Raw genomic sequence first — 42,223 nt, 5'->3', positions numbered from 1 at the left:
GAGGTGGCGTATAATACGCCCCTCACTTCGAGAGTCAAGCGATTGTTTTCGCTTTTCTTTCGGCGCCCGCTTCACCAGGAAGCTAGCTCATCAGTCCAGCGTGTTCCGCCGTGCTGGTAGGGGCGCATTATAGGGAGCGGCGCCGGGATGACAAGGGATTTTTGCAAAAATGCGTTCGTTTGCTGAAAAAGCGAACTGAACGCTCCAAAACTGCCACTTGGCACCACATTTACGCCGCTTTTTTGCTCAACTCTTCGCTTTGTGCCCGGATATAGTTGACCCAGCTGGTTGCCTTCTGTTGCCAGTTATCCTTTTGCTGCAGCTCACGGGCCAGTTCCAGCGCCTGGGCATACTGCTCCTTATTAAGGTGTGCCTGCACCAGCAACGCTTTGGCACGATTGCCTTGCTCGCCTTTCACCGACTTGATGGCGGCAAGCTGGGTCATGGCGGCATCTGTCTTGCCCTGTTGCAGCAGCAGTTCGGCGGCGCGCATGGCAGCTTTGGGCTGACCATGCTGGTTGGCCAGCTGCTGCCAGCTATCAACAGCTTGTGACCACTCCCGGGCACCTTCCCACAATTGAGCCAGCAGTTGGCGGTTTTCAGCACTTTGCTTCATCTGTCCCTTGGCCATGGCCGCTTCCAGCAGACGGGCACCACGATAAGGCAGCCCTTGCCAGGCATAGAGGCGGATCAGCTGATTGCGGGCTGACGCGTCATCCATCAGTTTTCTGTCGATAGCTGTTTGCAGCAATGCCAACGCCTGATCGCCGCGCTTGGCGGAGAGGTTGAGCGACACCGCCTGCTGCCACCATTTGCTCTCTGTCGGCTCGTGACGGATCAGCTCGGCCGCCTGATCGGCCGCCATACCATAACGTTGCTGGGCGGTGAGGGCGGAGAGACGAATGATGGCGGCCTGCTTCTGCCAACCCTTCTTCAGCAACTGTTCGCTCTGGCTGGCGGCGTCACCGTACTGCTTGTTGTGGTAATAGAGGCCGGCCAGACGCAGGCGCAGCCCATCGTCTTGCTTCAGTGCCAGTGCCGCCTTGTAGCTGGTGATGGCACCAGACCAGTTGGATTGCTGGGCCTGAATATCGCCGCGCAGTCGCAGCAGCTGGAGCTGTTGTTGCTCGGGCCACTCTTTATAGGCAAGGGCCTGTTCGACATAACGGCTCGCCTGGGCGGTCTGTTGCAGATTGGCCGCCAGCGAGGCTTGCAGCTGCGCCAGCCAGGCACGCTCGGCATCGCTATTTGGCTTGAGGCCGGATGCCTTGCTCTGGGCCTGTTGCCACTGACCAGACTGATAGAGCTTCATCACGGGTTCAAGCTGACGGGAGAAGTGAGGGCTGACCTCCATCGCCAGACAGGCTTGGCCGACCAGGGCCAGCAGACAGATCCAGATCCGCAACATAGTTAAGACTCCAGTTTGAATTTGAGCGTGATGACTTGCACCAGCTTGTCGGTGGCACCCGGTCTCGGCTGATAGCGCCACTTGTTGATCGCCTGAATGGCCGCCCGCTCGAACTGACGCTTGGGTTTGGCCTCGACCACTTCCACATCCTGCACGCCCCCTTCGGCATTCACGCTAAAGCGCAGGGTGACGAATCCTTCGATCCCTGACTGCTGGGCACGATAGGGGTAGACCGGCTCGATCCGTTGCAGCGGCATCAGCATGTCACCGGCGCCGATACTCGCCCCCTGCTGCTGGCCGTGATAGTTGCCACTCAATACCGGTGCGGTACTGGTCGCAACTCCGGGGGCATATACCTGCACCGCGCTGAGGCTGGAGACCAGATCCAGACTCGGCTCAACGGCCGCCAAGGGGGCCGCGGCGGGCATCGGCAGCGGTGTCGAGGCCAATGCGGCGGGAGGCTCTGGCAGAGGTTCAGGCTCCTGCGGCACCAGACGCTCGCGTACCTGCACTTCGGTCACCTCGTTCTGCATATTGATGACGATGGGCTTCTGCTCGCTCGCCACCTTCTCGCCCCGGGGCGGTTCAACCAGTGTGGCCATAAACAGCAGGATGCCCAGACTGAGGGCAACCCCCAGCCCCAGGCTCATCAGCTTGTATTTCATTTCAGCGCCACCGCCACAGCGATATTGGCGATGCCTGCCGCCTTGGCCTCATCCATCACCCGCACCACCTTGCCATGGGGCACTCGCTCGTCGGCCTGGATCACCAGGCTGGCATCAGGTTGCTCCGCCAGCAGACGGGCGATGGTGGCCTGCACCCGCTCCACATCGATCTGCTTGCGGTCGAGGAAGATCTGACCCTGAGCCCCGATCGCCAGCATGATGCTGGAAGATTTCTGCGCCTTGGCCTGACTGGCCTGGGGTCTGTGCACCTCGAGCCCTGCTTCGCGCACGAAGGAGGTGGTGACAATAAAGAAGATCAGCATGATGAACACGATATCCAGCATGGGGGTCATGTCGATCTGCACTTCGTCACGCTGGCGTTTGGATTGCCGTCTCATTGCATTACCTTCTCTTCTCGCAGGCCGTCCCGGGTCTTGGCCAGCGCACGCTTGGCCTGACTCTCGAGCCGACTGAGTAACAACACGCCGGAGAGCGCCACCACCATGCCTGCCATGGTGGGGATAGTGGCGCGGGAGATCCCGCCCGCCATGCTCTCCGGGTTAAAGCGGTTGGCCGCGGCCAACGCATCGAATACGCCGATCATGCCGGTCACAGTGCCCAGCAACCCCAGCATGGGGCAGAGCACCACCAGGGTGCGGATGAAGATCAGATGACGGTTCAGTTCCAGCTCCGCCTGCGCCAGCCAGCGGCTGCGGATCGCCCGGGCGTGCCAGCTGTGGCGCTCGCTGCGGGCCTGCCAGCGACCGAGCAGCTGTTGCTGCAACGGGCCGAAACCCAGATTGAGGTAGAGCAGCCGTTCGATCATCAAAATCCACATCAGCACCAGCAGGGCCAGAATGACCCAGAGCACCGGACCGCCACGGCCCATGAAGCTCTGCAGCTGTTGCCAGATGTCGAGCATCATGCTGCTCGCTCCATCCCGCCGTTATTGCTCTCGGCGCGCTCGGCCAGAATGCCGGCCACCTGCTGCTCAAGTACATTGGAAAGCTCGGTGAAGCGCGATTGCAGCAGGCTGTGGGCCAGGATCAGCGGAATGGCCGCAACCAGACCCTGTACCGTGGTAACCAGCGCCATGGAGATACCGCCCGCCATGATCTTGGGATCGCCGGTACCAAACTGGGTGATGGCCTGGAAGGTGCCGATCATCCCGGTCACGGTACCGAGCAGACCCAGCATGGGGGCGATGGCCGCGATTACCTTGACCATGCCGATGCCGCTCTCCATGCGAGGAGTCTCCTGCAGGATCGCCTCATCAAGACGCAGCTCGAGGGTCTCCATGCTCAGCTCGGGGTGTTTGTCCGCCACCGTCAGCACCCGGCCGAGGGCGTTGTCGGCGTGATACTCACCGCTCTTGAGCTGGCGGCGCACCCGACCCAGTTCGCGGGAGAGGCTCCACAGCCGTACCGCCGCAATTCCCAGACCGATAGCGGCCAGCAACACGATAATGGCGCCAACCTGACCACCTTGCTGTACCTGCTGCCAGAAGGTGGGTGCCTGTGCCAGCATCGCCAGCAGAGTGCCATGAGCAGGATCCAGCGGCAGCGCTTCCCCTTCCTGACCCTGATAAGCCGCAACGGCAGAGAGCACGCTACCGGGCAGACCCAGTACCGGGCTCAAGCCTTCGGCGGTCGGTTGCAGAAAGCCGTCACGCCCCAGCAGAGCAAAGCTGCCAACCCGGGTCAGCGACTGCTCGCTGGCAGCCCCCTGAGCATCGAGCACCTTGCCGTTGAACTGGGCAATCCGGCCAGATTCGCGGATCTCCTGCAGCAGCGTGGCGGGCAGCAGGGCGAGAGCAGCGCGATCCGGCACCTGTTTATCCTGTGCCATGGCTTTCAGCGGGGCGAGACGCTCCGGGTACTGGCCCTCGACGGCGGATTCGCTCAGCAGCTTGACCGCATCGCTGGCGCCCTGACGGGTGACCGCGAAGATCTCGTTCATGTCGCCGGAGGCTTGCTCCCACTGGGCGTTGAGCTCGACCAGCTGCTTCTCGTTGCTGGCGAACTTGCCAGCCAGCTCCTTGCTCAAGCGCTGGGCCTCGGCCAGTCTGGCGCGGGCAGTGCCGAGCTCCTTGGCAACGGTCGCCAGATCTTGCTGAGCCTGCTGTTCACGAGCCTGTTCCTGCTGCTGCCACTTATCGGCGACAGCGGCGTTAGCACCGCAGGAGAGGGCAATAAGGAGGGGGAACCACTTCATGGTGACTCTCATGATTGGGCCTCCTGACTGCGGCTGACAGAGAGGGGGACATTGAGCAACTGGGGAACTTTCTTGTCGGCGGCCACATCCATCGCCTCGGCGATGGGGGAGAGCCACTGGCTATCGAGGGCTTGCCACTGCTTCGCCTCGGCGGACCAGCGCCATGCCTGACTGCGATCCGCAGTCATTGCCAGCAGGGAGACCCGACCCAGCGCCAGCACATCGACCCGACGCGGGGCACCATCCAGCTCCAGCTCGGCGGAATAGCTGTCCATCCGGCTGCCGTATTCGGCTTCGATCTGATAGGCCTGCAGCAACTGACGGAATTTCTCCGCCTCGCTAACGTCTGCGCGAGCCAGGGTCGCTTTCAACTGTTCAACCCGCGCCAAACGATCTTCCTTGCGCAGCGGGATGTCGTTTTGCACCAGCTGTTCCAGATCTGCCTGCATCTGCAGCATCAGCGGGATCAAGCCCTGACGGGTCTCTTGTACCGCTTCCAGCTGCTGACTCAATTTACCCAGCTCATTTTGCTGATCGGCCACCAGAGATTGCATGTAGCGGTTGTAGGCTTCGAGGTCGCGCAGTTGCAGCTGGGCATTTTGCAGCTCCAGTCGTGCGGCAACGGCGGCATCGGCGGCTTTTTCCACCCGCTGCTGGGAGGCTTTGCCAGCAGCGATACTGTTCTTGAGGGCGGGAGCAACCAGCTCATCCCCGATGGCAGCAAAGTGGACTGACAGTGGCAGCAGGGCCACACCCCATAATTTGTTCATTGAAATACATCTTACTAATGATAACTATTATCATTATCTCAAATGCAGGGTGGACTGGCAACGAGAGGATTTTCTTGGCCTTTATGCACAAAAACAGGATAATTTTTAAGCACGCACGGAATAAGTGGCGCCAATAGCCACCACACAAATATAAATAACGAGAAAAAATCTTTTCGATCAGTGTGATAGAGATCGAAAAAGGAGAAAGTAATGCTCAACGATGCGATCTGGGAACATATCGACAAGTTCACCAAGGCAACAAAAACCAGCGATATCCAGCAACAGCTGGAGCGCTTCAGTCATCAAATGGGCTTTGATTACTTTCGGCTGCTAATAATTTTTCCCATCAGCATGCAAAAATCCCACGTGGCACTGTTCAACAACTGTCCGACCACCTGGTTTGACGCCTACAGCGAAAACCACTATCTGACCCAGGATCCAGTGGTCTATCTGGGGCTGAAACAGACCCAGCCCATCTTCTGGAACAAGCTCGACTGCGACTCTCCCTGGCTACCCAGCGCCAGCCGCGACGTGATGAACCTGGCTGCCGATTTCGGCGTGCGCAATGGTGTCTCCTTCCCGCTCCACACCCCGCAGGGAGAGCACGGCATTTTGTCATTCATCACCAAGGACAAATCCAACTCCGACCTGATGTTTGAAAATGTCCCGCTGCTGTCGTTCTGCGCCAGCTACATCTTCAACTCGGCGCTACAACTGATCAAAAGCAGGCCGGATATGATGAAATACCTGACCGAACTGTCGGATCGGGAGAAGGAGTGTCTGTTCTGGGCCAGTGAGGGCAAGACCTCCTGGGAGATAGCCACCATCCTCGGCATCACCGAGCGGACGGTGAACTTCCACCTGACCCAGGTGACCAACAAGACCGACTCCAAGAATCGCAGTCAGGCTATCGCCAAGGGGATCACCAGCGGCATCATAGTGCCCTCCCTCGACGAGGTCACCATCACCAACCTGCGGCTGTCGTAACCTCAGTCGCAACAAAAAGAGCCGCAAATGCGGCTCTTTTTCATTTCAGAGGATGGCTTACTCAACGGTCACCGATTTCGCCAGGTTGCGCGGCTGATCCACATCGGTGCCCTTGATCAGGGCGACGTGGTAGGAGAGCAGTTGCAGCGGCACGGTATAGACGATGGGGGCGATCACCTCTTCCACATGGTTGAGGTTCATGACCCGCATGGTCTGGTCGCTCTTGAAGCCGGTATCGGCATCGGCGAACACGTAGAGAATCCCGCCACGGGCGCGCACCTCTTCCACGTTGGACTTGAGCTTCTCCAACAGATCGTTGTTCGGCGCCACCACAATGATGGGCATCTCGGCATCGATCAGCGCCAGCGGGCCGTGCTTCAGTTCACCAGCGGCGTAGGCTTCGGCGTGGATGTAGGAGATCTCTTTGAGCTTGAGCGCCCCTTCCATGGCGATGGGGTACTGGCTGCCACGGCCGAGGAACAGGCTGTGCTGCTTGTCGGCAAACTCTTCGGCCAGGGTTTCGATATCCTTGGCCAGCGCCAGACTCTCTTTAATACGCAGCGGCAGGGCTTGCAGCGCCTTGACCAGCTCGGCCTCGGCGGCGGCACTCAGGTTGCCACGGCAGTGACCGACGGAGGCCACCAGCATCAGCAGACCGGCCAGCTGGGTGGTGAACGCCTTGGTGGAGGCTACCCCAATCTCGGCACCGGCACGGGTCATGAAAGCCAGATCCGATTCACGCACCAGCGAGGAGCCCGGCACGTTGCAGATAGCCAGCGAGCTCATGTAGCCGGACTCCTTGGCCAGACGCAGCGCCGCCAGGGTATCGGCGGTCTCGCCACTCTGGGAGAGGGTCACCAGCAGGCTGTTGGGGCGTACTACCGATTTGCGATAGCGGAACTCGGAGGCAATCTCCACATCGCAGGAGACGCCAGCGATCTCTTCAAACCAGTAGCGGGCCACCATGCCGGAGTGATAGGAGGTGCCACAGGCGACGATCTGCACGTGCTCGACCTTGTCAAAGATGGCGCGCGCCCCGTTGCCAAACGATTCAACTACCACGTGATCGCTGCCCAACCGTCCTTCCAGGGTGTTGGTGATCGCTTTGGGCTGCTCGTGGATCTCTTTGAGCATGTAGTGGCGGTATTCGCCCTTGTCACCGGCATCGTGGGAGAGTTCGGACTCCTGCTCTACGCGCACCACGGCGTTACCGTTGCTATCGAAGATGTGCACATCACGACGGGTCACTTCGGCCACGTCGCCCTCTTCCAGGAAGATGAAGCGACGGGTCACCGGCAGCAGCGCCATCTGGTCGGAGGCGATAAAGTTCTCACCGATGCCACGACCGATCACCAGCGGGGAGCCGGAGCGGGCAACCACCACGCGGCTGTCGTCGCGGCTATCCATCACCACGGTACCGTAGGCACCGCGCAGCTGCTTCACCGCAATCTGCATGGCGGCCAGCAGGCTATCGGCGCGCTTCAATTCGTGATGCACCAGATGGGCGATCACTTCGGTATCGGTGTCGGAGCTGAACACATAGCCCAGCGCCTGCAGCTCTTCCCGCAACGCTTCGTGGTTCTCGATGATGCCGTTGTGCACCACTACGATATGCTCGGAAACGTGAGGGTGGGCGTTACGCTCGGAAGGCTCGCCATGGGTAGCCCAACGGGTATGGGCAATACCGGTACCACCATGGACGGACTGCTCGTCGAGCGCCTTGGCCAGCTCGGCCACCTTGCCCAGACGGCGAACCCGCTGCAACGGCTGGTTGGCGCTGAACACGGCCACACCGGCGGAGTCATAACCGCGGTACTCCAGACGGCGCAGGCCCTCTACCAGAATTTCAGCCACATCACGTTGGGCGACAGCCCCGACGATGCCACACATACACTTCTCCTTGAGATGCAAAAACGTTGATTCGGTTATGTTCCGTGCTCTGTATCAGCAGGCGAGCGGGGCACAGATAAGCTGGATGCCCTGAGCCTGAATATGTTCTCTGGCTTCGCTGGCCAAACCATCATCGGTGATGACGGTCTGAATGCTGGACCAGGGCAGTTCGAGATTGGGGATCTTGCGGCCGATCTTTTCCGATTCGACCATCACAATGACCTCCCGCGACACCTCAGCCATGACGCGCGACAGGCCCACCAGCTCGTTGAAGGTGGTGGTACCCCGCTCCGGGTCGATGCCGTCGGCACCGATAAAGAGCTGGTCGAAGTCATAGGATCGCAGCACCTGTTCCGCCACCTGCCCCTGGAAGGATTCGGAGTGAGGGTCCCAAGTGCCACCGGTCATTAACAGGGTAGGCTCATTTTCCAGCTCGCGCAGGGCACCGGCCACATTGAGTGAGTTGGTCATCACGATGAGGCCGCGCTTGTTGCCCAGCATGGGGATCATGGCGCTGGTGGTGCTGCCGCTGTCGATGATGACGCGGTTGTGATCTCGCAGCCGCTCGGCCGCCGCACGGGCAATGGCTAACTTTCGGTTAGAAACTTGTTCGGGATTGGCCTCGACCACCATCTCGCTGGGCAAGGGGACGGCGCCACCGTAACGGCGCAGCAGCAGACCGCCGGTCTCCAGTACGGCCAGATCTTTACGGATGGTCACTTCAGAGGTAGCAAAGTGTTTGGCAAGGGCGTCGACACTCACTTCACCCTGCTCTTGTACCAGGGTCACTATGGTGTGGCGGCGTTGTTGAGTATTACGTTTGGTCATCTTTAAGTTTCGATTCGAAAGAGCATCGAAATATTAGCCCCTTTTTCGGAAAAATAAAACAGCAAATAGGATCCGATTTGGTTCGATGCCAGAATGGGGGGCCAATTTGCGACGAGGATGCCATGCAAAAGAGAGTCATCTGGCTGGTGGAGGATGAGGCCAGCATCGCCGACACCCTGATTTACGCCCTGCAGACCGACGGGTTCGAGGTGGAGTGGTTCATGTTGGGCCAGCAGTTACTGACACGACTGGAACAGACGCGACCCGACTTCTTGATCCTCGATGTGGGGCTGCCCGACATCAGCGGCTTCGAACTCTGCAAGCAGGTGAGGGCGCTGACCGATATTCCCCTGATGTTCCTCACCGCCCGCAGCGAGGAGATAGACCGGCTGATCGGGCTGGAGATCGGTGCCGATGACTATGTGGCCAAACCCTTCTCGCCACGGGAAGTGTGCGCCCGGGTGCGGGTCATCCTGCGCCGCAGCCAGCCCGTCACCCCCCAACCCAGCGCTCTGCTGGTGCTGGATGAGGAGCGGGCCCGCATCCATTTTCGCGGCCAGCCGCTGGCCCTCACCCGCTACGAATATCTGCTGCTCAAGACCCTGGTGCAGGCGCCGGGGCGGGTCTACTCCCGCCAGCAGCTGATGGATCTGGTGTGGCAGGATGCGGAGGAGAGTCTGGATCGTACCGTCGATACCCACATCAAGACCATCCGCGCCAAGCTGCGCGAACATGATCCCGAGGCCAACCTGATCCTCACCCATCGCGGGCTGGGCTACAGCCTGGAGCTGGCATGAGACTTGGGTTGCAACTACTGTGCGGCCTGCTGCTGATCTTCGCGCTGGCCGCCTGGTTCGTGCTGGAGATCTTCGTCAAGGAGATCAAACCCGGGGTGCGCAGCGCCACCGAGGATACTTTGGTAGACATGACCCAGCTGCTGGCGCCGCTCGCGCTCGATGATCTGAAAGAGGGCAATATGATGAACGGGCGGTTGGCCAGCGCCTTCGCCCGCCTCAACCAGAATCCCATCAATGCGATGATCGATGGCCACCTCAAGCAGCAGGCGGAGTATCGCATCTATGTCACTGACCAGAAGGGCATGGTGATTTACGACTCCGACGGCACGGATCTGGGCAAAGACTATTCGCGCTGGAACGATGTCTACCGCACACTGCGTGGCCAGTATGGCGCCCGCAGCACCCGCACCGATCCCGACGATGCCGCCAGCTCGACCATGTATGTGGCGGCGCCGCTGCGGGAGGGGACAGAGATCATCGGCTCCCTCACCGTCGCCAAACCCAATCGCACCCTGATGCCCGCCATTGAGCGGGGGGAACAGGAACTGCTGCGGGCCGGCGGCCAGATGCTGCTCATCTCGCTGCTGATCGGCAGCCTGCTGGTGTGGTGGCTCAACCGCGCCATCGGCAAACTGGTGCACTACGCCGACTCGGTCAGCAAGGGGGAGGCGGCACCGCTGCCACGGCTGCACACCGTCGAGCTGGATCGGCTCGGCCGCTCGCTTGAGACCATGCGCCACCAGCTCGATGGCAAAAGCTACATCGAAGCCTATGTGCACAGCCTGACCCACGAGCTGAAGAGCCCGCTGGCAGCCATTCGTGGTGCAGGGGAGATTTTGGCCGAAACGCCGCCTCCCGAAGTCGCCAAACGCTTTATCGGCAACATCAATCTGGAAACCGCGCGCATGCAGCAGCTGATCGAGCGAATGCTGCAACTGGCGCGGCTGGAGTCGGGGCAGGGGCTGGATCGCCAGTCGGTGGAACCGGCAAAACTGGGAAAGCGCACCCTCGATGCTCGCCAGATCATCGCCCAGCGCCGTCAGGTGGCGCTGGTAGCCGAGCTGGCCAGCGCGCCGAAACAGAAGTGGGATCCCCTGTTGGTGGAGCAGGCCATCGGCAACCTGCTGGATAACGCCATCGACTTCTCTCCCGCCAATGGGCAGGTCACTCTGAGCGGCAGCCAGCAGGAGGAGGGCTACTGTTTTCGGGTCACCGACAGCGGCCCCGGCATTCCCGACTACGCATTGCCACGCATCTTCGAGCGCTTCTACTCGCTGCCACGACCGGACAAGGGCAAGAGCAGCGGTCTGGGGCTCAGTTTCGCCCATGAGGTGGCCCACCAGCATGGCGGTCGCCTGACCCTGAGCAACCAGCAGGAAGGAGGCGCGCTGGCGGAACTCTGGCTGCCGTTCGCCTAGTCACCTCCCGCAACTTCACATTCCCCACACAAAGCGGCGTTAAACTTCCGCCTTATCTTATTGATTAGCCTCATCCATTTGCTCAAGGAAATGCTATGTCCCGCCTGCTTCTCTCCTGCCTGCTGGCTGCCGGTCTGCTCGCAGCCCTGCCAGCCTCCGCCGCCAGCGGCTGCTTTCTCTATGCTGACGGCAACGGTCAGACCCTCTCCAGCGAAGGGGACTGCTCCAGCCAGCTGCCGCCCGCGTCCACCTTCAAGATCCCGCTCGCGCTGATGGGCTATGACAGCGGCTTTCTGGTAGATGAAAAGCATCCGGCGCTGCCCTACAAGCCGAGCTACGATGGCTGGCTGCCCGCCTGGCGCGAAACCACTACCCCACGCCGCTGGGAAACCTACTCGGTCGTCTGGTTCTCCCAGCAGATCACCGAATGGCTGGGGATGGAACGTTTCCAGCAATATGTCGACCGCTTCGACTACGGCAACCGTGATCTCTCCGGCAATCCGGGCAAACATGACGGCCTGACCCAGGCCTGGCTCAGTTCCAGCCTAGCCATCAGTCCGGAGGAGCAGGCCCGCTTCCTCGGCAAGATGCTGAGCGGCAAGCTGCCGGTTTCGGCGCAAACCCTGCAGTACACCACCAATATCCTCAAGGTGAGCGAGATCGAGGGCTGGCAGATCCACGGCAAGACCGGCATGGGCTACCCGAAGAAGCTGGATGGCAGCCTCAACCGCGATCAGCAGATCGGCTGGTTCGTCGGCTGGGCCAGCAAACCGGGCAAGCAGCTGATCTTCGTCCATACCGTGGTGCAGAAGCCCGGCAAACAGTTCGCCTCCCTCAAGGCGAAAGAAGAGGTGCTGGCAGCATTGCCCGAGAAACTGAAGACCCTGTAATTCCTCCAGAAACCGGCGTAATGCCGGTTTTTTTTATCCCCCTTCACCGCCACTTCACACAAGCCCGTCCCCCCTTCACCTGAGGCTGACAGACTCGCTCCATCCAACAAGGAGACGTGTCATGGTCAAACAGATATTCACCCACAAGATCTTTCTACTGCTGTTGCTCAGCCTGCTGTTGATGGTGCCGGTGCAATCCATCATGGAGCTCAACCGGGAGCGTCAGGCTTACCGCAGTCAGGCCATTCACAGCATCATGGCCAGCAGCAGCGGCCCGCAACGGCTGATGGGGCCGATCATAGTGCAGCCCTATACCCGCTCGGTGACGGTCGAGCAGGAGGGCAAACGCTTCGTCCGTCAGGAGCAGATCTACCGCTACCTGCTGCCGGAGCAGCTGGATATCAAGGCCAACATGGAGGTCACCCCACGCAAGCTGGGCATCTATCAGGCGCAGGTCTATCAGACCCGGCTCACCCTCTCGGGCCACCTTCCCACCCGACAGAGTCTGCTGAATAACGCGACCTCACCGCTTGGTGAAACGGCCGAGCTGGTGGCGGGTAAACCCTACCTCAGTCTGGTGCTCTCCGATGCCCGCGGTATCAACAGCGTCCCCGAGCTGCAACTCGGTACACAGCGGATCCCGTTTGCCCCCGGCGCCCGTCTCGGTGACGCGCTGGCGGGTATCCATGCCCCGCTCGACAGCCTGCCCCAACAGGATGGCACCTTTCATCTGGAGCTCAATCTGCAAGGGATGAACGCCCTCGACATAGTGCCGCTGGGCAAGGAGAGCACTCTGCTGCTGGCGGGCAACTGGCCACATCCCAACTTTATCGGCGACTTTCTGCCAGGCAGTCGCACCCTGAGCCAACAAGGGTTTGAGGCCAACTGGCAAACCAGCTGGTTCGCCAGCGACATGGAGACCCGCTTCAACCGGATGATGAACGGGGGCGATAGCAATCTTTCCACCTTCAGCGTCAGTCTGGTGCAGCCGGTGGATCACTATCAGCTCAACGAGCGGGCGGCCAAATATGCCCTGCTGTTTATCGGCCTCACCTTTATCAGCTTCTTCATGTTCGAGCTGCTCAAGAGGCTGCGGGTCCACCCGATCCAGTACGCGCTGGTGGGCATGGGGCTGGCCATCTTCTATCTGGTGCTGCTGGCACTGACCGAGCACCTCGGCTTTGGTTGGGCCTATCTGGTGGCCGCGCTGGCCAGCGTGCTACTCAACGGCTTCTATCTCAGCCATGTGCTGGGCGGCCCGAAGCAAGGACTTGGCTTTGCGGCCCTGCTCGGGCTGGTCTATGCCATCCTCTACAGTCTGCTGCAGGCCGAAGAGATCGCCTTGCTGCTCGGCGCCCTGCTGCTGTTCGCCACCCTGGCGCTGATCATGCTGCTGACCCGCAAGCTCGACTGGTATCAGGTGATGGAGTACCGCGCACCTGCCACTACATGGACCACCCCCCAGTCATCGAGCAGTGACACCAACCATCAGCTATAAGCCAAAAGCAAAAAAACCGGCGCCATCAGGCGCCGGTTCTATTTTATTGATCGGGCATCACTTCTTCTTGACCGGGCGAGCCCAGTTCTGGATATGGCGCTGGGGCACCCGGGTGATCACCAGCTCATTCTCGGCTACATCCTTGGTGATGGTGGAACCCGCCCCCAGGGTGGCCCCCTTGCCGATCCGCACCGGCGCCACCAGCTGGGTATCGGAGCCGACGAAGACGTCGTCCTCGATGATGGTCTGGAACTTGTTCACGCCGTCGTAGTTGCAGGTGATGGTACCGGCACCGATATTCACCTTGGCACCCACCTCGGCATCCCCCAGATAGGTGAGGTGACCACACTTGGAGCCAACCCCCAGCCGGGCCTTCTTCATCTCGACGAAGTTGCCGACGTGGGCATCCTGCTCCAGCACAGCACCCGGGCGTAGACGGGCAAACGGGCCGACCGAGCACTGATCCGCCACCTGAGCCCCTTCAACGATGGAGTAGGGCTTCACTTCAGTGTGATCGCCGATCACGCAATCCTTCAGCACGGCACCGGCACCGATACGAACGTGGTTGCCGAGAGTTACCTTGCCTTCGATGATGACGTTGACGTCGATCACCACCTCTTCACCGATTTCAAGGGTGCCACGCAGATCGAAGCGGGCCGGGTCGATCAGGGTAGCACCGGCGATCATCAGCTTCTCGGCCTGCATCTGCTGGTAGCTGCGCTCAAGGGCAGCCAGCTGCACCCGGTTGTTGGCCCCTTCCACCTCGGCGGCACGCTCCGGATGGACCGCTGCTATCGGGCAGCCATCGGCGTGCGCCATGGCGATGACGTCGGTCAGGTAGAACTCACCTTGGGCGTTCTTGTTATCCAGACGGGAGAGCCAGCTGCGCAGCTGACCACCGTTGGCCACCAGCACGCCGGTGTTCACTTCACGAATGGTCAGCTGCTCGGCGCTGGCATCCTTCTGCTCGACGATACCGACCACATGGCCGTTTTCACGGACGATGCGGCCATAGCCGGTGGGGTTGTCCAGCACCACGGTCAGCAGGGCCATGCCATCGCTTGCCTTGGCGGCCAGCAGCCGCTGCAGGGTTTCCGGTTGAATGAGCGGAGTGTCGCCGTAGAGCACCAGCACATCGTCTTCATCCTGCCAGAACGGGATGGCCTGGGCGACGGCGTGACCTGTGCCCAGTTGCTGCGCCTGCAGTACCCAGTTCACATCGGCCGCCACGATCCGCTCTTTCAGCAGCTCGGCCCCGTGGCCATAAACCAGATGCAGTTGCTCGGCACCCACCTGACGGGCGGTATCGATCACATGGGAAACCATGGGTTTATTGGCTACCGGGTGCAGTACCTTGGGCAAGGAGGAGCGCATGCGGGTGCCTTTACCCGCAGCCAGGATCACGACGTTGAGGGACATAAATTGGCCTTTGAAACATGAGAAATACTCGGCGGAGTCTATCTAACGGGTAAAAAAAAAGCGACCCGAAGGTCGCTTTTTACATCACCGTTATTAGCGGTAATTCTTTTTGACGATATCGATGACGCGCAGTTGCGCCATCGCCTTGGCCAGCTCGGTGGCAGCCTGGGCGTAGTCGATATCACCATGGGAGCTGTGGATCCGCTCTTCCGCTGCGCGCTTGGCTTCCTGGGCTTTCGCCTCATCCAAGTCGTCAGCACGAATTGCAGTGTCCGCCAGCACGGTCACGGATTCAGGTTGTACTTCCAGCATACCGCCGGAGATGTACAGCACCTCTTCAGTTCCGTTCTGCTTCACCAAGCGGACCAGGCCCGGCTTGATGGCAGTCAGCAACGGAGCATGACCGTGGCGGAGACCCAACTCACCTTCGGAGCCTGATACCTGAGCAGTTTGCACGCGGCCGGAAAACAGTTTTCCTTCGGCGCTCACCACATCCAGGTGAAAGGAGATCATCTCTGCCATGGGCCCTCCTGTCGAGGCTTACAGTTTCTTGGCTTTCTCGACGACTTCGTCGATACCGCCAACCATGTAGAACGCCTGCTCGGGCAGATCGTCATACTCGCCTTTCAGGATGCCCTGGAAACCACGGATGGTCTCTTTCAGCGGCACGTATTTACCCGGAGAACCGGTAAACACTTCTGCTACGAAGAACGGCTGGGACAGGAAGCGCTCGATCTTACGGGCACGGGCTACGGTCAGTTTGTCTTCTTCTGACAGTTCATCCATGCCCAGGATGGCGATGATGTCCTTCAGCTCTTTGTAGCGCTGCAGTACGGTCTGAACGCCACGAGCAGTCTCGTAGTGCTCTTTGCCAACCACCAGCGGATCCAGCTGACGAGAGGTAGAGTCCAGCGGGTCAACGGCCGGGTAGATACCCAGTGCCGCGATTTGACGGGACAGTACGACAGTCGCATCCAGGTGGGCGAAGGTGGTCGCAGGAGATGGGTCAGTCAAGTCATCCGCAGGAACGTAAACGGCCTGTACGGAGGTGATGGAACCGGTCTTGGTGGAGGTGATACGTTCCTGCAGAACACCCATCTCCTCGGCCAGGGTCGGCTGGTAACCTACTGCGGAAGGCATACGGCCCAGCAGTGCGGATACCTCGGTGCCCGCGAGCGTGTAACGGTAGATGTTGTCCACGAAGAACAGCACGTCACGACCTTCGTCACGGAACTTCTCGGCCATGGTCAGGCCGGTCAGCGCAACGCGCAGACGGTTTCCGGGCGGCTCGTTCATCTGACCGTAAACCAGAGATACTTTGTCCAGTACGTTGGACTCCATCATCTCGTGGTAGAAGTCGTTACCCTCACGGGTACGCTCACCTACACCGGCGAATACAGAGTAACCACTGTGTTCGATCGCGATGTTACGGATCAGCTCCATCATGTTTACGGTTTTGCCTACACCGGCACCACCGAACAGACCAACCTTACCACCCTTGGCGAACGGGCATACCAGGTCGATAACCTTGATGCCGGTCTCCAGCAGATCGTTGCTGTTGGACTGATCTTCGTAGCTGGGGGCAGCGCGGTGGATAGACCAGCGCTCTTCTTCACCGATCGGACCTTTTTCGTCGATTGGCTCACCCAGTACGTTCATGATCCGACCCAGGGTCGATACGCCGACCGGCACCTGGATGGATTTACCGCTATTCATTACTTCCAACCCACGACGCAGACCGTCGGAGGAGCCCATGGTGATGCAACGAACGACGCCGCCACCGATCTGTTGCTGAACTTCCAGCACCAGACCCTGGCCTTGACCTTCGCTAACGACCTTCAGTGCATCGTACACCTGGGGCACGGCATTCTGCGGGAACTCGATGTCCACCACAGCGCCGATGATTTGGACGATGAAACCGTTACTCATGTCAAATCCTCTAAACCTTTGATAACCCTTGCCTTACACCGCAGCAGCACCGGATACGATCTCTGTCAGCTCCTGGGTAATACTGGCCTGACGGGCCTTGTTGTATACCAGTTGCAGATCGTTAATCAGGTTAGTGGCGTTGTCAGTCGCGGCTTGCATGGCAACCATTCTGGCTGCCTGTTCACTTGCCAAGTTTTCCACTACGCCCTGGTACACCTGAGATTCGACATAACGAACCAGCAGGGTATCCAGCAGCTTCTTGGGATCCGGCTCATAGAGGTAATCCCAGTGGTGTGCCTTGGCGAGCTTGCTGTCTTCAGTTACGGGCAAAGGCAGCAGTTGATCGACCCGTGGTTGCTGCACCATGGTGTTGACGAACTTGTTGTACACCAGATACAGCTTGTCAATCTCACCGTTGTCGTAAGCCTTCAGCATGACCTTGACTGAACCAATCAGGTCATTGACGCTCGGGTTATCGCCCAGTCCTGCGACTTGAGCTTTCACCTTGGCGCCGTGCCGTTCAAAGAAGTTGGAGGCCTTGCTACCAACCAGAGCCGTGTCTACTTGGGCTCCTTTCGCGCTCCACTGCTTCATATCATTGAGGGCAGCCTTGAACAGGTTGATGTTCAAACCGCCACACAGGCCACGGTCGGTGGAGACGACGATGTAACCCACTCGCTTGACCTCACGTTCGATGAGGTAGGGGTGCTTGTATTCCAAGTTCCCCTGAGCGATATGGCCGATCACCTTGCGCATGGTTTCAGCGTACGGACGGCTGGCACGCATGCGCTCTTGCGCACGGCGCATCTTGCTTGCTGCCACCATATCCATAGCGCTGGTGATCTTCTGAGTGCTTTTCACACTCCCGATCTTGTTACGTATCTCTTTTGCGCCGGCCATCTCTTCTCTCCATCAGGTGGCAACTTGCGCTGCCACACATGCTTACCAAGTCTGAGTTGCCTTGAAGTCGTCCAGCAACGCAGTCAGCTTACCAACGATCTCGTCGTTGTAGTCGGCCTTGGCATTGATTTCAGCCATCAGCGAACCATGCTGGGTATTGGCGTAAGAGAGCAGAACGCCTTCGAAATCGACGACCTTGTTCAGCTCGACATCAGCAAGGTAGCCCTTCTCGGCGGCGAACAACACCAGAGACTGGTGAGCCACGCTCAGCGGAGAGTACTGCTTCTGCTTCATCAGCTCGGTCACTTTCACACCGTGATCCAGCTGCTTGCGAGTCGCCTCATCCAGATCGGAAGAGAACTGGGCGAATGCCGCCAGTTCGCGATACTGGGCCAGCGCGGTACGGATACCACCGGACAGCTTCTTGATGATCTTGGTCTGAGCCGCACCACCTACACGGGATACGGAGATGCCCGGGTCAACGGCCGGACGGATACCGGAGTTGAACAGCTGGGTGGTCAGGAAGATCTGGCCGTCGGTGATGGAGATTACGTTGGTCGGAACGAACGCGGACACGTCACCCGCCTGGGTTTCGATGATCGGCAGCGCGGTCAGAGAACCAGTCTTGCCCTTCACTTCACCCTTGGTGAACTTCTCAACGTACTCTTCGTTGACGCGAGCAGCACGCTCGAGCAGACGGGAGTGCAGATAGAAAACGTCACCCGGGTAAGCTTCACGTCCTGGTGGACGGCGCAACAACAGGGAGATCTGGCGATAAGCTACGGCCTGTTTGGACAGGTCATCATAGATGATCAGCGCGTCTTCACCGCGGTCACGGAAGTACTCACCCATTGAGCAACCGGCATAAGGTGCCAGGTACTGCAGGGCAGCCGCTTCAGAGGCAGAGGCAACCACCACAATGGTGTTGGCCAGGGCGCCGTGCTCTTCCAGCTTGCGCACCACGTTGGCGATGGTGGAGGCCTTTTGGCCAATCGCAACGTAGACACACTTAATGCCGGAATCTTTCTGGTTGATGATGGTGTCGATCGCGATGGCGGTCTTACCAACCTGACGGTCACCGATGATCAGCTCACGCTGGCCACGACCGATAGGGATCATGGCATCGATGGCTTTCAGACCGGTCTGGACCGGCTGGTCAACAGACTGACGCTCGATAACGCCCGGGGCGATCACTTCGATCGGCGAGAAGCCGTCATTGTCGATCGGACCTTTACCGTCGATCGGCTGACCCAGGGTGTTCAACACCCGGCCCAACAGACCACGACCTACCGGCACTTCCAGAATACGGCCAGTACCTTTTACTTTCATTCCTTCTGACAGACCGTCATAGGAACCCATAATCACCGCACCGACGGAGTCACGCTCCAGGTTCAATGCCAGAGCGTAGCGGTTGCCCGGCAGCTCGATCATCTCACCCTGCATGGCATCAGCCAGGCCGTGAATACGAATGATACCGTCGCTCACAGAGACGATAGTACCTTCGTTACGCGCTTCGCTCTTTACATCAAACTGCGCAATGCGCTGCTTGATCAGCTCGGCGATTTCAGTGGAATTCAGTTGCATGCTCTAATACCCCAATCAAGATTGCAGCGCGTCAGCCATGCGATCCAGCTTACCGCGGACTGTGCCGTCGATTACCAGATCACCGGCCTTGATGAGCACCCCGGCCATCAAGGACGCATCGATGCTGCAATTCAGCTTCACTTTGCGCGCGAGACGTTGTTCCAGAGAAGCCTGAATATTGGCTTTCTGCTGGTCGGTCAGTTCGATCGCCGAAATCACGTCAGCCTGAACTTCTTTATCCAGTTCAGCCTTGAACGCTACAAATTCAGCAACGACCGCCGGCAGCACACCCAAGCGACCATTCTCGGCCATCACCCGGATCAGGTTCTGGCCATGCACGTCGAGTTGCTCACCGCAGATACCGACAAACAGCGTTGCCAGCTCTTCGGCAGCCACAGAGCCGTTTACCAGGTTGTGGATGGTCTCGTTTTCCGCTACTTGCGCAGCGAAACCGAGCATACCCAGCCACTGGTCAACCGCCTTGTGCTCAACGGCAAACTCGAAAGCAGCCTTGGCGTAGGGGCGAGCGATTGTAGTCAGTTCAGACATAGCCCCGTTCCCGTTACAGTTCTGCTACCAGTTTGTCGACGATGTCGCTGTTGGCAGCCTGGTCGATTTGACGCGCCAGGATCTTCTCTGCACCAGCAATGGCAAGAGCAGCAACCTGCTTACGCAGTTCTTCTTTGGCACGATGACGTTCAGCTTCGATCTCGGCACGGCCCTGAGCCAGGATTTTCTCCCGTTCAGACTGGGCACCAGCGGCAGCTTCATCAATGATCTGAGCTTTACGTTTGTTAGCCTGTTCAATGATTTCAGCAGCCTGCTGCTTGGCTTCTTTCAGCTGATCGGTGGCGTTGGCCTTGGCCAAATCCAGATCTTTCTTGGCTCGTTCTGCAGAAGAGAGACCGTCAGCAATGGCTTTCTGACGAGCTTCGATGGCAGCAATCAGCGGCGGCCATACGTACTTCATGCAAAACACTACGAAGAAGAAAAAAGCAATTGCTTGGCCGAGGAGGGTGGCATTGATATTCACAGCCGATGTCCTCTTAAGTTAGTTAATGGGTTATGCCTGGAGAGTCGTAACGACTTAGCCAGCAACCGCAAACATCACATACAGACCCAGACCAACGGCGATCATCGGGATCGCATCCACCAGACCCATTACGATGAAGAACTGGGTACGCAGAACAGGGATCAGATCCGGTTGACGAGCAGCACCTTCCAGGAACTTGCCCCCCAGGATACCGATACCGATGGAAGCGCCGATAGCAGCCAGACCCATCATCATTGCAGCAGCGATGTACAGCAGGTCCATGTTCAAGTTTTCCATGAGGATCTCCAGTTATTTAGATGTAATTGATTGTATAAAAATGATTATTTGAGTTGCATCAACCATGGTCTTCCTGCGCCATCGACAGATAGACGATGGTCAGAACCATGAAAATGAATGCCTGCAAAGTGATGATCAGGATGTGGAAAATTGCCCAAGGCACGGACAGGATCCACTGTGACCACCAGGGTAACAAACCCGCAATCAGGATAAAGATCAGTTCGCCAGCATACATGTTGCCGAACAGTCGAAGACCCAGAGAAACAGGTTTGGAAATCAGCGTAACAGTTTCCAGGATGAAGTTAACCGGGATGGCCGCCGGGTGGTTGAAAGGCTGAAGCGTCAGCTCCTTCACAAACCCGCCGATACCCTTGACCTTGATGCTGTAGTACAGGATCAAGAAGAACACGCCCAAAGCCATGGACATGGTGATGTTAACGTCAGCAGAGGGAACCACACGCAGATAGGGAATACCCATCAATTGTGCAGCGTGAGGAATAAAGTCAACGGGGATCAGATCCATGAAGTTCATCAGGAAGATCCAGACAAACACCGTCAGCCCCAAAGGTGCGATGACCTTGTTGCGACCGTGAAAGATGTCTTTGACGTTACCATTCACAAACTCGACCAGCATCTCCACAAAGCACTGCAGCTTACCCGGCACACCGCTGGTAGCGTTAACGGCTACTTTGCGGAACAACAGGATAAACAGGGCGCCTAGCACGACGGAAAATATCATTGAGTCGATATTGACCGTCCAGAACCCGGACCCGACTTGAAGGTGGGTCAGGTGGTGGGAGATATATCCCTGAGGAGTCAGGACTTCTCCGGTTGCAGACATGAGTTTTCCTAATAGTGGTTGTTAAGCGTGAATGAAACCATCCACTGTACAACGAGGGCGAGGATATAAGTGGCGAAAAACGAGACGGTAACGACCTCGACTCCCGCACCAAACATCAGGGCGAATAGACCTGTTGTAGAAATGAGCTTAATCCCTGCCCCACCATAAAAGTCCCGCAAAACCAGGCCCACACTCTCGGTTGTCACCTTGCGGCGCAGCACCCAGACAGTAAACAAGGCTTGAGGAACCCAGTACATCCCCCCTCCGTAGAGGGCGGAATAACCGGCGCTGGCACCAGTCAGGTAAAACCAGACGGCACTCATCGCCAGGATCAGGATGAGCTGACAAACGAGCATAACCAAGGCCAGTGTCAAACCTTCCAAGGCTATTTTCTGCTTCACCAACCTACCCCTGAACATTACAGAACTGTAAAAAATCGGGATCCGAAGACCCCATGTTAACAGCTCTTAAATCCGGTTAAATTATACCCTTGATGGCAGCTATTGCAATATGACAAAAATCCTTAATTTTTGCGGCTTTCCGCGGCAAATAAGGGTTATGGTCATATCAAAAGGAATGGATGTTTTATTACTACAAAAAGCGTAAAAATCACGATTCCGACACGCCAAAATAGCCCAATATACGGTCCAAATCGGACAAGCTCTCGTAACTTATTACTAACTTCCCGCTATCCCGCTTGCCAGGCTGAAGTTGCACCTGATTGCCAATTTTGTCTGCCAGTTGGCGCTCCAGGTAGTCGATCTGCGGGTCACGGGCCGGTTCGACCCGATCTTTTGCCGGCTCGAGCGTTTTTTGCACCAGCTTCTCGGTATCACGCACGGTCAACCCCTTCTGGGCAACTTGCTTGGCCAGTTCGGACTGGGCCTGACCGCTCAGGGCCAGCAAGGCACGGGCATGACCCATATCGAGATCGCCATGCTCGACAAAACGCTTCACATCGTCGTTGAGCTGGTTGAGGCGCAACAGGTTGGTCACTGTGGTGCGGGACTTGCCCACCGCCTCGGCCACCTGCTGGTGGGTGAGTTCGAATTCGGTCAGCAATCGCTGCAGCGCGACCGCTTCTTCGATGGCATTGAGATCTTCGCGCTGAATGTTCTCAATCAGCGCGATAGCCACCGCAGCCTCGTCGGGCACATCCTTGACGATACAGGGCACCACATCGAGACGGGCCAGCTGGGAGGCACGCCAGCGCCGTTCACCGGCGATGATTTCGAAGGATTGCTCACCAAGGGGGCGTACTACTATGGGCTGGATCACCCCCTGGGCGCGGATGGAGTTGGCCAGCTCCTCCAGGGCATCCTGGGACATGTCCTTGCGGGGCTGGTACTTGCCGGAGCGCAACCACTCCACCGGCAGCTTGCGCAGCTCGCTCTGATGGGTCGGAAGCATGGCCTGCTCGGTACGTTGATCGCTCATCACCTGTTTCTGGCGGGCAGCCGTGCTGGTACTGAGCAGAGCATCCAGCCCCTTGCCCAGTCCACGTTTTTTCAGCGTCATATGCTCTCTCGGTCTGCGATGGTCGCCTGACGCTCCTGCTCCTGGCGACGGAGGATCTCGCCTGCCAGCGCCAAGTAGGCCTTGGCGCCCACCGATGATTTGTCATAGTGCATGGCCGGAGCCCCGAAACTCGGCGCCTCCGCCAGTCTCACGTTGCGAGGAATGATGGTGCGGTAGACTTTGTCGCCAAAGTGCTGTTTTAGCTGATCGGACACATCATTGGCCAGCCGGTTGCGGTGATCGAACATGGTGCGCAGCACCCCTTCGATCTTGAGCTCCGGATTGACCACGGCAGCCAGCTTGCTGATGGTATCGACCAGGGCGGTGAGCCCCTCCAGCGCGTAATACTCGCACTGCATGGGCACCAGCACGGAGTCGGCGGCGGCCATGGCGTTCACGGTCAGCATGTTGAGAGAGGGTGGGCAGTCGATGAAGACGTAGTCGTATTTGTCCCGCACCGAGGCGAGCGCGTTGCGCAGGCGGATCTCGCGGGCAAAGAACTCCATCAGACGGATTTCGGCCGCGGTCACGTCGGCGTTGGCGGCGATCAGGTGATAGCCCCCGGAAGTTTCAGGGATGATCACTTCGCTGATGGGGGCATCCTCGATCAGCAGCTCATAGGCGGTGCGCTCGACGTCATACTTGTCGACACCGCTGCCCATGGTGGCATTGCCCTGCGGATCCAGATCGATCACCAGCACCTTGCGCCGGGTGGCAGCCAGGGAGGCGGCCAGATTCACACAGGTGGTGGTTTTACCCACTCCACCCTTCTGGTTGGCTATGGCGATGACTTTTCCCACACGATCCCCTAAATGAAACTGCGACCCTATTCGGGCTGGATATGTTTGAATTCCAGCAGATGACGTTCGCCTTCCAGCTCCGGCACCCGCAACTCATGACAGGCTACCAGACGGATATTGGCAGGCAACTGGGCCAGCTCCTGCTCGGGATATTGTCCCTTGAGCGCCAGGAAACAACCCTGTTCTGACGGCAGGTGGTGACACCAGCTCAGCATGTCCTCCAGCGAGGCAAATGCCCGACTCAGTACACCATCAAACCCCACTTCGGGTTGATACTCTTCAACCCGGGATTTGACCGGCGTCACATTGGTCAGACCCAGCTCCTGGATCACCTGACGGATGAAGTTGATCCGCTTGCCAAGACTGTCGAGCAGGACGAACTGCTTGTCCGGATTGATGATCGCCAGCGGCAATCCCGGCAGGCCGGGACCGGTCCCCACGTCGATGAAGCGCTCACCGTGCAAGTGGGGGCTTACCACCAGGCTATCGAGGATATGCTTGACCAGCATGGCGTCCGGATCTCGCACCGAGGTGAGATTGTAAGCCTTGTTCCACTTGTGCAGCAACTCGACCAACTGCACCAGTTGGCTCTTTTGGGTATCGGTGATAACAATTTCGGCCTGCTTGAGCAGGCCGTTCAATCTTTCCAACATGGGATTCCTCAGGCGGTTTTACGCAGCAGGCCGTGTTTTTTCAGGTGAACCAGCAGGATGGAGATGGCCGCCGGGGTGATGCCGGAGATGCGGGAAGCCTGACCAATGGTCTGCGGCTTGGCATCGTTCAGCTTGGCTTTCACCTCGTTGGAGAGGCCGTTCACCTCGCGATAGTCCAGATCCAGCGGCAGCAGGGTGTTCTCGTTGCGCAGCTGCTTTTCCACCTCATCGTGCTGACGCTCGATGTAACCGGCGTACTTGATCTGGATCTCAACCTGTTCGGCCGCGGCAGGATCGGTCACGGAAGGGCCGACCCCTTCGATGGCCATCAGCGCATCGTAGGTCACCTCGGGGCGACGCAGCAGCTCTTCCAGACTCTGCTCGCGGGTCAGCGGGGTGTTGACCAGGGCATTGACCGCCTCCAGTGACGGGTGTTGCGGGTGGATCCAGGTTGAACGCATGCGCTGACGCTCCAGCTCGACCTGTTCCATCTTGGCGTTGAATTTGCCCCAGCGCTCGTCGTCTACCAGACCCAGCTCGCGACCGATGGCGGTCAGGCGGATATCGGCGTTGTCCTCCCGCAGCAGCAGGCGGTATTCGGCGCGGCTGGTGAACATGCGGTAAGGCTCGCGAGTACCCAGGGTGGAGAGATCGTCCATCATCACCCCCATGTAGGCCTGATCCCGACGGGGATACCAGGGATCCTTGTCCTGAGCGCGCAGTGCTGCGTTCAGACCGGCCATCAGGCCTTGTGCCGCCGCCTCTTCGTAACCGGTCGTGCCGTTGATCTGGCCGGCGAAGAACAGGTTTGGAATGCACTTGCTCTCCATATTGGCCTTGAGATCCCGCGGATCGAAGAAATCATATTCGATGGCATAGCCGGGACGGGTGATGTGGGCGTTCTCGAAGCCGCGCACGGAACGGACGATCTGCACCTGCACGTCAAACGGCAGGCTGGTGGAGATCCCGTTCGGATAGAGTTCGTGGGTGGTCAGGCCTTCCGGCTCGACGAAGATCTGGTGCGCCGTCTTGTCGGCGAAACGGGTGATCTTGTCTTCGATCGACGGGCAGTAGCGCGGGCCTATCCCCTCGATCACCCCTGCGTACATGGGGCTGCGATCCAGGTTATTGCGGATCACCTCGTGGGTGCGCTCGTTGGTATGGGTAACGTAGCAGGGCACCTGACGGGGATGCTGGCTGGCATCACCGATGAAAGAAAATACCGGTCGCGGATCGTCACCGTGCTGCTCCTGCATCACGGAGAAATCAACGCTGCGGGCATCGATCCGTGGTGGAGTTCCTGTCTTGAGACGATCGATGCGCAGCGGCAGTTCACGCAGACGCTGGGCCAGGGCGATCGAGGGAGGATCCCCGGCGCGGCCGCCCTTGTAATTTTCCATCCCGATGTGGATCAAACCGTTCAGGAAGGTACCGACCGTCAGCACGACTGTCTTGCCGCTGATGCGGATCCCGCTCTGGGTCACCACACCGGCAACACGATCCCCGTCCATGATCAGATCGTCGCAGGCCTGCTGGAAGATCTTCAGGTTCGGGTAGTTCTCCAACATCTGGCGAACGACGGCCTTGTAGAGCAAGCGATCCGCCTGGGCGCGGGTGGCTCGTACCGCCGGGCCCTTGGAGGAGTTGAGGGTGCGGAACTGGATCCCGCCAAGATCGATGGCACGCGCCATGATCCCGCCGAGTGCGTCAACTTCCTTGACCAGGTGTCCCTTGCCGATCCCGCCGATCGCCGGATTACAGGACATGTGTCCCAGCGTATCGATATTGTGGGTCAGCAACAGGGTGTTCATGCCCATACGGGCTGCCGCAGTTGCTGCTTCGGTTCCAGCATGACCGCCACCGACGACGATCACATCAAATTGTTCATGGTATTGCATTGGGATCACCTTGATCTGCACGCCTGAAGATCGTTATTTGCCTGAGCTAAAGGGCGGAACATTCTATCTGTTTCGCGCCCAGAGGGGAATGTCTACTTAACGTTCAGTATGAAGGGAGGATCCACTAATTAGATCTTAAGGATCTTTAGATCGATCTTTTACTAGATCTCTTATTAGGATCCGCCATTTCTGTTGATAAGCACTTTTTGATCATAAAGATCATTAATTTAAGGACGATCCTAGCTTGTGGAAAAGCTTGGATCCTGGCCTGGTGAACGAGGGGATAACCAGGACTTTTATACACAGATGTTTGTTGGTATGGATCTAATACATGGATAACTATAGGTTTTGCAGAGCTTTGCACCATAGTTATGCACATTACCCCTGGGTGTTGTGGGTAACCTTGTAGAACAACTTCACCGGATCAATCTGTTAATAACATGGTGGATAGTCGATCTGGGGATAAGTGAGGAGATCAAGCTTTTTTTCAGGATCTCCCGCAAACAGATCAGGTGATCATCGTCATCCAGTCGTGGATCCACGCTTCGGCGGCATCTTCTGGGATCTCGTGTTGGGTCACATCGATGTCGAGCCGATCGCCGATCCGGCTGGCACCGCACTCGGCCAGCAGCCTATCCAGCGTCTTGCCGCCCTGGCAAAAGGTGTCATAACTGCTGTCGCCAAGGGCGATCACGCCATATTTCAATGAATTAAGATCCGGATGCTGCTCGGCAAGATCCTTGGCGAAAGATTGCAGGTTATCGGGCACTTCCCCGGCGCCGTGGGTCGAGGTGACCACCAGCAGGATGGATCCCGCATCATCCAGCACCTCTGCCAGCTTGGCCGGGTTGTGGATCCGGGTCTGGTGGCCAGCCTGTTCCAGCAGGTTGGCGACGTGGTCTGCGACATATTCGGCGGCGCCCAGCATGGAGCCGACGACGAGATTGAGTTTGGCCATGGAATGGATCCTGATTTCAGACAAAGAAACGGAAAGCCGGATTCTACCGCCAAAGGGTGTGGATAAATATGGATAAAGCTTGGGAATAATGGATCCTGTCAGATAATGCCACCGGATCCATCCCACCGATCTTTTTTCTGCTCCTTTCTATTCCCCTTCATTTTTTCTCCGCCCATGGCTCTCCTGATGACTCTAATCCCCCGCGAAATCCTGCCTACTAGTTAGCTAGATGACAATACGGATGAAAATGATTAGCAATTATTAAATCGATTCGATCACGGCTCCTGTAGTAGGATTGCGCTGCTTTATTCGCCCATGGAACAGGGTGATGTCGTGACAAACGACTAAAAATAACAATTAAAACAACATAACTCATTGATAAACGAGACTTTAATATGATTGCGCAAAAATACACTACAGGACCCGGCAAGAAGGGCGCCTTCGGCGTGCTTTCGCTCTCCGGTTTGCTCGTATCCCTGCCACTGATGGCCGAACAAGCCGCCGTTGAGCTGCCCAAAGCCAGCGAAACCATGGTGGTGACTGGTACTGCCATGAAGGTGGAAGTGCCGATGGCCGAGACGCCTCGCGCCGTCTCCGTGGTTAATCGCGAGGAGCTGGATCAGCACGCCGTTTTGCAGCTGGATGAAGCGTTTCGCTACCGTTCCGGTGTATTGACCGGCCTCTATGGCTCAGACAACAACACCGACTGGTTCAAGGTGCGTGGCTTCGATGCCGCCTCTTATCTGGATGGCAACCGCTTGTTTGGCACCGGCTACTACGTCTGGACGCCGGAACCGTTCGGTCTTGAGAGTGTGGAAGTGCTGAAGGGGCCAGCCTCGATCCTTTACGGTGAGGCGCCTCCGGGCGGGGTGATCAATGCCATCAGCAAGCGACCAACCGCCACGCCGCAAGGGCAGGTAGATCTGCAGCTTGGCAGCCGGGATCATCGTCAGGTCGGGGTGGACGTCTCTGACGCGCTCTCCGACAACAGCCGCTACCGCATGGTTGCTCTTTATAAAGAGCGAGATGGTGTGCTTACGGGTACTTACAACGATAGGGTTTATCTGGCACCCAGCGTCACTTTCGATCTTTCGGATCGTACCAGTCTGACCCTGCTGGCCAGTTTCCTGCACGACGAAGGGGTCCCGACCAACGGCTTCTTCCCTGTCTATGGCACCTTGGATACTTCGGGCGGCCAGATTGATCCCTCCACCAACTTGAGCCAGCCGGATTACGATCGCAACCGCAATACCCAGATCTCCACCGGTTACGAGCTGGCCCACCAGCTCAACCAGACCTGGGAGTTCAAGCAGAACGTCCGCTTCAACTACAACGATCTGCTGCTGCGTCAGACCTATATATATCCCTGGGCTGCCTGGCCTGCGACACCCGATGAAAAGATGCCGGTTCGTGGCCGTGGCATGATCTATCGGGATGGCAATACCAAGAGTGCCACCATGGATAACCAGATGGTGGGCTACTGGAACACCGACAGCACCGAGCAGACCTTGTTGCTGGGGGGGGATCTGCAGCGCCATGTCAATGAGGGGATGGAAGCTGATCAGTGGATGGGAACCATAGATACCCAGCACCCGGATTACAGCGGCTTCCCCGGTTTCGATGAGTCCACCGCCACCTATCAGAAGAACACCAAGAGCCAGAGTGGCCTCTATGCCCAGCACCAGATCCGCTGGGTCGATCGCTGGTTGCTGACCGCCGGCGGCCGCTTTGACTATGTGGAGACCCACAACATCAGCGAAGCCACCAGCAAGAACGATAAACAGTACGATGACAACCTCTCGCTATCCGGCAGCCTGATGTACCTGGCCGACAACGGCCTCTCCCCTTACTTCGCCTATGCGGAGTCGTTCGAGGTGTTGCCGGGGATAGATCCCAACACCAAGAACTCCTACAGGCCGCTCGAGGGCAAGCTGTACGAGACCGGCATCAAGTACGCGCCCAGCTTCCTCGATGGCTACATCAACCTGGCGCTGTTCGATCTTGAGCAAACCAACTCGCTGGTCTCCACCGGTTCCGGCCAGCAGACCCAGGCGGGTGAAGTGACCTCTCAGGGGATTGAGCTGGAAGGGAGCGTGCAGATTACCGATGCGCTGCGCCTGACCGCTGCTTATACCTACACAGATGCTAAAACCAACGACACCGGCAGTGGCGATCGCCGTGCCAGCCTGATCCCGCGCCACATCGCCTCCTTCTGGGGTAACTACAAGGTGCAGCAAGGGGTGGCTTCGGGTCTGGAGCTGGGTACCGGTGTGCGTTATATCGGTTCCAGCGTGGGTATTGGCGCCGTGAATGCGGACTACAGCCCCATCTACGGCTCTGCCGAGGTGCCGGCCCATACCGTCTGGGATGCGATGATCGGGTATGACTTTGCCAAGAACTGGCGTGCCCAGCTGAACGTCAACAACCTGCTGGGTGAAACCTACGTGGCCAGTTGTGACTACTACTGCTACTACGGCGAGCCGCGCAGCGTAGTGGGCAGCATCAACTACCGCTGGTAATCGAAGTCGGGCGGGAACCGGGTTCCCGCCCTTCTTTTCACCCGCAGTTGTTCTGATCTCTCTGGAATACCGGTCCGTTATGGAACTCTTGTCTCTGGTTTATCGCCAATATCGTTGGCCTTTTATCGCCATCACCCTGCTCAGTCTGCTCAGTGCCGTCAGCGGGATTGGCGTCATTGCTTTTATCAATCAGTCTCTTATCGAATCTATAGGTGATCCGCTGCCGATCCTCGGTCAGCTGGTCGGCCTGATTGCGTTGCTGCTGGTGATCACACTCGGGTCTCAGCTGGCCCTGACCACTCTCGGTCACCATTTTGTCTACCGGTTGCGAGGCCGTCTGCTCAAGCAACTGCTGGATACCGATGTCGCCCGTATCCGCCAGATTGGTCAGGGGCCGCTGTTGGCCTCGCTCTCCAGCGATATCGGCCAGATCACCATCGCCTTCGTGCGCCTGCCGGAGCTGGTGCAGGGGCTGGTGCTAACGCTGGGTTCAGCCCTTTACCTCGGCTGGCTCTCTCCTGCGTTGCTCGGGGTGACCGCGCTCTGGGTCACCGCCACCATGGTGGTGGGCTGGCTGCTGGTCAATCGGGTCTATCGTCACCTATCCCATATGCGTCAGGCCGAAGATCGGCTCTATCAGAACTATCAGGCCATCATCGCCGGCAGCAAGGAGCTGGCGCTCAACCGCGAGCGGGCTCACTTCGTCTACCACCAGCTCTATGAGCAGAATGCCCGTGACTACCGCCAGCAGATCATCCGTGCCGACACCTATCACCTGAGCGCGGTGAACTGGTCGAATATCATGATGCTGGGGGCGATCGGTCTGGTCTTCTTTCTGGCCAACGGGCTGGGCTGGGCCAACACCAATGTGGCGGCTACCTTTGCGCTGACCCTGCTGTTCCTGCGCACCCCGCTGTTGCAGGGGATAGGCGCCTTGCCGACCCTGCTTGCCGCTCAGGTGGCGTTCGACAAGATCGCTGCCCTCAATCTGGCCGAGCCGGATGCAAACTTCCCGCTGCCACCCGCCATCCGCCCCTGGCAGCGAATCGAGCTGGAGCAGGTGAGCTTTCACTATCAGGGGGAGGGCGGCTTTGCCGTCGGCCCCATCGATCTGGTCATCGAAAAGGGGGAGCAGATCTTCATTATCGGTGGCAATGGATCCGGCAAGTCGACGCTGGCCATGCTGCTGACCGGCCTTTACCAGCCGGTATCGGGCCGGATCCTGCTGGATGGTGAGCCCGTCACCGATCGCAACGGCTATCTGGCGCTCTTCTCCGCCATCTTTACCGACTATCACCTGTTCCAGCACCTGCTGGGGCCGGAACCCAAGGATGAGCTGGTGGCCGAGTGGCTGGAGCGGTTGCAGATGGGCAGCAAGCTCACCATCGAGGATGGCTTTATAGCCGATATCGATCTCTCCCAAGGGCAGCGCAAGCGGGTCGCCCTGCTGCTGGCGCTGGCCGAGCAGCGCGAGGTGATGCTGTTTGACGAGTGGGCTGCGGATCAGGATCCCCAGTTCCGCCGCATCTTCTATCAGGTGCTGTTGCCGCGCCTCAAGGAGATGGGCAAGACGGTGATTGCCATCAGTCACGACGATCACTACTTCCCGCTGGCCGATCGCCTGCTGGAGTTGCGCCAGGGCCAGCTCACTGAGCTGACCGGGGCGCGCCGCGCCGAAGTGAGCCGCGATGCGATCGCCCATCTGGATTGCGAGGTGCCGGCTTGATACCGGCACCGATGAGACTGGCGGCAAGCCAGCACAGGAATTGCTTATGTTCGAGATGAAATCAGCCAGCTTCACGGTCAATGACCGCACGCTGCTGCACCCCACAGACCTGCGTTTCGAGCAGGGACAGGTCTATGGCCTCATCGGCCACAATGGGTCGGGTAAATCGACCCTGCTCAAGCTGCTGGCACGCCAGCAACCTCTCAGCGACGGCGAGATCCTGTTCGATGGCAAGCCGCTGCCCGACTGGGGCAATCGGGAGTTTGCCCGTCAGGTGGCCTATCTGCCCCAGCATCTGCCTAGCGCCGAGAATCTGCTCGGGCGGGAGCTGGTGGAGATGGGCCGCTACCCCTGGCGTGGCCTGCTGGGCCGGATGGGGGCGGAGGATCACCGTAAGGTCGATCGGGCCATCGCCCTTACCCATACCGAACGCTTTGCCGATCGGCTGGTGGATACCCTCTCCGGCGGCGAGCGGGGGCGGGTCTGGCTGGCGATGCTGCTGGCCCAAGAGAGCCGCTTCATCCTGCTGGACGAGCCGCTGGCCGCGCTGGACGTGGCCCATCAGGTGGAGGTGCTGACGCTCGTCAAGCAGTTGAGCCGTCAGCTGAACCTCGGGGTCATCATCGTCATTCACGACATCAATATGGCCTCCCGCTTCTGCGATCGGCTGGTGGCGCTCCACTCCGGCCGCCTGCTCACCCACGGCGAACCTGAGGGGATCATGACCAGCGAGACCCTGCACGCCATCTATGGCATCCCGATGGAGGTCATTCGCCATCCGGCTCATGCTCATCCCATCGCCATCGTTTAGATAAGGCTTGTTATCTCGATGTTTTTATTCAAGAAAATTGGCTGGTTCTGCTGCCTCTTGGCTCCGCTTATGTTGCAGGCCGAGCCAACGATGCCTGCCGGTGCAGATATCCCTCAAACCGATGCTGTGAAGTCGCTACCCCGTATCGCCACCGTCGACTGGACCATAGCCGAAACCCTGCTGGCGCTCGGGGTGACGCCGCTGGCGGTGGGGGATGTTGGCCCCTATCAGGCCTGGGTCGGCGAGCCACGGCTACCCGCCGGAGTGGTGGATATCGGCCTGCGCACCCAGCCCAACCGCGAGCTGCTGGCGGAGCTCAAACCCGATCTAATCCTCATCTCGCCGCTGGCGGCCCCGCTGGCGCCAACCTTTTCCCGCATCGCGCCGGTGAGCACCATCACCCTCTATGATGGGCAAACCGATCTGTGGCAGCGGCTTCATGAGGCGACCCTGACCATAGCGGCGCTGGTGAACAAAACGGCCGAGGCCGAGAGGCTGCTGGCCGGGCTGGATCGGGATCTGGCGCAGATGCGGACAGAGTTGCCAGCGGATCTGCCGCCCCTGCTGGTGGTGCAGTTTATCGATGAGCGCCATATGCGGGTGTTTGGTCACCACAGCCTGTTCGATGCAGTGATGACGCGGCTCGGGCTGCGTAATGGCTGGCAGGAGCAGACCAATGACTGGGGTTTCTCGGTGGTCAGCATCGAGCAGTTTATGACTTTGCCAACCGCGCGGCTGGTGGTGGTCGATCCCATTCCGGTCGGGGTGAGCGAACGGCTGCAGGAGCCTGGGCTGTGGCAGCATCTGCCGCTGGTACGGCAGGCGCCCGAGCTGCATCTGCCTGCGGTCTGGAGTTTTGGTGGCGTACTTGCCGCCCGCCGTTTCGCCGGTCTGCTCAGCGATGCATTGCTGCAAGATGCCGAGCGCATGGAGGCTAGCCGATGAAGCGACTGCTCACATCGCCGCTACTGCGGCCGGTCTCGATCCTGCTGGGGTTGACCCTCTCGCTCGCGTGTTGGGAGCTGGCTCGCCAGCTGCCCGGTGCGCTCTGGTGGCAGAGCCTGTTCGCCCCCAATCTGGATGACGTCAGCCAAGTGGTGGTGCATTTCAGTTGGCTGCCCCGCTTGGCGGTCACCCTGCTGGCCGGAGCGGCGCTCGGGCTGGCAGGTACCCTGATGCAGCAGGTGCTGCGCAACCCGCTCGCGTCACCGACCACCTTGGGGGTGGCCTCCGGTGCCCAACTGGCGTTGATGATGGTGACCCTGTTTGCCCCCTCCTGGTTGCTGCTAGGGCGGGAGTGGATCGCCATGGCCGGCGGCAGCTTTGCGATGGCACTGGTGTTTGCCCTGGCCTGGCGTCGCCAGCTCAATCCGGTGGTCATCGTCTTTGCCGGGCTGGTGATCAACCTCTATCTGGCGGCCATCAGCATGGGACTCTTGCTGTTCTTTCAGGAGGAGCTGAAAGGTTTGCTGGTGTGGGGCAGTGGCTCGCTAGTGCAGAACAGCTGGAGTGGGGTGAGTTACCTGTTGCCCCGCCTGCTGGCAGCCGCTGCGCTGGCTGCGGTACTGGTACGCCCGCTGGCAGTGCTGGAGCTGGATGATGCCAGCGCCCGCAGTCTGGGGGTCTCCCTGCAGCATCTGCGTTTTGCCGGACTCGGGCTGGCGGTATTTGTCACCGCTTGCGTGGTGAGCGTGGTAGGGCTGATCGGCTTTATCGGGCTGGCGGCGCCCGCCATGGTGCGGTTGCTCGGGATCCGCCAGCTCGGCCAGCGGCTGTTGTGGGCACCGATCCTCGGCGCCCTGCTGCTGGCCGCCACCGATCTGCTGCTGCAGAGCCTGAGCCGCTTCTGGCCGGTATTGATCCCCACCGGCGCCATGACCGCCCTGCTGGGTGCGCCGCTGCTGCTCTGGCTGATCCCGCGTCTTGGTATCAAGTCTGGTACACCGAAGGCAAACGCCGGCCTGCTGGTGGCCCGCCATCCGGCACCGGCTCGCCTTATCGGCCTGTTGCTGGTCGGGTTGATGCTGGCAGTGGTCGCCTCCCTGCTGTTTGGTCAGGGAGTGACGGGCTGGAACTGGCTCCGCTGGCAGGCCCAACTGGAGTGGCGGCTGCCGCGCGCGTTGGCGGCTGGGGCGGCTGGCGTGCTGCTGGCACTGGCGGGCACGCTGCTGCAGCGGGTCAGTAACAACCCGATGGCGAGCCCGGAGCTGCTTGGGGTGAGCGGAGGCACCTTTATGGGGGTGATTGCCACGGCGTTGCTGCTGCCAGCATTGCCCCTGCCGCTTATGCTGGTCGGTGGCCTGCTCGGTGCCTTCGGCTGCCTGTTGCTGCTGGTGGCGGTCAATCGCAAGCACGGCTTCCAGCCGGAGCGGATACTGCTGTCCGGTATCGCCATCACGGCACTGTTTGAGCCGCTGCAGGCCATCGCGCTGGCTAACGGCGACATGCGGGTGCAGCAACTGCTCTCCTGGATGTCCGGATCCACCTACTATGTCACCCTGCCGGTGGCCTATGGGCTGGTGGGGCTGGCGCTGTTGATGCTGGCCGCCTGCCTGCTAGTGAGCCGCTGGCTCGATCTGCTGCCGATGGGGAGTGCGATGGCGACTGCGCTGGGCATTCGCCTCAACCGTACCCAGCTCGCCATCCTGCTGCTGGTGGCCGTGCTCACTGCCAGCGCCACCCTGGTGGTGGGGCCGCTCTCCTTCGTCGGTCTGCTGGCACCACATATGGCCAAACTGATGGGGCTGGTACGGGCGCGCTGGCATTTGCTCGGGGCTGCCGCCTCCGGTGCACTGTTGATGGTATCGGCGGACTGGATCGGTCAGCAGATCCTCTTCCCGCAGGAGGTGCCAGTCGGGCTGGTCTCCACCTTGTTAGGGGGCGCTTACTTCATGTGGTGTCTGCGTCGCCTCTAGGTTTGCGGACAAAAAACGCACAATAAAAAGCCCGGGATGAACCCCAATGCTGTTCACTTAAGAGAATTTGAGTTCCAGTCCACGTAGTATCAGGGCAAAAAAGCGAGGGAGGCATGATGCCTCCCTCTTTCTATTGCAAGCCCCGCTGGATAAAAGCTGGAGGAAGATCGACTGGACACAGCCTTGCCCCCCCAACTCAAATCTAATCATGAATAATCAGTCAAAAAAAGTGCTTATCTGAACAGCATTGCGGGATGAACCCGGGCTTTTTATTGGCAGCATTCAATCAACATCCATTTCATCACCGCCAAGCTCTTCATAAAGCAAAAGCTTTAGTTCATCCGGATAATCGTCATCTTCAATTAGAGAGGTTATCAATCTTTGAAGTAAAGGCTTTCCTATCTTGTTATCAGCGACTGCGACCACGATATTTTCCATTTCCGTGACGAATTTAGGTACACAGTAGTCATAGCCGTTGAGTGTGAGAAAATACGCCCCAAGTGTAAGGCTTGAACGCTTGTTCCCATCGTTGAAGGCATGGAATTTGTTGATAGCAAACACCAAATGAGTCAACTTTTCCTCAAAGGTTGGGTAGTAATCATCATTTTGGATGTGTTGCAATGCACTATCCAGCCGTCCTTGATCCAAGATGCCTGGATGACCTCCAGTTTGATCGATGATCCAATCATGTACCGCAACGGCATGCGCAATATCGAAATATAGAGTCAGTAGGGCCATTGCTTAGCGATCCTTTAGTCTCTGCAACACAGCCAACAATTTAGGATCTGACAACCGCTCTTCTAATGCTTGACTGCGTTCACCCAAGAAACGTTCAAAATCAGCTTCAGGCACCGCCTGTACATACGCTTCTAGCTTTTGGTGTAATGCATCGCGAAAGCCCAGATCTCGACTTGCCATCCGGACTCTCGCATCTTCTATCATCGGTTTCAAAAATGGACTATTTGATGCTTCCGCAAGTAGCGCATCCACTTCTGAACCGCGTAGTTTCCTGCCAAGATCCTCAAATTTTTGTCTGATCTGTACTGCCAAGCCACTCTCAAAACTGGCCAGTGTGCGCAGTACCTCGGCATACATGGTGTCACGTGTGCTATGGCCCTCGGCTAGACGCAGAATCTGCTTGTACTCCTTGGCGCATTCGCAAAAAACCGCTTGATAAATTTTGTCTGTATACACCGCGTACTTGTGATTTCCCATTTCCAGGCAATCACGCAACGCATCGGTAAATTGTTTTCGATAGCTATCTTCCTGAAATGCGGCAGGTAGATAGTCTTGGTCACGTTGGTTAATAAAACGAGTGTGCCCACCGGCTTTCTCAGCTACTACATCCAGCACGATATCGAGCATCCGGCTGCGGATCGCCTTAGCCCGCTCACTTTCGGTTACCAGCATGGCTAGATTCAGGACTGAGCGGAAAGTGAACACACCCAGAGATGGTGTTTTTGCTCCAATCAAGTCGACGACATTGATGTCGTCGACTTGAGTCATCTTTATGTTTTTTAAGTGTTTACCTTTTAAAATGCGATAGCCGTTAGCCTTCAACTCTTCTTCGTGACTGGCGAGATAGCGATCGATAGTTCGCTCATCGACATCCAAAATCTCAGCAACGTGGCTCTTAAAAAACATGGTTTCACCATCGATAACCAGTCCACCCAAGGCCAAGTGATCGGCGAGCTTTCCCAGAGCAAAACGGTTATTTAGCACATTCCGTCGAGCAACTGCCGATGTCGTCAAATCATGAGTCATGATTGAATTCCTCATTTATTACAAAGGGGGATAGCGATACTGCAGGCCACCTTTGCACACTGAAGCATTTGCAGATAATCAGTTATTACTTGCCGATGCAGAATGTAAATAATCTATTATATTCAATATGTTAGTGGCTTTTCGGGGGCCGCTTGGGGTAAAAGTAACTAAAACAGCATATTGAGAGGCCGCTCACGGGTTTCTGCTATCGTGCAGCGTTCCCACATAGTCCATTCTCGATCGTGCAGCCTTCCCATATGAATCAACGCGATGCTACTACACGCATTCAAAACCGCTTTTTAGGTGAGTTTTGAACATATTTTGAACCGACCATAACACCGTCCGGTGCCTGGAAAGCCGCTTTTACTCTTCGAACCGTGCAAACTTCCCATAGGTGGTTTGGCTAACCGTGCAATCATCCCACATACCGTCAATTTAATCCCAGCCCTTTATCAGCCTGGCTGAGCGGGCTTTTAGGCCCTCTAGAATGGTGCTGCTGATGGCATCGGGGAAGCCCGCTGGCAATTGCTGGGTAACACGCTCAATAACATCATCAACGGAGTTGGCCAGTTCTGTCAGGATCTCTTCCATAGCAGAACGCTCAAATCCCACAGCTTTTGCCGTTTGGAAGAAATGACGCGGGAATATCTGCTCAATGGCGTATTTCTTTCCCTTGCTGCTTGCTAGGCCCATAGCGAGCTTGGCGTCCCTTCGGTTGAGGCCTCGGCCGCCAAACACTGGATAGACAGATAGGATGTCGTAAAAAGGGGTCAGGCGAAAACGCCCTTCCGGTTCAATAAAGACCGAGAAGTTCTTTGCATGGCCATCGGTGGCTGCCAGCAGCCAGAACAGGACCTGAGATTTCATGAACAGGTAGCGATCCTGTTCTGGTGTCGCAGAGCCCAGCAAGGTTTTCATGATTTCAGTGATCCCTGGTCCTCCATGACTCTCGTATTTCCGTGCTGACGGAACATTCAATACCTGACAGAAATCTTCTTGGGGAAGGCGCATGATCCAACTGCGATCGGCAGCGTAACGTCTGTCGAAGCGTTCCACAGCCAGTGCTTTGACCTGGCCAACCTGCATCATGAAGCAGTGAGGTACGGGTAGACCAAACTCCTTGGCAATCAGAGTGCAGAGATATTCGTTTTCTACGCTCTGGGAGAGGTCTATCGAGTAGGAGTGGCTTTCAATCTTGCCAATAGGGAGTTTGATAATGTGGGTTGTCGGCGTTGCGTTGAGTGGCAAGTACCAACGGCCATCGAGATAGAGCAGCGCTGTCTTTTCTTGCGCTCCGGCGATAGAGATCCGGAACTCCTCTTGCTCCCTGACCATCCCCAAAGGGATTCCTGATTTGTAGCTGGTCAGGATCTGCTCGAGCTCGCCATCGGAAAGTGCTTTGTAGTCGATTCGCCTGACATCTGGAACGTCGTGCCCTTCGGTAACCAGCTGTAATGCCCCTACGCTATCCTGGCCAATGCAACTGAGCAGATCGAAGGGCTGAGTTGATGCCGCTTGATAGCGTGCTACAACCCTGTTCCTCACCTCCGTATTATCTGGCAGCAGGTTGTCGAAGAAGTTATAGGCTTCATCGCCCCGGTAGGCCTGATGGCGCAATGGCATGGAAAGTGAGATGGGACGGCTGCCCGGTTGTGCCAGCCATGACTCATGGTACTGAAACTGATGGGCGCCGCTGGTAGTTTTGGTGAATGTGCCTACCCGATAGCCGTTCATGTAGACAGCCAGATTGGCCATTACCACTCCTCCTTCCAGCCCGATGCCGGACTCTCGGATGACTCATTGCGGGGTTTGATGTCCAGTGACAATTCGAGTGATGCGAGGATCTTGAACAGGGTTTCCAGCTTGGTGGACTCAGGATTGAGTTCGAAGCTGGAGACTGTGTCTTGCCTAATCCCCACTTTCTCGGCCACTTTGCCTTGAGAGAGCTTTTGAGAAAGCCTGGCATCCTTGATACAGGCGCTCAGCTGCTTGGCGCTGGTTACTTTCATGATTCGACAACCTGGTAGCGTGCCTTCTTCCAATTTACACGCTATGGCAGGTATATCAATGTTTACCTGTTATAGGAGGTAAATATGACTTACACGCTATAGGCGGTATTTAACATTTATCCTCTATAGCGGGTAAGAGAACGTTAAACGGAGATATGACGTCGAAGTTTCAATCAATATGGGCAGCCAACCAGTCGAGACCTTGCTCTGCAAACGTGAACAGCTGGTCGCTATAGCCTTGAGCAATGACGCTACGGATGATCTCGGGGTCAATATTCAGATAGTCGTGCACCAGTGCATTGCGAAGGCCAATGATCTTGCGCCAGCCGATTAAGGTGTCGGGGGATAGCTCACCACGCTGGGCCAGGATTTCGAATGCCTGATAGGCATCCTGTGGGGTATGACTTGCCAATGCTTTAGCCCAGTGCTTTGCCACGCCAATACACGCTTCGATAGACACTTGTAGAGTTCGCTCAGCTGCGCGGTACTCCAGATTGGAAAGCGCACGCAGCGCCAGAATAGCCCGTATCTCTGACAACTCGGCCTTATAGCGCGACAGGCTGATGCGTAAAGCTCCTATATAGGCGTTATCACTCATCTTTACTCCACTCCTCAGAATGATGTTTGCTGATATAGGCTTGGCGATAGGGATAACCAAGTTCCATCTGCGACATTATCCGCGCCTCCTCTTGCAAACGCCGCCCCTCATCACGGCTATAGAGAGGACGATTTGCATCTACTACCGCAAAAGCCAACGGAATCGGGGCCTGATTGATATCGACGACCGAAAGTTTCCCCTCTGCCAACCCCAGGGCTCGTTGCCACTCCAGCGCGAGCAGTTCAGGGCGCAAGCGGTTTTCCAGTGCCGTACCCAGTGGTCCACTCTGTTTGATTGGATCAAAGGCCACCGCCAGATCCCAGTCGCTGGCAGGACCAGCAGTCCCCTTGGCACGGGAGCCGTAAAGCCAAAGCACCTGCACCTGGGGGTTGCTGTTGGCGAGGGTAATCAGCTGGTGAATAACATCGCTGTCGGGTTTCATATTGGTACGGCCATTTGGTCGTTTGAGACAGAGTTGTGGTTAGTATGGTGCCACATGGTTGGGCTTTTGTACGTAACTTCCAGTAGCCTGCCGCGCTGCGCTTGGCTGCTGGCTTGTTCGGTGAGTCGAAAAGATGACTCACCTCAGTTATGGAAGGTGTCGGTAATGGCGCAGGTAGCAGGCCAGCGCAGCGGTTTTCGTCTGCTGGCGAACTATGCCAGCGATGCCCTGACCGACGGGCTCTTTGTGGCGCTCAATCCTTTGCTGACCTCCGCCACCATGGGCTCTGGCCGCCATGTTTGTATCGACATGACAGAGGGGCGGCGCCTGAGTGGCTGTATCACCAGACTGTTGCATCAGCGGTTATGTGCCTGGGTCGATGTTGGCCAGAGTCGGACGGTACAGCTAGACACCTTGGTTGCTTATGTTTTTCCTAAGGAAGCCTGCATGGTCACTCACCGCAAGCGGCAATCGCGAGTCCGCAAGGCATTGAATGAACTGGGTTGGTCAATCAGTGAACATGCCAAGGGGCGGTTCACCATAGGTCGGCCTGCGCTATCACGATAATGGTCACAAACCATCACGATAATGGTCACAAAGTTCACGATATTGGTCACAAGCCAATTCAGTGAAACCCAGTTACCGCTTGGGCTACAGGGCGATCCTGAAATCCGATCTATATTATCTAAGATAATCTAGGCCAGCGCATGGTCGCGCTGGCCTATTTGTTGGCTCTTCCTGGCCATGATCTCGTCGAGGGTGCTTCTATCACCCCAAGACATTGGGGAAATCGAGCATGGCATCTCGGCGCCGCGGTTAAGCTGGATCACGGCGAAGGTATGACGCGCGCTGTGGAAGGTTACCTTCTTGGTTATACCCGCCTGCAACGCCCACCGGGTGAGCTCCATGTTGTGCCAAGCCGAGTACTTGAGGCCCTTGAAGATCCGCTCTGTTGCCTTGCCTGGGCGCCCCATCAGCTGTAACGCCATGTCATTTAGATCCAAATACTGAAGTCCGCAGGTCTTCTTCTGGGTGAAGACGATACGGTCATGGCCATAAAAGGGCTCCAGCTCGGCCCAGGTTAGCTTGTGAATGTCGGACCAACGCAAACCAGTGCAACAAGAGAACAGAAAGGCGCGCTTAAGAACCTCGTAGCGGCACTCGGCCTGGGCCAGGGCTCGTACCTCGTCTTCGGTCAGGTAAACCCGTTTGTTCTTCTCCCCCTGGATAGCTTTGACACGTCGTACCGGATTATCCGGTAGCAGCCGTTCCTGCTCCGCCTGGTTCAGGGCCGCCCTTAACTTGTTGAAATAGGCACTCTGGGTGTTGCGGCTCAGTGGTGTGCCGCTTTTGGTGCGGGCCTTGTGCATCAGGTAATGCCGAAATCCCTCCAGGAACAGCTGATCTACTTCCTCGAAAGTCAGCTCCGGCAGCTTATGGTACTGGCGTAAATGCTTGAGGGCTGATATCCAGATGGAATGGTTGCTCTTGCTGCCTGCCGCTTTTTGGTCTGTAACCTCTTGGAAGTACTCGAAGAAGCTGGCCTCGTAGGCGTTCGAGAAATCCAGATGGTGTTTACCAGTCTCGTACTCGAAGAGTCGCTTGGCGCGGATGGCTTCGGCTGCTCGCTGGGTTTCTTTGTTGTGGAGCCGCTGTGCTGGGGTACGCGGCTTGTCGTACAGGAAGAGCTCCAGGGGCTCTCTGCTGCGTTTGTGCTTGCGGATGCCTGTGGCTGGATCAAGGTAGGAGCCGGCGTAGTAGGTTAGGCGCAGAGCGCGCTTGCCTTCGGCGTCCGGTGCGCGGTATTCGATGCTGATCTTCATGAGTGTCCCCCAAAAGTACCCCAAGAGGTTACTTCGGGGTACTCTCGGGGTAAATTCTCACGAAACAAGATCAGGCAAGAATAGCCAGTAAAAAACAAAGTCCTATATTTACAATTAGTTATGTTCTCACTGGCTGCTTTTTATTGCTGATTTTTCACCACATTACTTGCCGATGCAGAAGCTGGAGAAGATGCGGCCCAGCAGATCGTCGGAGCTGAATTCACCGGTGATCTCACTGAGGGATTCCTGCGCGAGGCGCAGCTCTTCGGCCACCAGCTCGCCAGCCACGAACACTTCCAACTGCTCCTTGGCCACCAGCAGCCGCTCGGCGGCGCGCTCCAGCGCATCCAGATGGCGGCGGCGGGCCATAAAGCCCCCTTCGGTGTTGCCCTGGAAACCCATGCAGGCTTTCAGGTGCTCG

At 57.8% G+C, this 42,223-nt stretch carries 42 protein-coding genes (1 of these 42 cut by a window edge); 11 read left to right on the top strand and 31 right to left on the bottom strand.

Annotated features, from left to right (window positions below; all coding sequences use genetic code 11):
* Positions 1-229 precede the first annotated feature (229 nt).
* Genes BN1125_RS15720 through BN1125_RS15695 form a run of 6 tightly spaced genes read right to left on the bottom strand, consistent with a single transcriptional unit; the run spans position 230 to position 5,057 of the window.
* Entirely contained in the window at positions 230-1,408 is a 1,179-nt protein-coding gene (locus BN1125_RS15720) for a tetratricopeptide repeat protein (protein WP_042013377.1), read from the bottom strand.
* 2 nt (positions 1,409-1,410) lie between these two features.
* Positions 1,411-2,073 carry a TonB family protein gene (locus BN1125_RS15715; RefSeq protein ID WP_042013375.1) on the bottom strand — a complete coding sequence of 221 codons (663 nt, stop codon included), beginning with the start codon at positions 2,071-2,073 and terminating at the stop codon, positions 1,411-1,413.
* Positions 2,070-2,471, bottom strand: coding sequence for an ExbD/TolR family protein (locus BN1125_RS15710; protein ID WP_042013373.1), 402 nt, complete (start codon positions 2,469-2,471; stop codon positions 2,070-2,072). The genes BN1125_RS15715 and BN1125_RS15710 overlap by 4 nt, the downstream gene beginning before the upstream one ends.
* Positions 2,468-2,998 (bottom strand): MotA/TolQ/ExbB proton channel family protein, encoded by a 531-nt coding sequence (locus tag BN1125_RS15705; RefSeq protein ID WP_005339367.1) that lies wholly within the window; start codon positions 2,996-2,998, stop codon positions 2,468-2,470. Before BN1125_RS15705 ends, BN1125_RS15710 begins: the two co-directional genes overlap by 4 nt.
* Positions 2,995-4,299, bottom strand: coding sequence for a MotA/TolQ/ExbB proton channel family protein (locus BN1125_RS15700; RefSeq protein WP_042013371.1), 1,305 nt, complete (start codon positions 4,297-4,299; stop codon positions 2,995-2,997). Before BN1125_RS15700 ends, BN1125_RS15705 begins: the two co-directional genes overlap by 4 nt.
* Entirely contained in the window at positions 4,296-5,057 is a 762-nt protein-coding gene (locus BN1125_RS15695; protein WP_005357258.1) for a DUF3450 domain-containing protein, read from the bottom strand. The genes BN1125_RS15700 and BN1125_RS15695 overlap by 4 nt, the downstream gene beginning before the upstream one ends.
* 210 nt (positions 5,058-5,267) lie before the next feature.
* Between BN1125_RS15695 and BN1125_RS15690 the strand changes: the two genes are divergently transcribed.
* The gene (locus BN1125_RS15690; RefSeq protein ID WP_042013370.1) at positions 5,268-6,044 is read left to right on the top strand and encodes a helix-turn-helix transcriptional regulator; all 777 of its coding nucleotides are present in this window, start codon (positions 5,268-5,270) and stop codon (positions 6,042-6,044) included.
* Positions 6,045-6,101: 57 nt separating this feature from the next.
* Here the strand turns inward: BN1125_RS15690 and glmS are convergent, their stop codons facing one another.
* Both glmS and BN1125_RS15680 read right to left on the bottom strand, forming a co-directional pair.
* Complete coding sequence (gene glmS, locus BN1125_RS15685) at positions 6,102-7,934, bottom strand: glutamine--fructose-6-phosphate transaminase (isomerizing) (RefSeq protein ID WP_042013369.1); 1,833 nt, start codon at positions 7,932-7,934, stop codon at positions 6,102-6,104.
* 54 nt (positions 7,935-7,988) lie between these two features.
* A complete protein-coding gene (locus BN1125_RS15680) occupies positions 7,989-8,762 on the bottom strand; it encodes a DeoR/GlpR family DNA-binding transcription regulator (protein WP_042013367.1) in 774 nt (257 codons plus the stop codon).
* A gap of 122 nt (positions 8,763-8,884) precedes the next feature.
* Between BN1125_RS15680 and blrA the strand changes: the two genes are divergently transcribed.
* From blrA to creD, 4 genes are all read left to right on the top strand, one after another.
* Positions 8,885-9,559: a beta-lactam response regulator transcription factor BlrA gene (gene blrA, locus BN1125_RS15675; RefSeq protein ID WP_042013366.1), complete on the top strand. Its 675-nt coding sequence runs from the start codon at positions 8,885-8,887 to the stop codon at positions 9,557-9,559.
* On the top strand, positions 9,556-10,977 hold the full coding sequence (gene blrB / locus BN1125_RS15670) for a beta-lactam sensor histidine kinase BlrB (protein WP_042013364.1): 1,422 nt from the start codon (positions 9,556-9,558) through the stop codon (positions 10,975-10,977). Before blrA ends, blrB begins: the two co-directional genes overlap by 4 nt.
* A gap of 95 nt (positions 10,978-11,072) precedes the next feature.
* Entirely contained in the window at positions 11,073-11,867 is a 795-nt protein-coding gene (gene blaOXA / locus BN1125_RS15665; protein WP_042013363.1) for an OXA-12 family class D beta-lactamase, read from the top strand.
* Positions 11,868-11,988: 121 nt separating this feature from the next.
* Positions 11,989-13,365, top strand: a complete 1,377-nt coding sequence (gene creD / locus BN1125_RS15660; RefSeq protein WP_042013362.1) for a cell envelope integrity protein CreD — start codon at positions 11,989-11,991, stop codon at positions 13,363-13,365.
* A gap of 57 nt (positions 13,366-13,422) precedes the next feature.
* Here the strand turns inward: creD and glmU are convergent, their stop codons facing one another.
* The 15 genes from glmU to mioC all read right to left on the bottom strand — a co-directional run bounded on the left by glmU (position 13,423) and on the right by mioC (position 27,195).
* Positions 13,423-14,784 (bottom strand): bifunctional UDP-N-acetylglucosamine diphosphorylase/glucosamine-1-phosphate N-acetyltransferase GlmU, encoded by a 1,362-nt coding sequence (gene glmU / locus BN1125_RS15655; RefSeq protein ID WP_042013361.1) that lies wholly within the window; start codon positions 14,782-14,784, stop codon positions 13,423-13,425.
* Positions 14,785-14,877: 93 nt separating this feature from the next.
* Positions 14,878-15,306: a F0F1 ATP synthase subunit epsilon gene (locus tag BN1125_RS15650; protein WP_005342354.1), complete on the bottom strand. Its 429-nt coding sequence runs from the start codon at positions 15,304-15,306 to the stop codon at positions 14,878-14,880.
* Between the two features lie 18 nt (positions 15,307-15,324).
* Positions 15,325-16,713 carry a F0F1 ATP synthase subunit beta gene (gene atpD / locus BN1125_RS15645; protein ID WP_042013360.1) on the bottom strand — a complete coding sequence of 463 codons (1,389 nt, stop codon included), beginning with the start codon at positions 16,711-16,713 and terminating at the stop codon, positions 15,325-15,327.
* 33 nt (positions 16,714-16,746) lie between these two features.
* The gene (gene atpG / locus BN1125_RS15640; protein ID WP_042013359.1) at positions 16,747-17,613 is read right to left on the bottom strand and encodes a F0F1 ATP synthase subunit gamma; all 867 of its coding nucleotides are present in this window, start codon (positions 17,611-17,613) and stop codon (positions 16,747-16,749) included.
* A 42-nt stretch (positions 17,614-17,655) separates the two neighbouring features.
* Positions 17,656-19,197, bottom strand: a complete 1,542-nt coding sequence (gene atpA / locus BN1125_RS15635; RefSeq protein WP_042013357.1) for a F0F1 ATP synthase subunit alpha — start codon at positions 19,195-19,197, stop codon at positions 17,656-17,658.
* 15 nt (positions 19,198-19,212) lie between these two features.
* Entirely contained in the window at positions 19,213-19,746 is a 534-nt protein-coding gene (atpH, locus tag BN1125_RS15630; RefSeq protein WP_042013355.1) for a F0F1 ATP synthase subunit delta, read from the bottom strand.
* Between the two features lie 13 nt (positions 19,747-19,759).
* The gene (atpF, locus tag BN1125_RS15625) at positions 19,760-20,230 is read right to left on the bottom strand and encodes a F0F1 ATP synthase subunit B (RefSeq protein ID WP_042013354.1); all 471 of its coding nucleotides are present in this window, start codon (positions 20,228-20,230) and stop codon (positions 19,760-19,762) included.
* A 54-nt stretch (positions 20,231-20,284) separates the two neighbouring features.
* Positions 20,285-20,527, bottom strand: a complete 243-nt coding sequence (gene atpE, locus BN1125_RS15620) for a F0F1 ATP synthase subunit C (protein ID WP_005307205.1) — start codon at positions 20,525-20,527, stop codon at positions 20,285-20,287.
* 58 nt (positions 20,528-20,585) lie between these two features.
* Positions 20,586-21,368 (bottom strand): F0F1 ATP synthase subunit A, encoded by a 783-nt coding sequence (atpB, locus tag BN1125_RS15615; protein WP_042013352.1) that lies wholly within the window; start codon positions 21,366-21,368, stop codon positions 20,586-20,588.
* 8 nt (positions 21,369-21,376) lie between these two features.
* Complete coding sequence (locus BN1125_RS15610) at positions 21,377-21,787, bottom strand: ATP synthase subunit I (protein WP_019445506.1); 411 nt, start codon at positions 21,785-21,787, stop codon at positions 21,377-21,379.
* A gap of 190 nt (positions 21,788-21,977) precedes the next feature.
* Positions 21,978-22,886, bottom strand: coding sequence for a ParB/RepB/Spo0J family partition protein (locus BN1125_RS15605; protein ID WP_042013351.1), 909 nt, complete (start codon positions 22,884-22,886; stop codon positions 21,978-21,980).
* Entirely contained in the window at positions 22,883-23,686 is an 804-nt protein-coding gene (locus BN1125_RS15600) for a ParA family protein (RefSeq protein WP_042013350.1), read from the bottom strand. Before BN1125_RS15600 ends, BN1125_RS15605 begins: the two co-directional genes overlap by 4 nt.
* Before the next feature lie 26 nt (positions 23,687-23,712).
* Complete coding sequence (gene rsmG / locus BN1125_RS15595; protein ID WP_005339331.1) at positions 23,713-24,339, bottom strand: 16S rRNA (guanine(527)-N(7))-methyltransferase RsmG; 627 nt, start codon at positions 24,337-24,339, stop codon at positions 23,713-23,715.
* Positions 24,340-24,347: 8 nt separating this feature from the next.
* A complete protein-coding gene (gene mnmG, locus BN1125_RS15590) occupies positions 24,348-26,237 on the bottom strand; it encodes a tRNA uridine-5-carboxymethylaminomethyl(34) synthesis enzyme MnmG (protein ID WP_042013348.1) in 1,890 nt (629 codons plus the stop codon).
* A 508-nt stretch (positions 26,238-26,745) separates the two neighbouring features.
* On the bottom strand, positions 26,746-27,195 hold the full coding sequence (gene mioC, locus BN1125_RS15585) for an FMN-binding protein MioC (RefSeq protein ID WP_042013347.1): 450 nt from the start codon (positions 27,193-27,195) through the stop codon (positions 26,746-26,748).
* A 395-nt stretch (positions 27,196-27,590) separates the two neighbouring features.
* Between mioC and BN1125_RS15580 the strand changes: the two genes are divergently transcribed.
* From BN1125_RS15580 to fhuB, 5 genes are all read left to right on the top strand, one after another.
* The gene (locus BN1125_RS15580; RefSeq protein ID WP_042013346.1) at positions 27,591-29,714 is read left to right on the top strand and encodes a TonB-dependent siderophore receptor; all 2,124 of its coding nucleotides are present in this window, start codon (positions 27,591-27,593) and stop codon (positions 29,712-29,714) included.
* Positions 29,715-29,793: 79 nt separating this feature from the next.
* Positions 29,794-31,440 (top strand): multidrug ABC transporter permease/ATP-binding protein, encoded by a 1,647-nt coding sequence (locus BN1125_RS15575; RefSeq protein ID WP_042013345.1) that lies wholly within the window; start codon positions 29,794-29,796, stop codon positions 31,438-31,440.
* A gap of 46 nt (positions 31,441-31,486) precedes the next feature.
* Positions 31,487-32,251: an ATP-binding cassette domain-containing protein gene (locus BN1125_RS15570; RefSeq protein WP_042013343.1), complete on the top strand. Its 765-nt coding sequence runs from the start codon at positions 31,487-31,489 to the stop codon at positions 32,249-32,251.
* Between the two features lie 18 nt (positions 32,252-32,269).
* Positions 32,270-33,196, top strand: a complete 927-nt coding sequence (locus BN1125_RS15565) for an ABC transporter substrate-binding protein (protein ID WP_042013342.1) — start codon at positions 32,270-32,272, stop codon at positions 33,194-33,196.
* Positions 33,193-35,166 carry a Fe(3+)-hydroxamate ABC transporter permease FhuB gene (fhuB, locus tag BN1125_RS15560; RefSeq protein WP_042013341.1) on the top strand — a complete coding sequence of 658 codons (1,974 nt, stop codon included), beginning with the start codon at positions 33,193-33,195 and terminating at the stop codon, positions 35,164-35,166. Before BN1125_RS15565 ends, fhuB begins: the two co-directional genes overlap by 4 nt.
* Before the next feature lie 282 nt (positions 35,167-35,448).
* Here fhuB and BN1125_RS15555 read toward each other — a convergent pair whose 3' ends face one another.
* The 6 genes from BN1125_RS15555 to mntA form a co-directional block, all read right to left on the bottom strand.
* On the bottom strand, positions 35,449-35,904 hold the full coding sequence (locus BN1125_RS15555) for a type II toxin-antitoxin system death-on-curing family toxin (RefSeq protein WP_042013340.1): 456 nt from the start codon (positions 35,902-35,904) through the stop codon (positions 35,449-35,451).
* Positions 35,905-35,907: 3 nt separating this feature from the next.
* Positions 35,908-36,930, bottom strand: a complete 1,023-nt coding sequence (locus tag BN1125_RS15550; protein ID WP_042013338.1) for a hypothetical protein — start codon at positions 36,928-36,930, stop codon at positions 35,908-35,910.
* A gap of 435 nt (positions 36,931-37,365) precedes the next feature.
* Positions 37,366-38,685, bottom strand: a complete 1,320-nt coding sequence (locus tag BN1125_RS15545; RefSeq protein ID WP_042013336.1) for a type II toxin-antitoxin system HipA family toxin — start codon at positions 38,683-38,685, stop codon at positions 37,366-37,368.
* The gene (locus BN1125_RS15540) at positions 38,685-38,939 is read right to left on the bottom strand and encodes a helix-turn-helix domain-containing protein (protein ID WP_042013334.1); all 255 of its coding nucleotides are present in this window, start codon (positions 38,937-38,939) and stop codon (positions 38,685-38,687) included. Before BN1125_RS15540 ends, BN1125_RS15545 begins: the two co-directional genes overlap by 1 nt.
* Positions 38,940-39,108: 169 nt before the next feature.
* Entirely contained in the window at positions 39,109-39,537 is a 429-nt protein-coding gene (gene hepT, locus BN1125_RS15535; protein ID WP_042013332.1) for a type VII toxin-antitoxin system HepT family RNase toxin, read from the bottom strand.
* Complete coding sequence (gene mntA / locus BN1125_RS15530) at positions 39,530-39,979, bottom strand: type VII toxin-antitoxin system MntA family adenylyltransferase antitoxin (RefSeq protein ID WP_042013331.1); 450 nt, start codon at positions 39,977-39,979, stop codon at positions 39,530-39,532. The genes hepT and mntA overlap by 8 nt, the downstream gene beginning before the upstream one ends.
* Positions 39,980-40,033: 54 nt before the next feature.
* Between mntA and repC the strand changes: the two genes are divergently transcribed.
* Positions 40,034-40,546: a replication protein C, IncQ-type gene (gene repC, locus BN1125_RS15525; protein WP_084202330.1), complete on the top strand. Its 513-nt coding sequence runs from the start codon at positions 40,034-40,036 to the stop codon at positions 40,544-40,546.
* Between the two features lie 128 nt (positions 40,547-40,674).
* Here repC and BN1125_RS15520 read toward each other — a convergent pair whose 3' ends face one another.
* Positions 40,675-41,802 (bottom strand): site-specific integrase, encoded by a 1,128-nt coding sequence (locus BN1125_RS15520; protein ID WP_244268509.1) that lies wholly within the window; start codon positions 41,800-41,802, stop codon positions 40,675-40,677.
* 162 nt (positions 41,803-41,964) lie between these two features.
* A protein-coding gene (mnmE, locus tag BN1125_RS15515; RefSeq protein ID WP_019445516.1) for a tRNA uridine-5-carboxymethylaminomethyl(34) synthesis GTPase MnmE crosses the window boundary here: on the bottom strand, positions 41,965-42,223 show its 3' portion. The gene runs 1,103 nt beyond the window's last position; 259 of the gene's 1,362 nt are visible here — the last part of the coding sequence; the start codon falls outside the window, past its right edge — the gene reads right to left on this strand; the stop codon is at positions 41,965-41,967.

The sequence above is a fragment of the Aeromonas fluvialis genome (genome assembly GCF_000819885.1).
GTDB classification, from domain to species: domain Bacteria; phylum Pseudomonadota; class Gammaproteobacteria; order Enterobacterales; family Aeromonadaceae; genus Aeromonas; species Aeromonas fluvialis.
Note: the sequence above shows the minus strand (reverse complement) of the source record. Positions and strands in the feature narration are given on the sequence as shown.

What these genes read in the sequence shown, in the direction of transcription:
- atpH (WP_042013355.1), bottom strand. Translation starts at nt 19,746, where the DNA reads ATGTCTGAACTGACTACAATCGCTCGCCCCTACGCCAAGGCTGCTTTC.
- BN1125_RS15705 (WP_005339367.1), bottom strand. Translation starts at nt 2,998, where the DNA reads ATGATGCTCGACATCTGGCAACAGCTGCAGAGCTTCATGGGCCGTGGC.
- atpD (WP_042013360.1), bottom strand. Translation starts at nt 16,713, where the DNA reads ATGAGTAACGGTTTCATCGTCCAAATCATCGGCGCTGTGGTGGACATC.
- hepT (WP_042013332.1), bottom strand. Translation starts at nt 39,537, where the DNA reads ATGAGTGATAACGCCTATATAGGAGCTTTACGCATCAGCCTGTCGCGC.
- blaOXA (WP_042013363.1), top strand. Translation starts at nt 11,073, where the DNA reads ATGTCCCGCCTGCTTCTCTCCTGCCTGCTGGCTGCCGGTCTGCTCGCA.
- BN1125_RS15650 (WP_005342354.1), bottom strand. Translation starts at nt 15,306, where the DNA reads ATGGCAGAGATGATCTCCTTTCACCTGGATGTGGTGAGCGCCGAAGGA.
- BN1125_RS15715 (WP_042013375.1), bottom strand. Translation starts at nt 2,073, where the DNA reads ATGAAATACAAGCTGATGAGCCTGGGGCTGGGGGTTGCCCTCAGTCTG.
- BN1125_RS15540 (WP_042013334.1), bottom strand. Translation starts at nt 38,939, where the DNA reads ATGAAAGTAACCAGCGCCAAGCAGCTGAGCGCCTGTATCAAGGATGCC.
- repC (WP_084202330.1), top strand. Translation starts at nt 40,034, where the DNA reads ATGGTTGGGCTTTTGTACGTAACTTCCAGTAGCCTGCCGCGCTGCGCT.
- fhuB (WP_042013341.1), top strand. Translation starts at nt 33,193, where the DNA reads ATGAAGCGACTGCTCACATCGCCGCTACTGCGGCCGGTCTCGATCCTG.
- mioC (WP_042013347.1), bottom strand. Translation starts at nt 27,195, where the DNA reads ATGGCCAAACTCAATCTCGTCGTCGGCTCCATGCTGGGCGCCGCCGAA.
- BN1125_RS15580 (WP_042013346.1), top strand. Translation starts at nt 27,591, where the DNA reads ATGATTGCGCAAAAATACACTACAGGACCCGGCAAGAAGGGCGCCTTC.
- BN1125_RS15690 (WP_042013370.1), top strand. Translation starts at nt 5,268, where the DNA reads ATGCTCAACGATGCGATCTGGGAACATATCGACAAGTTCACCAAGGCA.
- BN1125_RS15610 (WP_019445506.1), bottom strand. Translation starts at nt 21,787, where the DNA reads ATGTTCAGGGGTAGGTTGGTGAAGCAGAAAATAGCCTTGGAAGGTTTG.
- mnmG (WP_042013348.1), bottom strand. Translation starts at nt 26,237, where the DNA reads ATGCAATACCATGAACAATTTGATGTGATCGTCGTCGGTGGCGGTCAT.
- BN1125_RS15550 (WP_042013338.1), bottom strand. Translation starts at nt 36,930, where the DNA reads ATGACTCATGATTTGACGACATCGGCAGTTGCTCGACGGAATGTGCTA.
- BN1125_RS15575 (WP_042013345.1), top strand. Translation starts at nt 29,794, where the DNA reads ATGGAACTCTTGTCTCTGGTTTATCGCCAATATCGTTGGCCTTTTATC.
- glmS (WP_042013369.1), bottom strand. Translation starts at nt 7,934, where the DNA reads ATGTGTGGCATCGTCGGGGCTGTCGCCCAACGTGATGTGGCTGAAATT.
- BN1125_RS15565 (WP_042013342.1), top strand. Translation starts at nt 32,270, where the DNA reads ATGTTTTTATTCAAGAAAATTGGCTGGTTCTGCTGCCTCTTGGCTCCG.
- creD (WP_042013362.1), top strand. Translation starts at nt 11,989, where the DNA reads ATGGTCAAACAGATATTCACCCACAAGATCTTTCTACTGCTGTTGCTC.
- blrA (WP_042013366.1), top strand. Translation starts at nt 8,885, where the DNA reads ATGCAAAAGAGAGTCATCTGGCTGGTGGAGGATGAGGCCAGCATCGCC.
- atpG (WP_042013359.1), bottom strand. Translation starts at nt 17,613, where the DNA reads ATGGCCGGCGCAAAAGAGATACGTAACAAGATCGGGAGTGTGAAAAGC.
- atpE (WP_005307205.1), bottom strand. Translation starts at nt 20,527, where the DNA reads ATGGAAAACTTGAACATGGACCTGCTGTACATCGCTGCTGCAATGATG.
- BN1125_RS15545 (WP_042013336.1), bottom strand. Translation starts at nt 38,685, where the DNA reads ATGGCCAATCTGGCTGTCTACATGAACGGCTATCGGGTAGGCACATTC.
- BN1125_RS15695 (WP_005357258.1), bottom strand. Translation starts at nt 5,057, where the DNA reads ATGAACAAATTATGGGGTGTGGCCCTGCTGCCACTGTCAGTCCACTTT.
- BN1125_RS15700 (WP_042013371.1), bottom strand. Translation starts at nt 4,299, where the DNA reads ATGAGAGTCACCATGAAGTGGTTCCCCCTCCTTATTGCCCTCTCCTGC.
- atpA (WP_042013357.1), bottom strand. Translation starts at nt 19,197, where the DNA reads ATGCAACTGAATTCCACTGAAATCGCCGAGCTGATCAAGCAGCGCATT.
- atpB (WP_042013352.1), bottom strand. Translation starts at nt 21,368, where the DNA reads ATGTCTGCAACCGGAGAAGTCCTGACTCCTCAGGGATATATCTCCCAC.
- BN1125_RS15680 (WP_042013367.1), bottom strand. Translation starts at nt 8,762, where the DNA reads ATGACCAAACGTAATACTCAACAACGCCGCCACACCATAGTGACCCTG.
- BN1125_RS15605 (WP_042013351.1), bottom strand. Translation starts at nt 22,886, where the DNA reads ATGACGCTGAAAAAACGTGGACTGGGCAAGGGGCTGGATGCTCTGCTC.
- BN1125_RS15555 (WP_042013340.1), bottom strand. Translation starts at nt 35,904, where the DNA reads ATGGCCCTACTGACTCTATATTTCGATATTGCGCATGCCGTTGCGGTA.
- mntA (WP_042013331.1), bottom strand. Translation starts at nt 39,979, where the DNA reads ATGAAACCCGACAGCGATGTTATTCACCAGCTGATTACCCTCGCCAAC.
- rsmG (WP_005339331.1), bottom strand. Translation starts at nt 24,339, where the DNA reads ATGTTGGAAAGATTGAACGGCCTGCTCAAGCAGGCCGAAATTGTTATC.
- BN1125_RS15720 (WP_042013377.1), bottom strand. Translation starts at nt 1,408, where the DNA reads ATGTTGCGGATCTGGATCTGTCTGCTGGCCCTGGTCGGCCAAGCCTGT.
- glmU (WP_042013361.1), bottom strand. Translation starts at nt 14,784, where the DNA reads ATGTCCCTCAACGTCGTGATCCTGGCTGCGGGTAAAGGCACCCGCATG.
- blrB (WP_042013364.1), top strand. Translation starts at nt 9,556, where the DNA reads ATGAGACTTGGGTTGCAACTACTGTGCGGCCTGCTGCTGATCTTCGCG.
- BN1125_RS15570 (WP_042013343.1), top strand. Translation starts at nt 31,487, where the DNA reads ATGTTCGAGATGAAATCAGCCAGCTTCACGGTCAATGACCGCACGCTG.
- BN1125_RS15710 (WP_042013373.1), bottom strand. Translation starts at nt 2,471, where the DNA reads ATGAGACGGCAATCCAAACGCCAGCGTGACGAAGTGCAGATCGACATG.
- BN1125_RS15520 (WP_244268509.1), bottom strand. Translation starts at nt 41,802, where the DNA reads ATGAAGATCAGCATCGAATACCGCGCACCGGACGCCGAAGGCAAGCGC.